The organism is Streptomyces sp. A5-4, from assembly GCF_051131715.1.
GTDB lineage: Bacteria > Actinomycetota > Actinomycetes > Streptomycetales > Streptomycetaceae > Streptomyces.
The window spans coordinates 1544366-1600198 of record NZ_CP178591.1 but is presented as its reverse complement, the minus strand read 5'-3'; the positions used below and the strand labels follow the sequence as shown (position 1 = coordinate 1600198).

At 70.3% G+C, this 55833-nt stretch carries 52 protein-coding genes (1 of these 52 running past the window's edge); 35 read left to right on the top strand and 17 right to left on the bottom strand.

What is annotated here, in order from left to right:
- Positions 1-103: 103 nt before the first annotated feature.
- Positions 104-1054 carry a hypothetical protein gene (locus ACLLJJ_RS07405; RefSeq protein WP_434588469.1) on the bottom strand — a complete coding sequence of 317 codons (951 nt, stop codon included), beginning with the start codon at positions 1052-1054 and terminating at the stop codon, positions 104-106.
- A gap of 225 nt (positions 1055-1279) precedes the next feature.
- On the opposite strand from ACLLJJ_RS07405, the gene ACLLJJ_RS07400 reads away from it, so the two are divergent.
- From ACLLJJ_RS07400 to ACLLJJ_RS07330, 15 genes are all read left to right on the top strand, one after another.
- Positions 1280-1876: a papain-like cysteine protease family protein gene (locus ACLLJJ_RS07400; protein ID WP_434588468.1), complete on the top strand. Its 597-nt coding sequence runs from the start codon at positions 1280-1282 to the stop codon at positions 1874-1876.
- A gap of 5 nt (positions 1877-1881) precedes the next feature.
- On the top strand, positions 1882-2775 hold the full coding sequence (locus ACLLJJ_RS07395; RefSeq protein WP_434600330.1) for a hypothetical protein: 894 nt from the start codon (positions 1882-1884) through the stop codon (positions 2773-2775).
- Between the two features lie 198 nt (positions 2776-2973).
- Positions 2974-5094, top strand: coding sequence for an excinuclease ABC subunit UvrC (gene uvrC / locus ACLLJJ_RS07390; RefSeq protein WP_434588467.1), 2121 nt, complete (start codon positions 2974-2976; stop codon positions 5092-5094).
- 14 nt (positions 5095-5108) lie between these two features.
- Positions 5109-6044: an RNase adapter RapZ gene (gene rapZ, locus ACLLJJ_RS07385; protein ID WP_434588466.1), complete on the top strand. Its 936-nt coding sequence runs from the start codon at positions 5109-5111 to the stop codon at positions 6042-6044.
- A gap of 257 nt (positions 6045-6301) precedes the next feature.
- Entirely contained in the window at positions 6302-7333 is a 1032-nt protein-coding gene (locus ACLLJJ_RS07380; protein ID WP_434600329.1) for a gluconeogenesis factor YvcK family protein, read from the top strand.
- On the top strand, positions 7324-8313 hold the full coding sequence (whiA, locus tag ACLLJJ_RS07375; protein WP_283516637.1) for a DNA-binding protein WhiA: 990 nt from the start codon (positions 7324-7326) through the stop codon (positions 8311-8313). Before ACLLJJ_RS07380 ends, whiA begins: the two co-directional genes overlap by 10 nt.
- Positions 8314-8478: 165 nt before the next feature.
- Entirely contained in the window at positions 8479-11445 is a 2967-nt protein-coding gene (locus tag ACLLJJ_RS07370) for a M14 family zinc carboxypeptidase (RefSeq protein ID WP_434588465.1), read from the top strand.
- 197 nt (positions 11446-11642) lie between these two features.
- Positions 11643-12647 (top strand): type I glyceraldehyde-3-phosphate dehydrogenase, encoded by a 1005-nt coding sequence (gene gap / locus ACLLJJ_RS07365; protein WP_434588463.1) that lies wholly within the window; start codon positions 11643-11645, stop codon positions 12645-12647.
- A 107-nt stretch (positions 12648-12754) separates the two neighbouring features.
- Positions 12755-13966: a phosphoglycerate kinase gene (locus ACLLJJ_RS07360; RefSeq protein ID WP_434588462.1), complete on the top strand. Its 1212-nt coding sequence runs from the start codon at positions 12755-12757 to the stop codon at positions 13964-13966.
- Between the two features lie 6 nt (positions 13967-13972).
- The gene (tpiA, locus tag ACLLJJ_RS07355) at positions 13973-14752 is read left to right on the top strand and encodes a triose-phosphate isomerase (protein WP_434588461.1); all 780 of its coding nucleotides are present in this window, start codon (positions 13973-13975) and stop codon (positions 14750-14752) included.
- A 142-nt stretch (positions 14753-14894) separates the two neighbouring features.
- Entirely contained in the window at positions 14895-15125 is a 231-nt protein-coding gene (gene secG / locus ACLLJJ_RS07350; protein ID WP_283516792.1) for a preprotein translocase subunit SecG, read from the top strand.
- A gap of 178 nt (positions 15126-15303) precedes the next feature.
- Positions 15304-15639 carry an RNA polymerase-binding protein RbpA gene (locus ACLLJJ_RS07345; protein ID WP_073790820.1) on the top strand — a complete coding sequence of 112 codons (336 nt, stop codon included), beginning with the start codon at positions 15304-15306 and terminating at the stop codon, positions 15637-15639.
- 163 nt (positions 15640-15802) lie between these two features.
- Complete coding sequence (pgi, locus tag ACLLJJ_RS07340; protein ID WP_434600328.1) at positions 15803-17455, top strand: glucose-6-phosphate isomerase; 1653 nt, start codon at positions 15803-15805, stop codon at positions 17453-17455.
- Between the two features lie 5 nt (positions 17456-17460).
- On the top strand, positions 17461-17955 hold the full coding sequence (locus ACLLJJ_RS07335) for a PH domain-containing protein (RefSeq protein WP_434600327.1): 495 nt from the start codon (positions 17461-17463) through the stop codon (positions 17953-17955).
- A gap of 32 nt (positions 17956-17987) precedes the next feature.
- Entirely contained in the window at positions 17988-19496 is a 1509-nt protein-coding gene (locus tag ACLLJJ_RS07330; protein WP_434588460.1) for a PH domain-containing protein, read from the top strand.
- Between the two features lie 267 nt (positions 19497-19763).
- On the opposite strand, the gene pgl is transcribed toward ACLLJJ_RS07330, so the two are convergent.
- Genes pgl through tkt form a run of 5 tightly spaced genes read right to left on the bottom strand, consistent with a single transcriptional unit; the run spans position 19764 to position 26364 of the window.
- Entirely contained in the window at positions 19764-20549 is a 786-nt protein-coding gene (pgl, locus tag ACLLJJ_RS07325; protein ID WP_434588459.1) for a 6-phosphogluconolactonase, read from the bottom strand.
- The gene (opcA, locus tag ACLLJJ_RS07320; RefSeq protein ID WP_434588458.1) at positions 20546-21589 is read right to left on the bottom strand and encodes a glucose-6-phosphate dehydrogenase assembly protein OpcA; all 1044 of its coding nucleotides are present in this window, start codon (positions 21587-21589) and stop codon (positions 20546-20548) included. Before opcA ends, pgl begins: the two co-directional genes overlap by 4 nt.
- Complete coding sequence (zwf, locus tag ACLLJJ_RS07315) at positions 21586-23118, bottom strand: glucose-6-phosphate dehydrogenase (protein WP_434588457.1); 1533 nt, start codon at positions 23116-23118, stop codon at positions 21586-21588. The genes opcA and zwf overlap by 4 nt, the downstream gene beginning before the upstream one ends.
- Before the next feature lie 5 nt (positions 23119-23123).
- Entirely contained in the window at positions 23124-24242 is a 1119-nt protein-coding gene (tal, locus tag ACLLJJ_RS07310) for a transaldolase (protein ID WP_434588456.1), read from the bottom strand.
- A gap of 34 nt (positions 24243-24276) precedes the next feature.
- On the bottom strand, positions 24277-26364 hold the full coding sequence (gene tkt, locus ACLLJJ_RS07305; RefSeq protein WP_434588455.1) for a transketolase: 2088 nt from the start codon (positions 26362-26364) through the stop codon (positions 24277-24279).
- Positions 26365-26694: 330 nt separating this feature from the next.
- On the opposite strand from tkt, the gene ACLLJJ_RS07300 reads away from it, so the two are divergent.
- The 3 genes from ACLLJJ_RS07300 to ACLLJJ_RS07290 all read left to right on the top strand — a co-directional run bounded on the left by ACLLJJ_RS07300 (position 26695) and on the right by ACLLJJ_RS07290 (position 29255).
- Positions 26695-27648 (top strand): heme o synthase, encoded by a 954-nt coding sequence (locus ACLLJJ_RS07300; RefSeq protein WP_434588454.1) that lies wholly within the window; start codon positions 26695-26697, stop codon positions 27646-27648.
- A 72-nt stretch (positions 27649-27720) separates the two neighbouring features.
- Positions 27721-28053, top strand: a complete 333-nt coding sequence (locus ACLLJJ_RS07295) for a hypothetical protein (RefSeq protein ID WP_434588453.1) — start codon at positions 27721-27723, stop codon at positions 28051-28053.
- Positions 28054-28118: 65 nt separating this feature from the next.
- Complete coding sequence (locus tag ACLLJJ_RS07290; RefSeq protein ID WP_434588452.1) at positions 28119-29255, top strand: amidohydrolase family protein; 1137 nt, start codon at positions 28119-28121, stop codon at positions 29253-29255.
- Here the strand turns inward: ACLLJJ_RS07290 and ACLLJJ_RS07285 are convergent.
- The 3 genes from ACLLJJ_RS07285 to ACLLJJ_RS07275 all read right to left on the bottom strand — a co-directional run bounded on the left by ACLLJJ_RS07285 (position 29232) and on the right by ACLLJJ_RS07275 (position 32065).
- Entirely contained in the window at positions 29232-30203 is a 972-nt protein-coding gene (locus tag ACLLJJ_RS07285; RefSeq protein ID WP_434588451.1) for a COX15/CtaA family protein, read from the bottom strand. The genes ACLLJJ_RS07290 and ACLLJJ_RS07285 overlap by 24 nt on opposite strands.
- Positions 30204-30374: 171 nt before the next feature.
- Positions 30375-31142 (bottom strand): ABC transporter permease, encoded by a 768-nt coding sequence (locus ACLLJJ_RS07280; RefSeq protein ID WP_434588450.1) that lies wholly within the window; start codon positions 31140-31142, stop codon positions 30375-30377.
- Positions 31139-32065 (bottom strand): ABC transporter ATP-binding protein, encoded by a 927-nt coding sequence (locus ACLLJJ_RS07275; protein WP_434588449.1) that lies wholly within the window; start codon positions 32063-32065, stop codon positions 31139-31141. The genes ACLLJJ_RS07280 and ACLLJJ_RS07275 overlap by 4 nt, the downstream gene beginning before the upstream one ends.
- 145 nt (positions 32066-32210) lie before the next feature.
- On the opposite strand from ACLLJJ_RS07275, the gene ACLLJJ_RS07270 reads away from it, so the two are divergent.
- From ACLLJJ_RS07270 to ACLLJJ_RS07235, 8 genes are all read left to right on the top strand, one after another.
- On the top strand, positions 32211-32969 hold the full coding sequence (locus ACLLJJ_RS07270; RefSeq protein WP_434588448.1) for a helix-turn-helix transcriptional regulator: 759 nt from the start codon (positions 32211-32213) through the stop codon (positions 32967-32969).
- Positions 32966-34387, top strand: coding sequence for a Fe-S cluster assembly protein SufB (gene sufB / locus ACLLJJ_RS07265; protein ID WP_434588447.1), 1422 nt, complete (start codon positions 32966-32968; stop codon positions 34385-34387). The genes ACLLJJ_RS07270 and sufB overlap by 4 nt, the downstream gene beginning before the upstream one ends.
- A gap of 68 nt (positions 34388-34455) precedes the next feature.
- Complete coding sequence (gene sufD / locus ACLLJJ_RS07260; RefSeq protein WP_434588446.1) at positions 34456-35634, top strand: Fe-S cluster assembly protein SufD; 1179 nt, start codon at positions 34456-34458, stop codon at positions 35632-35634.
- The gene (locus tag ACLLJJ_RS07255) at positions 35634-35951 is read left to right on the top strand and encodes a bifunctional 3-phenylpropionate/cinnamic acid dioxygenase ferredoxin subunit (protein ID WP_283516658.1); all 318 of its coding nucleotides are present in this window, start codon (positions 35634-35636) and stop codon (positions 35949-35951) included. Before sufD ends, ACLLJJ_RS07255 begins: the two co-directional genes overlap by 1 nt.
- 7 nt (positions 35952-35958) lie before the next feature.
- Entirely contained in the window at positions 35959-36723 is a 765-nt protein-coding gene (sufC, locus tag ACLLJJ_RS07250) for a Fe-S cluster assembly ATPase SufC (RefSeq protein WP_283516659.1), read from the top strand.
- Positions 36720-37976: a cysteine desulfurase gene (locus ACLLJJ_RS07245; protein ID WP_434588445.1), complete on the top strand. Its 1257-nt coding sequence runs from the start codon at positions 36720-36722 to the stop codon at positions 37974-37976. Before sufC ends, ACLLJJ_RS07245 begins: the two co-directional genes overlap by 4 nt.
- A gap of 11 nt (positions 37977-37987) precedes the next feature.
- Positions 37988-38452 (top strand): Fe-S cluster assembly sulfur transfer protein SufU, encoded by a 465-nt coding sequence (gene sufU / locus ACLLJJ_RS07240; RefSeq protein WP_434588444.1) that lies wholly within the window; start codon positions 37988-37990, stop codon positions 38450-38452.
- On the top strand, positions 38449-38808 hold the full coding sequence (locus ACLLJJ_RS07235; RefSeq protein ID WP_434588443.1) for a metal-sulfur cluster assembly factor: 360 nt from the start codon (positions 38449-38451) through the stop codon (positions 38806-38808). The genes sufU and ACLLJJ_RS07235 overlap by 4 nt, the downstream gene beginning before the upstream one ends.
- A 94-nt stretch (positions 38809-38902) precedes the next feature.
- Here the strand turns inward: ACLLJJ_RS07235 and ACLLJJ_RS07230 are convergent, their stop codons facing one another.
- Positions 38903-40096, bottom strand: a complete 1194-nt coding sequence (locus ACLLJJ_RS07230) for a hypothetical protein (protein ID WP_434588442.1) — start codon at positions 40094-40096, stop codon at positions 38903-38905.
- A gap of 175 nt (positions 40097-40271) precedes the next feature.
- On the opposite strand from ACLLJJ_RS07230, the gene ACLLJJ_RS07225 reads away from it, so the two are divergent.
- From ACLLJJ_RS07225 to dapD, 3 genes are read left to right on the top strand one after another with little or no spacing between them, the layout of a single operon-like run.
- On the top strand, positions 40272-40592 hold the full coding sequence (locus ACLLJJ_RS07225; RefSeq protein ID WP_434588441.1) for a DMT family transporter: 321 nt from the start codon (positions 40272-40274) through the stop codon (positions 40590-40592).
- Positions 40592-41173: a TetR/AcrR family transcriptional regulator gene (locus ACLLJJ_RS07220; protein ID WP_434588440.1), complete on the top strand. Its 582-nt coding sequence runs from the start codon at positions 40592-40594 to the stop codon at positions 41171-41173. Before ACLLJJ_RS07225 ends, ACLLJJ_RS07220 begins: the two co-directional genes overlap by 1 nt.
- Before the next feature lie 9 nt (positions 41174-41182).
- A complete protein-coding gene (dapD, locus tag ACLLJJ_RS07215; protein ID WP_434588439.1) occupies positions 41183-42172 on the top strand; it encodes a 2,3,4,5-tetrahydropyridine-2,6-dicarboxylate N-succinyltransferase in 990 nt (329 codons plus the stop codon).
- 413 nt (positions 42173-42585) lie between these two features.
- On the opposite strand, the gene ACLLJJ_RS07210 is transcribed toward dapD, so the two are convergent.
- Positions 42586-44430, bottom strand: coding sequence for an endonuclease/exonuclease/phosphatase family protein (locus tag ACLLJJ_RS07210; RefSeq protein ID WP_434588438.1), 1845 nt, complete (start codon positions 44428-44430; stop codon positions 42586-42588).
- A 208-nt stretch (positions 44431-44638) separates the two neighbouring features.
- Here ACLLJJ_RS07210 and ACLLJJ_RS07205 point away from each other — a divergent pair, with 208 nt between their 5' ends.
- The gene (locus ACLLJJ_RS07205) at positions 44639-46117 is read left to right on the top strand and encodes a hypothetical protein (protein ID WP_434588437.1); all 1479 of its coding nucleotides are present in this window, start codon (positions 44639-44641) and stop codon (positions 46115-46117) included.
- Positions 46118-46251: 134 nt separating this feature from the next.
- On the opposite strand, the gene ACLLJJ_RS07200 is transcribed toward ACLLJJ_RS07205, so the two are convergent.
- The 3 genes from ACLLJJ_RS07200 to ACLLJJ_RS07190 form a co-directional block, all read right to left on the bottom strand.
- Positions 46252-46479, bottom strand: a complete 228-nt coding sequence (locus ACLLJJ_RS07200; RefSeq protein ID WP_434588436.1) for a hypothetical protein — start codon at positions 46477-46479, stop codon at positions 46252-46254.
- 122 nt (positions 46480-46601) lie between these two features.
- The gene (locus ACLLJJ_RS07195; protein WP_434588435.1) at positions 46602-47396 is read right to left on the bottom strand and encodes an SDR family NAD(P)-dependent oxidoreductase; all 795 of its coding nucleotides are present in this window, start codon (positions 47394-47396) and stop codon (positions 46602-46604) included.
- A gap of 233 nt (positions 47397-47629) precedes the next feature.
- A complete protein-coding gene (locus ACLLJJ_RS07190) occupies positions 47630-48523 on the bottom strand; it encodes a serine/threonine-protein kinase (protein ID WP_434588434.1) in 894 nt (297 codons plus the stop codon).
- A gap of 525 nt (positions 48524-49048) precedes the next feature.
- Between ACLLJJ_RS07190 and ACLLJJ_RS07185 the strand changes: the two genes are divergently transcribed.
- On the top strand, positions 49049-49276 hold the full coding sequence (locus tag ACLLJJ_RS07185; protein ID WP_283516675.1) for a hypothetical protein: 228 nt from the start codon (positions 49049-49051) through the stop codon (positions 49274-49276).
- Between the two features lie 19 nt (positions 49277-49295).
- On the opposite strand, the gene ACLLJJ_RS07180 is transcribed toward ACLLJJ_RS07185, so the two are convergent.
- From ACLLJJ_RS07180 to ACLLJJ_RS07170, 3 genes are all read right to left on the bottom strand, one after another.
- A complete protein-coding gene (locus tag ACLLJJ_RS07180) occupies positions 49296-50513 on the bottom strand; it encodes a TerD family protein (RefSeq protein WP_434588433.1) in 1218 nt (405 codons plus the stop codon).
- Positions 50514-50559: 46 nt separating this feature from the next.
- The gene (locus tag ACLLJJ_RS07175; RefSeq protein ID WP_434588432.1) at positions 50560-50778 is read right to left on the bottom strand and encodes a hypothetical protein; all 219 of its coding nucleotides are present in this window, start codon (positions 50776-50778) and stop codon (positions 50560-50562) included.
- 166 nt (positions 50779-50944) lie between these two features.
- Positions 50945-51754, bottom strand: coding sequence for an NAD-dependent epimerase/dehydratase family protein (locus ACLLJJ_RS07170; protein ID WP_434588431.1), 810 nt, complete (start codon positions 51752-51754; stop codon positions 50945-50947).
- 259 nt (positions 51755-52013) lie between these two features.
- Here ACLLJJ_RS07170 and ACLLJJ_RS07165 point away from each other — a divergent pair, with 259 nt between their 5' ends.
- The 4 genes from ACLLJJ_RS07165 to ACLLJJ_RS07150 form a co-directional block, all read left to right on the top strand.
- Positions 52014-52949 carry a 5-dehydro-4-deoxyglucarate dehydratase gene (locus ACLLJJ_RS07165; RefSeq protein ID WP_434588429.1) on the top strand — a complete coding sequence of 312 codons (936 nt, stop codon included), beginning with the start codon at positions 52014-52016 and terminating at the stop codon, positions 52947-52949.
- The gene (locus tag ACLLJJ_RS07160) at positions 52946-54112 is read left to right on the top strand and encodes a hypothetical protein (RefSeq protein WP_434588428.1); all 1167 of its coding nucleotides are present in this window, start codon (positions 52946-52948) and stop codon (positions 54110-54112) included. The genes ACLLJJ_RS07165 and ACLLJJ_RS07160 overlap by 4 nt, the downstream gene beginning before the upstream one ends.
- Positions 54113-54274: 162 nt before the next feature.
- A complete protein-coding gene (locus ACLLJJ_RS07155) occupies positions 54275-54856 on the top strand; it encodes a TetR/AcrR family transcriptional regulator (RefSeq protein WP_434588427.1) in 582 nt (193 codons plus the stop codon).
- Positions 54857-55043: 187 nt separating this feature from the next.
- Positions 55044-55833 carry the 5' portion of a Cmx/CmrA family chloramphenicol efflux MFS transporter gene (locus tag ACLLJJ_RS07150; RefSeq protein WP_434588426.1) on the top strand. Its footprint extends 425 nt past the window's final position, so 790 of the gene's 1215 nt are visible here — the first part of the coding sequence; it begins with the start codon at positions 55044-55046; the stop codon falls past the right edge of the window.

Here is a 55833-nt window from a genome sequence, read left to right as displayed (position 1 = left end):
TCGCCGGCGGCGGGGCGGCTCCGGTCCGACCGGGTGGTGTCACGGGCGCCGCGTCCGAACCGGAACGAAGGCCCGCTCGACCTCACGGGCAGCTGGGCAGCCGTCACTCCCAGTCCCAGTCGATCCCGAGGATTCCGGCGCGTACCCCCTGTTCCACCAGGTGCACCGTCCCGTGCCGTCCGCTGAGGGTCAGGTCCTTGCGGGCCGCGTGCGCCGCGCCCGCCGATGACTTCGCGAAGCGGTGGCACCGCACCGGCAGCGCCTGCTCGTCGAAGCGCACCTGGAGGACGTACTGGCCACCGGTGAAGCTGAAGCCGCGGACGTACTCGCTGCTGGGGCCCCCGGTGCCGTCCTCGAAGGCGTAACCGAAGAAGTACGTGTCACCGGCCCGCAGCCGCGCGTCGAAGAGCAACTCGGCGACCACCACCCCCGCTTCCCGGTCCCACCGCACGCGCCCCGTCCGGCAGTTCTCCCGCGCCTGCACCACGACCCGACCGGGGTCGCAGCCCGGGTCCCCGTGGTGGATGGCCAGGTAGCGGTCGATGCCGTCGCGGTGCGCCCGTACGACATGCTGCGAGTCGCGGCCCAGCAGCCGGCGATCCGCCCCGATGCGTACACGCTCGTGATGGCCGACGGTGTGCAGCCCGCCGTCGGTGGGGAACTCCAGCTCGGCGAGCAGCTGCTCCAGGGCGTCGAAGGGCTCGACGAGGGCGCGGTACGAGCGCGTGGCGGGGCGCTCGACAGTGCCGTGCACGCCCCCCACGTCGAGCAGCCGGATCAGTGAACCCCGGGGGAGTCGCAGCACTTCCTCCAGAGCACTCACGGCGCGCAGCGACTCGGCGCGCTGAGGGCGGCGCGCGCCCTGCTGCCAGTAACTCAGGCTCGTCACACCGACCTTGATCCCGCGGCTCGCCAGATGGTGGCGGACCCGCTGCAGGGGCAGTCCGCGCGCCGCGAGTGCGGCCCGCAGCGCCAGGTGGAAGGGGCCGGTGTGCAGCATCTGCGACAGGTCGGCCGCCAGGGCGTCCGCCCCCTGCTCCAGGGTCCGCGGCATCGGGTACCTCCAGTGAACGTTCACTACCGGGCCGGCGCGGCGGTGCGCCGGTGGGGGGCCGGAGCCAGGTGGGCGAGGCGGGGGTGTTCACATCACAGGCCACACCGTTCACAGCGCCGTACCCCCGCATTGAAGCGTGTTGACCTGCACCCGACAACAGCTGATGCTCCTCAACAGCGTCCGGACGCGCTCCTCCAACCCACCCCCCGCCTTGGGAGGAACGCGATGCGCAACCGAAAGAGACGGCTCTCCTTCGCAGCCGTCTTCACCGCATTCATGCTCGCCCTGCCGACCGCAGCGGCCACCGCCACGGCCGCCCCCAACGACGACTCCTCGGCGCTCGCCACCAAGCGCCTGAACATCACCATGCAGGCGCAACAGAAGACCAACTGGTGCTGGGCGGCCGGCGGCAACACCATCGCCACCTGGTTCGGCAAGAACTACAGCCAGAACCAGTTCTGCAACGCCGCCTTCGGCCGCTCGCAGAGCAGCGAGTGCCCGAACAACCAGGCCACCCTCGGCAATGTCCAGGACGGGCTCGACTGGGCGGGCATCAACCCCGGCTCGTACGTCACCGGCTATCTGCGCTACCCGACCGTGCAGAGCGAGGTCGACGCGAACCGTCCCGTCGAGACCCGCATCCAGTGGTCGAGCGGCGGAGGCCACATGCATGTCATCTACGGCTACGACACCGCCAACAGCTGGGTGTACTGGGGCGACCCCTGGGCCAGCAGCGACCGCTACAACTGGGCCTCGCACAGCTGGTACGTGAACAACAACTCCTTCTCCTGGACCCACTCGCTCTATCGGATAGGGGCGTGAGGACGATGACCGGACACATCAGAGTGGCCGCGCGCAGCGCCGCCGTCCTCACCGCCGCCGTCACGGCAGCCCTCATCGGCCTGGCACCGCAGGCCGTCGCCGCCGACGGGAAGCCGGGGGCGCCCGCCGCCCCCTCCGCCGAGAACCGGGCCGCCGCGCACCTGGCCGCCGCCGCACCCGCGACCCTCGACACCCTCGCCCGCTTCTTCGCCCGCGAGGGCGCCGTCACCAGGGCAGCCGCCGAGCCCCGCATCGAGGGCGCCGCGGTACCCGTCTACACGCTCGCCCCCGAGTTCGTCGCGGGACGCGAGGGAGCCCCGGTCGCACACCTGGAGTACCTCGCCAGCAAGGCCGTCTCGTCGGACGGGCAGAAGGCGTCCCTGTGGAGCGTGCCGCAGGGGGGCTCGTGGCAGGTGGTGAACATCGCCACCGGCGACGACGAGACGCGTTACGCCTCCGAGGGCGCCCGCAGGCTCCCCGGCGGCACCGTCTTCCGCGAACCGCAGATCGACGCCTGGTACGTACAGCGCCACGCGCGCGTGCTGCCCCTCGACGAGGACGCGGTGAAGGCTGTGGGTGCCCGCGGCGTCACGCTCGCCGCCTACCAGGACCGGGTCGAGAAGGCGTACGCGGACAAGCTGCCCGGCTCGGCGTACGCGAAGAAGGGCAGGGCGGGCGGCTACGCGGCAGGGGCGAATCCGCAGCCTCGGCCGGAGTCACAGTCACAACCGCAGGCGCAGCCGCGACCGCAGTCGCTCGCGGAGGACGCCGTACCCACGGCGTCCTCCGGTGAGTCCTCGCCCGCCGCCCCGTCGGCCGCCCTCGCCACAGGGCTCGCGGCCCTCGCCCTCGGCGCCACGGTGCTCGGGCTGCGGCGCCGGACGCGCTCCGGCGGCTGAACGGCCCCGGCCGTCGGCCGGTGGAGCCGATGCCCGGCCCCGGGCCGGTCGGTGGATCCGGCACGGGCCACAGGTCCGGCGACAGGCCGGGCAGCAGGGCCGGCGCCGGATCGGGCGGTGGGGGCGGGAGGCGTCGACTCCTCCCGCCCCCGGCCGGAGGCGGCCACACTGTCACTGGCCGCAAGTAGGCTGTCCGACATGGCCGACCCCTCCAGCTACCGCCCCAAGCCGGGACAGATCCCCGACTCGCCGGGGGTCTACAAATTCCGTGACGAGCACCGCCGGGTGATCTACGTCGGGAAGGCGAAGAGCCTGCGCCCGCGCCTCTCCTCGTACTTCCAGGACCTGGCGAATCTCCACCCGCGCACGCGCACGATGGTCACCACGGCTGCCTCCGTCGAGTGGACCGTCGTCTCCACCGAGGTCGAGGCGCTCCAGCTGGAGTACTCCTGGATCAAGGAGTACGACCCCCGGTTCAACGTCAAGTACCGCGACGACAAGAGCTATCCGTCGCTCGCCGTGACCCTGGGCGAGGAGTTTCCCAGGGTCCAGGTCATGCGCGGCCCCAAGAAGAAGGGTGTGCGCTACTTCGGTCCGTACGGGCACGCGTGGGCCATCCGCGAGACCGTCGACCTGATGCTGCGCGTCTTTCCCGTACGCACCTGCTCGGCCGGAGTCTTCAAGAACGCCGCGAGGACCGGCCGCCCCTGCCTCCTCGGGTACATCGGCAAGTGCTCCGCACCCTGTGTGGGCCGCGTCACCCCCGAGGAACACCGCGAACTCGCCGACGAGTTCTGCGACTTCATGGCCGGCCGCACCGGCGCCTACCTGCGCCGTCTCGAAGAGCAGATGCACGAGGCCGCCGAGGAGATGGAGTACGAGAAGGCGGGCCGCCTGCGCGACGACATAGAGGCCCTGCGCCGCGCGCTGGAGAAGAACGCGGTGGTGTTCAACGATGCCACCGACGCCGACCTGATCGCCGTCGCCGAGGACGAGCTCGAAGCGGCGGTCCAGATCTTCCACGTGCGCGGCGGCCGGGTCCGTGGCCAGCGCGGCTGGGTCACCGACAAGGTCGAGGCCGTCGACACGGCGGGCCTCGTCGAGCACGCCCTGCAGCAGCTGTACGGCGAGGAGAAGGGCGACGCCGTCCCCAAGGAGGTCCTTGTCCCCGCCCTCCCGGAGGACGCCCCCGCCGTCTCGCAGTGGCTCGCCGAGCGCCGCGGGTCCAATGTGTCGCTGCGTATCCCGCAGCGCGGCGACAAGAAGGACCTGATGGCGACGGTCCGGCGCAACGCGCAGCAGACCCTCGTCCTGCACAAGACCAAGCGGGCCTCCGACCTGACGACCCGCTCCCGCGCCCTGGAGGAGATCGCGGAAGCGCTCGGTCTGGACTCCGCGCCGCTGCGCATCGAGTGCTTCGACATCTCCCACCTCCAGGGCGACGACGTGGTGGCCTCCATGGTCGTCTTCGAGGACGGCCTGCCCCGCAAGAGCGAGTACCGCCGCTTCCAGATCAAGACCTTCGAGGGACAGGACGACGTCCGCTCCATGCACGAGGTGCTCACCCGGCGCTTCAGGCGTTATCTCCAGGAGAAGGAGAGAACGGGGGAGTGGACGCAGGCCGAGGGCGGGACCGGGGTGCCCCTCGACGCGGCGGCCGAGATGTCCCACGAAGTGGCGGCGGACGCGGAGGACGACGGCAGGCCCAAGCGTTTCGCCTATCCGCCCCAGCTCGTCGTCGTCGACGGCGGACAGCCGCAGGTGGCCGCCGCCCGGCGTGCTCTCGACGAGCTCGGCATCGACGACGTCGCGATCTGTGGTCTCGCCAAGCGCCTCGAAGAGGTCTGGCTGCCCGGTGAGGACGATCCGGTGGTGCTGCCCCGCAGCAGCGAGGGCCTCTACCTCCTTCAGCGGGTGCGTGACACGGCCCACGATTTCGCCATCCGCTACCAGCGGACCAAGCGGGCCAAGCGCTTCAAGGCCGGGCCGCTGGACGCGGTCCCCGGCCTGGGCGACACGCGCAAGCAGGCGCTGATCAAGCACTTCGGTTCGGTCAAGAAGCTGCGGTCCGCGACAATCGAGCAGATCTGTGAGGTCCCGGGGGTAGGCCGCAAGACGGCCGAGACCGTCGCCGTGGTTCTCGCGCAGGCGGCACCGGCCGCGCCTGCCGTGAATATGGCGACAGGAGAGATCATTGAAGACGACGAGGGCGTTGCGCAGACCGCACCCGCGGCCTCCCCGCCCGAGCGGGAACAGCAGGAACGCCCACCGGGACAGGGACAGCAGGAATGCCCACCGGAGCGGGAACAGCAGGAATGAACGGGGGCAGCGAAATGACTGAGAACGACGGAGACGGAGCACAGGTGAGCACGGGCACACCGCGGGAGACCGTGGAAGCAGCCGATACACCCATCCCCGAGCTGGTGATCATCTCGGGCATGTCCGGGGCGGGCCGCAGCACCGCGGCGAAGTGCCTGGAGGACCTCGGCTGGTTCGTCGTCGACAATCTGCCGCCCGCCCTGATCCCCACCATGGTGGAGCTCGGAGCCCGCTCGCAGGGCAATGTGGCCCGTATCGCCGTGGTCGTCGACGTCCGTGGTCGGCGCTTCTTCGACAACCTCAGGGAGTCCCTCGCCGACCTGGACTCCAAGCAGGTCACCCGGCGAGTGGTCTTCCTGGAGTCCTCCGACGACGCGCTGGTACGCCGCTTCGAGTCGGTACGCCGACCGCACCCGCTGCAGGGTGACGGCCGGATCACCGACGGCATCGAGGCCGAGCGCGACCTGCTGCGCGAGCTGCGCGGCGACGCCGACCTGGTGATCGACACCTCCAGCCTCAACGTCCATGAGCTGCGCGCGAAGATGGACGCCCAGTTCGCGGGCGACGACGAGCCGCACCTGCGTGCCACGGTCATGTCGTTCGGATACAAGTACGGCCTGCCGGTCGACGCCGACCTCGTCGTCGACTGCCGCTTCCTGCCCAACCCGCACTGGGTCCCCGAGCTGCGCCCCTTCACCGGGCTCAACGAAGAGGTCTCGGCGTACGTCTTCAACCAGCCGGGCGCCAAGGAGTTCCTCGACCAGTACACCGAGCTGCTCCAGCTGATCGCCGCGGGCTACCGCCGCGAGGGCAAGCGCTATGTGACCATCGCGGTCGGCTGTACGGGCGGCAAGCACCGCAGCGTCGCCATGTCGGAGAAGCTGGCCGCGCGCCTCTCCTCCGAAGGGGTCGAGACCGTCCTCGTACACCGGGACATGGGGCGCGAGTGAGGCTGCACCGGGCGGGCAGACGGGATGCCGGGACACCCGGACCGGCTGTGGCCGTGCCTCGGGAGCCCGACCGCACGGTGCCCGCCCAGGCGCAGGCCCGGACCGAGCTCCCGACCCCGGCCCGGCAGGCCGACGCAAGGCCCCGGAGCCGCCCCGGGGCCCGGCACCAGGACAGCACGCCCGCCACCGCCAAGGCGGGCGCCGCGTCCCCCAGCCCGCCCCCGGACACCCCGGCGCCGTCCGTCCGCAACCTCCGGCTGCGCCGGCTGCGGCGGCACACCCCCGAGCACGGCGAATCCGCCGCGCGCAGCAGCCGCAAACGCGGCGCCCACCCCAAGGTCGTCGCCCTCGGCGGCGGCATGGGGCTGTCCGCCTCGCTCACCGCGCTGCGCCGGATCACCGGTGACCTGACCGCCGTGGTCACCGTCGCCGACGACGGCGGCTCCAGCGGGCGGCTGCGCGACGAGCTCGGCGTCCTGCCCCCCGGCGACCTCCGCAAGGCGCTCGCCGCGCTGTGCGGCGACGACGACTGGGGCCAGACCTGGTCGCGCGTCATCCAGCACCGCTTCTCCAGCCGGGGCGACCTGCACGACCACGCCGTCGGTAATCTGCTGATCGTCGCCCTCTGGGAGCAGCTCGGCGACCACGTCCAGGCCCTGGACCTGGTCGGCAAGCTGCTCGGAGCCCACGGCCGGGTGCTGCCCATGTCCGCCGTGCCGCTGGAGCTCCAGGCGCTCGTACGCGGCCACGACCCGCTGCGCCCCGACGCCGTCGACACGGTCCGCGGTCAGGCGACGGTGGCACTGACCCCCGGCGAGGTGCAGTCCGTCCACCTGGTGCCGCACGACCCGCCCGCCGTCCCCGAGGCCGTCGCCGCCGTCCTCGACGCGGACTGGGTGGTGCTCGGCCCCGGCTCCTGGTTCTCCTCCGTGATTCCGCATCTTCTGGTGCCCGAACTGCTCGACGCGCTGGTCGAGACGAAGGCCCGCCGCGTCCTTTCGTTGAACCTCGCGCCGCAACCCGGAGAAACCGATGGCTTCTCCCCGCAGCGTCATTTGGAGGTTTTGGGACGACACGCCCCTAAACTCGCCTTGGACGTGGTGCTGGCCGACGAGGCTGCCGTGCCCGACCGCGATTCCCTGGCCGATGCCGCAAAACGGTTCGGCGCCGCGGTCGAGCTGGCTCCGGTCGCCGCGCCCGACGGCTCCCCGAAGCACGACCCGGAGCTGTTGGCCGCCGCGTACGACCGTATTTTTCGGATGCATGGAAGGATCGGCCCATGGCGATGACGGCAGCGGTGAAGGACGAAATTTCCCGGCTTCCCGTCACCCGGACCTGCTGCAGGAAGGCAGAGGTCTCGGCGATTCTTCGGTTCGCGGGCGGCCTGCACCTGGTGAGCGGCCGCATCGTGATCGAGGCGGAGCTGGACGTGAGTTTCGCGGCCCGCAGAATCAAAAAGGACATTCTTGAGATTTTCGGACACCAATCCGAGTTGGTGGTGATGGCCCCGAGCGGCCTGCGCCGCGGTTCGCGTTACCTCGTTCGGGTGGTTGCCGGCGGCGACCAGCTGGCCCGTCAGACCGGCCTGGTGGACGGCCGCGGTCGTCCCATCCGCGGACTGCCCCCGCAGGTCGTCTCCGGCGCCACGTGCGACGCCGAGGCGGCCTGGCGGGGTGCGTTCCTGGCGCACGGTTCGCTCACCGAGCCGGGCCGCTCGTCCTCGCTGGAGGTGACCTGCCCGGGACCGGAGGCCGCCCTCGCCCTGGTGGGCGCCGCACGCAGGCTCTCCATCGGAGCCAAGGCGCGCGAGGTGCGCGGTGTGGACCGCGTCGTCGTGCGTGACGGGGACGCGATCGGCGCCCTGCTCACCCGGCTCGGCGCGCACGACTCGGTGCTGGCCTGGGAGGAGCGGCGGATGCGCCGCGAGGTCCGGGCCACGGCCAACCGGCTCGCCAACTTCGACGACGCCAACCTGCGCCGTTCCGCACGGGCCGCGGTCGCCGCGGGTGCCCGGGTGGGGCGCGCGCTGGAGATCCTCGGCGAGGAGGTGCCCGAGCACCTCGCCGCCGCGGGCCGGCTTCGCATGGACCACAAGCAGGCCTCCCTGGAGGAGCTGGGCGCGCTGGCCGATCCCGTCCTGACGAAGGACGCGGTCGCGGGCCGGATCCGCCGGCTGCTGGCGATGGCCGACAAGCGGGCCCAGGACCTGGGCATTCCCGGTACGGAGTCCACGCTCACCGAGGAGATGGCGGACGGCCTCGTCGGCTGAGGCCGGGCCGCCGCCCGCGCAATGCACAACCCGTCGCTGCCGGTGCCCCCTTGGGGGCGCCGGCAGCGTCATGTACTGCTGTCCTGCGCCCTATTGACATGACCGTGAACTGTCATGAGCCTGGCGTCTGTCCACTTACGTGGCAGACAACAGCAAGGGGGGCACATGAGACGCAGAGCGAGATCGATCCTCGCAGCGGGCGCATTGCTGATAGGCGGCATGGCGGCGGCACCCGTCGCGCAGGCCGACGGGGCGGGCGCCGCGAAGGCGAGCGCCGCGGACGCGGGCGCCGACGCGGTGAAGGTGTTCAACGCCGATGTCACCAAGGAGCAGATACCCCTGGTCCTCGCGGCCGGCCAGGACGCCCATGAACTGGGTGAACGGGTGCCGGACAAGGGCACCACGAAGGTCGAGCTCTTTCTGACCGACGCCCAGGCGCGCGACCTGGGGAAAAAGGGCGTCAAGGTCACGGAGCGCAAGATCTCGGCCAGGAATGAGGCGCGGCTGCAGGCGGCGGGCGACGGGGTCTACCGCCCGTACAGCGGCGCGGGCAATCTGCAGGAAGAGATCGTGAAGACCGGGCAGGCGAACCCGGGCATCACCAAGGTCGTCTCCATCGGCAAGACCCTCAAGGGCCAGGACATCCTCGCGCTCAAGCTGTCCAAGGGCGCGAAGAAGACCAAGGACGGCGCGAAGCCCTCCGTGCTCTACATGTCCAACCAGCACGCCCGTGAGTGGATCACCCCGGAGATGACCCGCCGGCTGATGCACCACTACGTGGACAGCTATGGCAAGGACCGGCGGATCACGAAGATCGTGGATTCCACCGAGGTGTGGTTCGTGCTCTCGGCCAACCCGGACGGCTACGACTTCACCCACCAGGCCGGCGGCGAGCGCCTGTGGCGCAAGAACCTCCGTGACATCAACGGCGATGGCGCCATCACCACCGGCGACGGCGTCGACCTGAACCGGAACTTCTCCTACAAGTGGGGCTACGACAACGAGGGTTCCTCGCCGCGCACCGCGAGCGAGACCTACCGCGGCACGGGTCCTGCCTCCGAGCCCGAGACCCAGGCCATCGACCGCTTCCAGAAGCGCATCGGCTTCGAGTACGGCATCAACTACCACTCCGCCGCCGAACTGCTCCTCTACGGCGTGGGCTGGCAGGTCGCCACCCCGACCCCCGACGACGTCCTTTACCGGGCACTCGCCGGCACCCCGGAGAACTCCGCGGTCCCCGGCTACTACCCGCAGGTCTCCTCCGAGCTCTACACCACCAACGGTGAGGCCGACGGACACGCGGCCAACATCAACGGGACGATGATGTTCACCCCGGAGATGACGACCTGCCAGGCGGCGTCGGAGATCGACCCGAACGACCAGTGGCGTCCCGAGGACTGCCAGTCCGGCTTCAACTTCCCGGACGACGAGACACTGATTCAGGCGGAGTTCGCCAAGAACATCCCCTTCGCGCTCTCCGTCGCGGAGACGGCCTCCCACCCCGACCAGCCCTCCTCCTCGGTCGGCATGACAGCGCCCGACTTCACCGTCGACGCCTTCAGCACCTCCTTTGCCCGCTGGGACGACCAGGAAGTGGCCGTCACCGCCCGCAAGTCCGTACGCGACAAGGAACTCAAGTACCGCGTCAACGGCGGCCGTACGCACGACCAGGCGCTCAAGCCCTGGAAGGGCGGCGAGACGTACGGCGGCGACGACAACCTCTACTTCGACGAGTACCGGGCGAAGGTCCAGGACGGCGACATCGGCGACAAGGTCGAGGTCTGGTTCACCGGACGGACCAAGGCGGGCAAGCCCACCTCCAGCGAGCGCTTCACCTACACACTGGCCGCGCGGCCCAAGGCCGGGACGCTGGTGATCGCCGAAGAGGGCGCAGCCGCCAAGGAGACCCAGAAGTACGTCGACGCGCTCAAGGCCAACGGCCGCAGCGCCGCCGTCTGGGACGTCGGCACACGGGGCGCACCGCACGCGCTGGGCGTCCTCAGCCACTTCTCCACCGCGGTCCACTACACCGGCGCCCAGGCCCCGGGCGGACCCACCCAGCTGGCGGTCCGCGCCTTCCTCAACGAGGGCGGCAAGCTGATCGAGGCCGGTGAGCTGGCGGGCGGCAACGCCCAGGTCGGGCGAGCCGCGACCGACGACTTCAGCCAGTACTACCTCGGTGCGTACGGACGCACTTCCACGCCCGGCGCCACCGGCTTCGCCGGAGCGGGCGGCCTGGCCGGATTCACCGGACCGCTGGCGGGCACCGCGACCAATCCGCTGAACGCGGCCGGTGCGTACACCGTCACCTCCGACTCCCTGCCCGCCGCGGAGTTCCCGCAGTTCGAGAGCGCGCAGGCAGGCAAGTACACCGGGGTCACCAACCCGTACGCCCCCTACGAGGGCCAGTGGATGGCCGCCGCCACGCACGAGGACGGCGACTGGCGCAGGCTGGCCCGCACCGTCGACCTCACCGGCGTCGCCGCGGCCGACAAGCCCGAGCTGAAGTTCGCCCTGAACTGGAACACCGAGGAGGGCTACGACCACGCCGTCCTGGAGGCCCACACTGCCGGCGCCGAGGACTGGACCACGCTCCCGGAGGTCGGCGGCGCCTCCTCGTCCGCCGTTCCGGCGGAGTGCGAGGCCGGCTTCTTCATCAACGGCCACCCCTTCCTGCGCCACTACCTGACCCTGGAAGCGGGCGGCTGCACGGCCACCGGCACCAGTGGCGCCTGGAACAGCTTCACCGGCGCGTCCAGCGGCTGGAAGCAGGTCTCCTTCGACCTCAGCGCCTACGCGGGCAAGAAGGTCGAGCTGTCGCTGGGCTACATCACCGACCCCGGCAGCGGTGGCCGTGGCGTCTACGCGGACAACGCCAAGCTGGTCGTGGCCGGCGCGGAGAAGGAGTCCGAGGGCTTCGAGACCTCACTCGGCGCCTGGACGGTCCCCGGTGGCCCCGAGGGAAGTCCGGTTGTCGAGGGCGACTGGGCCCGCTCGCAGGCGCTCTTCCAGTCCTACGGCGCGGTCACAACGCGTGACACCGTGCTGCTGGGCTTCGGCCTGGAGCACGTGCCGGCCGCCGCGGACCGCGCGGCACTGCTCGGAAAGGCGCTGCGTTCGCTGCGGGACTGACTCTGAGTGACGGGGACGAAAGTCCATCCGCGGGCGGCGGTCCGTACTCCTACTGGGGAGTACGGACCGCCGCCCGGCGCCTGGGCCCACTCGATGTCACCCCGGCCCCCACGGAGAGGTAGGGTCGGAACCGGTCGGGGACATCCCATACATCTCGCCGGCGTCGAAACCCGGCGTACCAACGAGGAGATCGGTTCGTGACGATCCGCGTAGGCATCAACGGCTTCGGCCGCATCGGGCGCAACTACTTCCGGGCGCTGCTGGAGCAGGGTGCGGACATTGAGATCGTGGCTGTCAACGACCTGGGTGACACTGCGACAACTGCACACCTTCTGAAGTACGACACCATCATGGGCCGCCTCAAGGCCGAGGTGTCGCACACGGCGACCACCATCACCGTCGACGGACGCACCATCAAGGTGCTGTCCGAGCGCAATCCGGCGGACATTCCGTGGGGCGAGCTCGGCGTCGACGTCGTGATCGAGTCGACGGGCATCTTCACCAAGAAGGCGGATGCTGAGAAGCACATCGCCGGTGGCGCCAAGAAGGTCCTCATCTCGGCTCCGGCCAAGGACGAGGACATCACCATCGTGATGGGCGTCAACCAGGACAAGTACGACGCGGCCAACCACCACGTCATCTCCAACGCCTCCTGCACCACCAACTGTGTGGCGCCGATGGCCAAGGTTCTCGACGAGAACTTCGGCATCGTCAAGGGCCTGATGACGACGGTGCACGCGTACACCAACGACCAGCGCATCCTGGACTTCCCGCACTCCGACCTTCGTCGGGCGCGCGCTGCCGCGGAGAACATCATTCCGACCACCACGGGTGCCGCCAAGGCCACCGCGCTGGTCCTCCCGCAGCTCAAGGGCAAGCTGGACGGCATCGCCATGCGCGTCCCGGTCCCGACCGGTTCGGTCACCGACCTGGTCATCACGCTGGAGCGCGAGGTCACCCGCGACGAGGTCAACGCCGCGTTCCAGAAGGCCTCCGAGGGCAGCCTCAAGGGCCAGCTGGTCTACACCGAGGACCCGATCGTGTCCTCGGACATCGTCGGCGACCCGGCCTCCTGCACCTTCGACTCTCTGCTGACCATGGCCGAGGGCAACCAGGTGAAGATCATTGGCTGGTACGACAACGAGTGGGGCTACTCCAACCGTCTCGTCGACCTCACGGTCTTCGTCGGCAACCAGCTCTGATCCGTACGGCAGGCACCTCGATGTGAGTACAGGGCCCGGGCAGCGCAACGCGGCGCTGCCCGGGCCCTGTCACGTGTTTTGTCTCCCAGGGAGTCCAGGAACAACAGATGAAGACCATCGACGAACTTCTCGCCGAAGGGGTCGCGGGCAAGCGGGTATTCGTCCGCGCCGACCTCAATGTGCCGCTCGACGGCACGACCATCACCGACGACGGCCGCATCCGGGCGGTCCAGCCGACCATCGAGAAGCTGGCCGCCGCGGGCGCCAAGGTTGTCGTCGCCTCGCACTTGGGCCGTCCCAAGGGCGCCCCGGACCCGGCCTTCTCGCTGGCGCCCGTCGCCGCACGCCTCGGTGAACTTCTCGCCACCGACGTCGCGTTCGCGACCGACACGGTCGGCGAGTCCGCCACCGCGGTGGTCGCGGGCCTGGCCGACGGCCAGGTCGCCGTCATCGAGAACCTCCGCTTCAACGCGGGCGAGACCTCGAAGGACGACGCCGAGCGCGGCACGTTCGCCGACCGGCTCGCCGAGCTCGCCGACGTGTACGTGGGCGACGGATTCGGCGCCGTGCACCGCAAGCACGCCTCCGTCTTCGACCTCCCGGCCCGCCTCCCGCACGTCGCGGGCGGCCTCATCGCCACCGAGGTCGGTGTGCTGAAGAGGCTCACCGATGACGTCGAGCGCCCGTACGTCGTGGTCCTCGGCGGTGCCAAGGTCTCCGACAAGCTCGGCGTGATCGACCACCTGCTCGACCGCGCCGACCGGATCCTCATCGGCGGCGGCATGGCGTACACCTTCCTCAAGGCCCAGGGCCACGAGGTCGGCAGCTCGCTTCTGCAGGAGGACCAGGTCCCGAAGGTCCAGGAGTACCTGGAGCGCGCGAAGGCCAAGGGCGTGGAGTTCGTGCTCCCCGTCGACGTACTGGTCGCGCCCGCGTTCCCGGACCTCAAGACCAAGGCTCCGGCCCACCCGGCGACGGTCGCGGCGGATGCCATGCCGGCCGGTCAGATGGGCCTGGACATCGGTCCTGGGTCCTGCAAGCTGTACGCATCGAAGCTCGCCGACGCGGCCACCGTCTTCTGGAACGGCCCGATGGGCGTCTTCGAGCACCCCGACTACGCCGAGGGCACCAAAGCGGTCGCCCAGGCCCTCATCGACAGCCCCGCGTTCACGGTGGTCGGCGGTGGCGACTCCGCCGCGGCGGTCCGCATTCTGGGCTTCGACGAGAACGCATTCGGCCACATCTCGACCGGTGGCGGCGCAAGCCTCGAATACCTCGAGGGCAAGACGCTTCCCGGCCTCGCCGCACTGGAGGACTGACCCCATATGAGCAGCACCCGCACCCCGCTGATGGCGGGCAACTGGAAGATGAACCTCAACCACCTCGAGGCCATCGCCCACGTCCAGAAGCTGTCGTTCGCGCTGGCCGACAAGGACTTCGACGCCGTGGAGGTCGCGGTCCTGCCGCCCTTCACCGACCTGCGGTCCGTGCAGACCCTGGTCGACGGCGACAAGCTCAAGATCAAGTACGGCGCCCAGGACATCTCGGCGCACGACTCCGGTGCCTACACCGGTGAGATCTCGGGCCTCATGCTCGCCAAGTTCAAGTGTGCGTACGTCACGGTCGGGCACTCCGAGCGCCGTCAGTACCACGCCGAGTCCGACGAGATCTGCAACGCCAAGGTGAAGGCCGCGTACAAGCACGACCTGACGCCCATCCTGTGCATCGGTGAGGGCCTGGACGTCCGCAAGGCCGGCAATCAGGTCGGGTACACCCTTGCCCAGCTCGACGGCGGACTGAAGGACATCCCGGCCGAGCAGGCCGAGTCCATCGTGATCGCGTACGAGCCGGTGTGGGCGATCGGCACCGGCGAGGTCGCCACCCCCGAGGACGCTCAGGAGGTCTGCGGGGCGATCCGCGGCCGTCTCGCCGAGCTGTACTCGCAGGAGCTGGCCGACAAGGTCCGCATCCAGTACGGCGGCTCCGTCAAGTCCGGGAACGTCGCGGCGATCATGGCGCAGCCGGATGTGGACGGTGCCCTGGTGGGCGGCGCGGCACTGGATGTCGACGAGTTCGTCAAGATCGTTCGGTTCCGTGACCAGTAGGGCGACCAGTGAGTAGGCCTTAGGGCCGATCCGTCGTAGTCTTGCGGGGGCCGGGGGCTGTACAGACAGCCGTCCGGCCCCCGTCGTCGTATGTGAGTCCCGTCCGTTTGCGAAGTCCGAGGAAGTTGGTCCAGCCGTGGTTATGGGGTTCTCGATCGCCCTGATCGTCTTCAGCCTGCTGATGATGATGCTGGTTCTGATGCACAAGGGGAAAGGCGGCGGCCTCTCCGACATGTTCGGTGGTGGCATGCAGTCGTCCGTCGGAGGGTCCTCGGTCGCCGAGCGCAACCTCGACCGGATCACGGTGGTCATCGGTCTGTTGTGGTTCGCGTGCATTGTCGTTCTTGCATTGCTGATGAAGCTGGACAGCTGACCCGTCCTCCGATATGGAGGCGAGGTGCGGCCTATCATGGGTCCAGCGTCTCCACGTGTCCTGGAGTGCGGATGTAACTCCAGTAGCGGGATGCGCGTTGGGCCTTCGGTAGACCGGGGCGCAACAGCCGAGCTGTTTGACGACGCTTCGCAGCACCATCACGCAGGGAGTTACGACCGTGGCAAGTGGCAACGCGATCCGGGGAAGCCGGGTCGGAGCGGGGCCGATGGGTGAGGCAGAGCGCGGCGAGTCCGCGCCCCGTCTCCGCATCTCCTTCTGGTGCTCGAACGGGCACGAGACGCAGCCGAGCTTCGCCAGTGACGCGCAGGTTCCGGACAACTGGGACTGCCCGCGCTGCGGATTCCCGGCGGGCCAGGACCGCGACAATCCGCCGGCCCCACCACGCACCGAGCCGTACAAAACGCATCTCGCGTACGTACGGGAGCGGCGCAGCGACGCGGACGGCGAGGCGATCCTCGCCGAGGCGCTCGCGAAACTACGCGGCGAAATCTAGGAATTGTGGTCCGGCCGGGCGCCCCAGGGTGCCCGGCCGGACCGCTTTGTCGGCCACCGCGTGCCGCCGGGTGCTTCCGCGCGCCGTCCGCCGCTCTGATCAATTAGGTTGGAGAGGCAGGGGGCATGGACGCAGGTACGAGAAGAATGGGCTGATGTCCGAGATGAACGCAGAGAGCCGCACCAGGCTGAACCACACGACCGAGTGGACCGCTCTGGGCAAGCATCGTGAGCAGCTGGGCCGGACACATCTGCGGGAGCTGTTCGCGGACGATCCGCAGCGGGGCGCCGGGTACACCCTCACGGTCGGCGATCTCCATCTCGACTACTCCAAGCACCTGGTGACCGACGAGACCCTGGGACTGCTGCGCGAGCTGGCCGCCGCCACCGGCGTCGCCGAGCTGCGTGACGCGATGTTCCGCGGTGAGCGGATCAACACCACCGAGGACCGCGCGGTGCTGCACACCGCGCTGCGCGCCCCGCGCGACGCGGAGATCGAGGCCGACGGGGAGAACGTCGTACCGGCGGTGCACGCCGTGCTCGACAAGATGGCCGCCTTCTCCGACCGGGTCAGGTCGGGGGAGTGGACCGGCCACACCGGCAAGCGCATCAAGAACGTCGTGAACATCGGCATCGGCGGCTCCGACCTCGGACCCGCCATGGCGTACGAGGCGCTGCGCTCCTTCACCGACCGCGGTCTCACGGTCCGCTTCGTGTCCAACGTCGACGGGGCCGATCTGCACGAGGCCGTGCGGGACTTGGACCCGGCCGAGACGCTGTTCATCATCGCGTCCAAGACGTTCACCACGATCGAGACCATCACCAACGCGACCTCCGCGCGCGACTGGCTGCTGACGAACCTCCGCGCCGGTGACGACGCCGTCGCCAAGCACTTCGTGGCGCTGTCCACGAACGCCGAGAAGGTCGCCGACTTCGGCATCGACACGGCCAACATGTTCGAATTCTGGGACTGGGTCGGCGGGCGCTACTCGTTCGACTCCGCCATCGGCCTTTCGCTGATGATCGCCATCGGCCCCGACCGCTTCCGCGAGATGCTCGCCGGCTTCCACCTCGTCGACGAGCACTTCCGCACCGCGCCCGCCGAGGAGAACGCACCGCTGCTGCTGGGCCTCCTCGGCGTCTGGTACGGCGGGTTCTTCGACGCGCAGGCGCACGCCGTCCTCCCGTACAGCCACTACCTGTCGAAGTTCACGGCCTATCTCCAGCAGCTGGACATGGAGTCCAACGGCAAGTCCGTGGACCGCGAGGGCAACGCCGTCGACTGGCAGACGGGCCCGGTCGTCTGGGGCACCCCCGGCACCAACGGGCAGCACGCGTACTACCAGTTGCTGCACCAGGGGACCAAGGTCATCCCGGCGGACTTCATCGGCTTCGCCAAGCCGGTCGCCGACCTGACCCCCGGGCTGGAGGAGCAGCACGACCTGCTCATGGCCAACTTCTTCGCCCAGACCCAGGCGCTGGCCTTCGGCAAGACGCCGGACGAGGTACGGGCGGAGGGGGTGGCCGAGGAACTGGTGGCGCACAAGACCTTCCAGGGCAACCACCCGACGACGACGATCCTCGCCGAGGAGCTGACCCCGTCCGTGCTGGGGCAGTTGATCGCGCTGTACGAGCACAAGGTGTTCGTACAGGGGGCCGTCTGGAACATTGACTCGTTCGACCAGTGGGGCGTGGAGCTCGGCAAGGTCCTCGCCAAGAAGATCGAGCCCGTCCTGACCGAAGGCGCGCGGGGCGAGCGGCTGGACAGCTCGACCGCCGCGCTCGTCGGCAAGTACCGCACGCTGCGCGGCCGTTGAACGCCATAGGGGCCACCGTTCGGCTGCGACCGCCGAACAACACGCTGGACGGGCGGGTCGTCGGCTGGTGGCGCACGCAGTGGCTGCTGCTGGTCCTGCCCGTCGTGGCCCTGCTGGTCGTGCTGGGCGTGCTCATCGCGCCCGCACGGCTGTGGCTGCTGCTGTCCGCCGCCGCGGTCGGGGTGCCGGGTCTTGCCTGCGCGGTGTTCCTGCCGCTGTGGTGGTTCCGGGTGCACCGCTGGGAGGTCACGGACGACGCGGTGTACGTCCGTACCGGCTTCTTCTGGCAGGAGTGGCGGATCGCGCCCATGTCGCGGATCCAGACCGTGGACACCGTGCGCGGCCCGCTGGAGCAGGCGTATCGGCTCGCCACCGTCATCGTCACCACCGCCTCGTCCAAGGGCGCGGTGAAGATCGAGGGGCTCGATCACGAGCTGGCCGCGTCGCTGGCCGAACAGCTGACGCGGATCACCCGGGCGACGCCCGGCGACGCGACGTGACCGGTACGGGGTCGGAAGCGGGGGACAGCGCGGTGGAGGAGACGCCGGACGGCTGGCAGCGGCTCAGCGTGCGCACGGTGCTCGTCACCGCGCTGGTCATGGGCGGTGTCGTGGTGGGCGCCGGAGTGCCCGCCACGCTCGGCCTGGCGAACGGCCGGCCCCTGTGGGTCGCCATCGGGTGGGTGCTGACCGGCGCCGTCCTGGTGATCGTCGGCGGCACCGCGGCCGACTACGTGCGGTGGCGCAGGACCCGCTACCGCATCGGCCCCGAGCGCGCCGAACTCCACACCGGGCTGCTCCTCGTCAAACGCCGCTCACTGGCCCGCGAGCGCATCCGCAGCGTCGACCTGACGGCCAATGTCTTGCTGCGGCTGCTCGGCCTGGTGAAGGTCCGTATCGGTACGGGCGAGAGCACCGGCGGCGGCGAGTCCACGCTCGAACTCGACCCGGTCACCCGCGAGGAGGGCGAACGGCTGCGCCGGGAACTGCTGGCGCGGGCGGCCGTCGGCGAACCCGGAACACACCGCGAGGGCGAACTGGCCGCGCTCGACCCCCGCTGGATCCGGTACGCGCCGGTCTCCTTCGTCGCCCCGGCACTGGGTGGTGCGGCGGTCGGCGGCCTGATGCAGGTCAGCGAATGGTTCGGCGCCCAGGGCAAGTTGATCAACTGGGTGGGCGACCGCTTCCAGGACACCTCGGTCGTCTGGATCGTCGTGTCGCTCGTCCTCGGGGCCTGCGTGACGGGCGCGGTCGGCGCGCTCGGCCTGTGGGGCGAGATGTGGTGGAACTACCGCCTGGAGCGGGAGCCCGGTGGCACACTGCGGGTACGCCGCGGGCTGTTCACCACCCGCTCGATCTCCATCGAGGAGCGCAGGCTGCGCGGGGTGGAGCTGGTGGAGCCGCTCGGCGTACGGACGCTGGGCGCGGCCCGGGTGGACGCGGTCGCCACCGGCCTCGCCGAGGACGAGAGCAGCCGCAACGCCGACCACAAGACGCTGCTGCCCGCCGCGCCGAGGTCCGTCGCCGAGGCGGTGGCGGCGCACGTCCTGCGCGAGCCCGCGTCCCCGACGAGCACCGCCCGGCTCACCCCGCACCCCCGCGCCGCCCGCACCCGGCGGCTCCGCTGGGCGTTCGCGGCGGCGCTGCTGCCGGTGCTGGTCCTCGCCCTGCTCGGCGTGCTGCTGACCGATGTCCTGCTGTACGTGGCCGGGGCCTGCGCGGTGGTGCTGTTGCCGGTCGCGTACCTCCTGGCCGTCGACGCGTACCGGAGCCTGGGGCACGCGGTCAGCGGCGACTACCTGGTGGCCAGGTCGGGGACGGTGCGGCGCACGACGGTGGCGCTGCAGCGGGGCGGGGTCATCGGCTGGACGGTCAAGCAGTCCTTCTTCCAGCGCCGGGTCGGCCTGATCACGCTCACGGCGACGACGGCCGCGGGGGCCGGGGCGTACTCGGTCTACGACGCGGGTCAGCCCGACGGGCTGAAGTTCGCGGCGGACGCGGTGCCGGGGGTGCTGGCGCCGTTCCTGGAGCGGGGGGAGTAGGAGGCGCGAGGTCGCCGGGTGCGGGTGGGCGCCCGCGGCGGGCTTGTCCCCGACCTGCCCCTTCCTGAACCTGGGGCTCCGCCCCGGACCCCGGTCCCCAATCGCCGGACGGGCTGAAGCGGGCCAGGGTTTGCGGCCCGTCCGGGGCCCGGGGCCTGCCCCGGTTTCGGGAAGGGGCGGGTAGGGGACCAGCGCCACAGGCAACCCCCACGCCGAAGGCCCGGCCCACCACGTGGTGGGCCGGGCCTTCGGCGCGACTCGGGCCCGTCAGGAAGTGGCCGGTGGGTACAGCGAGCGCGGCAGCTGCGAAGCCGCCGCGTCGTCCAGCAGCCACAGGGTCCGGCTGCGCCCGTACGCGCCTGCCGCCGGCGCCTGGATCTCCCCGGCGCCCGACAGAGCGATCGCCGCGGCCTTCGCCTTGTCCTCGCCCGCGGCGAGCAGCCACACCTCACGCGCCGCGCGGATCGCGGGCAGTGTGAGCGAGATCCGGGTCGGCGGCGGCTTGGGGGCGCCGTGAACGCCCACCACCGTGCGCTCCGTTTCCCGGACCGCGGGAAGCTCCGGGAACAGCGAAGCCACATGCGTGTCCGGGCCGACGCCCAGTATCAGGACGTCGAAGGACGGCACGGGGCCGTGGTCCTCGGGCCCCGCCGCGGCGGCCAGTTCGGCGGCGTACGCGACAGCGGCCGCGTCCGCGTCGTCGGCGTACGGACCGTCCGAAGCCGGCATCGCGTGCACCCGGGCAGGGTCAAGCGGCACCGAGTCCAGCAGCGCCTCGCGGGCCTGCGTGACGTTGCGCTCCGGGTCCCCGTCCGGCAGGAACCGCTCGTCGCCCCACCACAGGTCCAGGCGGCGCCAGTCGATCGCGTCCCGGGCGGGTGAGGAGGCAAGCGCGGCCAGCAGGCCGTTGCCGTTGCGCCCGCCCGTCAGCACCACCGACGCGGAACCGCGCGCGGCCTGGGCATCCACGATCTTCGTGATCAGCCGGGCCGCCGCGGCCTGCGCCATCAGCTCCTTGTCGTGGTGCACGACAAGCTGAGGTGCACCACTCACTTCGACGCCGCCTTCTTGGCCGGAGCCTTCTTCGCGGCGGCAGCGGCGGGTTTCGCCTTCGCGTCGTCCGCTGTGACACTCGCGTCCGACTCCGACGCCCGCGTCTGCTCCTGCGGCTCACCGAGCCGGTCGACGCCGAACTTCAGCGCGGTCGCGTACGTGTCGTCCGGGTCGAGCCTGCGCAGCTCCTCGGCGATCAGCTCGGCGGTCTCCCGCCGCTTGAGCGCCACCGCGCGGTCCGGCTGTCCGTCGATGGACAGCGTCGCGAGCGAGCCGTCCGACCGGCCGAGTGAGATCGGTCCGGAGTCCGTCTCCATCCGCACGCCCGTCAGACCGGGCCCCGCGGACAGGGCGCGCTTGACCGGTACGGCCAGTCGCCCCGCCAGCCACATGGCGAGCAGCTCGACGCTCGGGTTGAACTCCTCGCCCTCCACCTCCACCGCGGTGACCTCGCACTGCACCTGGTCCAGTGCGGCCGCGAGCATGGAGCGCCACGGCGTGATGCGGGTCCAGGACAGGTCGGTGTCACCCGGCGTGTAGGTGTCGGCGCGCGCCGACAGCTCCTGAATGGGCTGCTCGGCGGCGTACGTGTCGGTGACGCGGCGCTGGGCCAGCGCGCCGAGCGGGTCCTTCGCCGGGTCGAGCGGCGCGTTCACCGCCCACCACACGACGACCGGCGCGTCGGGCAGCAGCAGCGGCAGGACCACCGACTGGGCGTGGTTGATGACCTCGCCGTACAGCCGCAGGATGACCGTCTCACCGGTGCCCGCGGCCGTGCCCACCCGCACTTCGGCGTCGAGGCGCGCCTTGGCTCGGTCGCGCGGCGAGCGCGAGACCCGCTTGATGACGACGAGGGTGCGCGACGGGTGCTCGCGGGAGGCTTCGTTGGCCGCCTTGAGCGCGTCGTACGCGTTCTCCTCGTCGGTGACGATGACCAGCGTCAGGACCATGCCCACGGCCGGCGTGCCGATGGCGCGGCGGCCCTGGACCAGGGCCTTGTTGATCTTGCTGGACGTGGTGTCCGTCAGGTCGATTTTCATGGCCGACGCCAGCTCCGTCCGTCTCGTGCGAGCATTTCGTCCGCCTCGTCCGGGCCCCACGTGCCGGCCACGTACTGCGCGGGCTTGCCGTGCTTGTCCCAGTACTCCTCGATCGGGTCGAGGATGCGCCAGGACTGCTCGACCTCTTCCAGCCGCGGGAAGAGGTTGGAGTCGCCGAGCAGGACGTCCAGGATCAGGCGCTCGTACGCCTCGGGGCTGGACTCGGTGAAGGACTCGCCGTACGCGAAGTCCATCGACACGTCCCGCACCTCCATCGCCGTGCCCGGCACCTTGGAGCCGAACCGGACCGTGACGCCCTCGTCCGGCTGCACGCGGATGACCAGGGCGTTCTGCCCGAGTTCCTCCGTTGCCGTGCGGTCGAAGGGGGAGTGCGGGGCGCGCTGGAAGACCACCGCGATCTCGGTGACCCGGCGGCCGAGGCGCTTGCCCGTGCGCAGGTAGAACGGCACACCCGCCCAGCGGCGGTTGTCGATCTCCAACTTCACCGCGGCGTAGGTGTCGGTCGTCGACTTGGGGTCGATGCCCTCTTCCTGGAGATAGCCGACGGCCTTCTCGCCGCCCTGCCAGCCCGCCGCGTACTGGCCGCGAACGGTCTCCTTGCCCAGGTCCCTGGGGAGCCTGACGGCGCCCAGGACCTTGGTCTTCTCGGCGACCAGCGCGTCCGCGTCGAAGGAGGCGGGCTCCTCCATGGCGGTCAGCGCGAGCAGTTGCAGGAGGTGGTTCTGGATGACGTCGCGGGCGGCGCCGATGCCATCGTAATAGCCGGCCCGGCCGCCGATGCCGATGTCCTCGGCCATCGTGATCTGCACATGGTCGACGTACGACCGGTTCCAGAGGGGCTCGAACATCTGGTTGGCGAAACGCAGCGCCAGGATGTTCTGGACCGTCTCCTTGCCCAGGTAGTGGTCGATCCGGAAGACCTCGTTCGCCGGGAAGACCTCGTGCACGATCCGGTTGAGCTCCTGCGCGGAGGCCAGGTCGTGCCCGAACGGCTTCTCGATGACGGCGCGCCGCCACGAGCCTTCCCGCTGGTCGGCGAGCCCGTGCTTCTTGAGCTGCTGGACGACCTTGGGGAAGAACTTGGGCGGGACGGAGAGGTAGAAGGCGAAGTTGCCGCCGGTGCCCTGCGCCTGGTCGAGCTCGGCGATCGTCGACTTGAGTGTCGCGAACGCCTTGTCGTCGTCGAAGTCGCCCTGGACGAACCGCATGCCCTGGATCAGCTGCTGCCAGACTTCCTCACGGAAGGGCGTACGAGCGTGTTCCTTGACGGCGTCGTGGACGACCTGGGCGAAGTCCTCGGTCTCCCAGTCGCGGCGTGCGAAGCCGATGAGCGAGAAGCCCGGCGGCAGCAGGCCGCGATTGGCCAGGTCGTAGACGGCGGGCATCAGCTTTTTGCGTGACAAATCGCCCGTGACGCCAAAAATGACCAGGCCGGACGGCCCCGCGATGCGCGGGAGCCGCCGGTCCTGAGCGTCACGGAGCGGGTTAGCTCCGCGTACAGCAGACAAGAGGGTCAGGCCTCCGAAGGGGAGAGGCGCTTGAGCTCCGCCTCGGTGGACTTGAGCAGGTCGTTCCAGGACGCCGCGAACTTCTCGACGCCCTCGTCCTCAAGGAGCTGCACGACATCGTTGTAGGCGATGCCGAGCTTCTCGATGGCGTCCAGATCGGCGCGCGACTGCTCGTAGGTGCCGGCGATCGTGTTGCCGATGATCCGGCCGTGGTCGGCGGTCGCGTCGAGCGTCGCCTCGGGCATGGTGTTCACCGTGCCGGGGGCGACCAGGTCGTCGACGTACAGGGTGTCCTTGTACGTCGGGTCCTTGACGCCGGTCGAGGCCCACAGCGGACGCTGCTTGTTGGCGTGGGCCTTGTCGAGCGCGGACCAGCGGTCGGAGGAGAAGACCTCCTCGTACGCCTCGTACGCGAGACGGGCGTTGGCCAGTGCGGCCTTGCCCTTGAGGTCCTTGGCCTCGGCGGTGCCCAGGGCGTCCAGACGCTTGTCGATCTCGGTGTCCACCCGGGACACGAAGAACGACGCGACCGAGTGGATCTTCGCCAGGTCCAGGCCCGCGGCCTTCGCCTTCTCCAGACCCGCCAGGTAGGCGTCCATGACCTCGCGGTAGCGCTCCAGCGAGAAGATCAGCGTCACGTTGACGCTGATGCCGAGACCGATGGTCTCGGTGATCGCCGGGAGACCCGCCTTGGAGGCCGGGATCTTGATCAGGGTGTTCGGCCGGTCCACCAGCCAGGCCAGCTGCCTGGCCTCGGCGGTCGTCGCCCTGGTGTTGTGCGCCAGGCGCGGGTCGACCTCGATGGAGACCCGGCCGTCCTGGCCGCCGGTCGCGTCGAAGACCGGTCGCAGGATGTCGGCGGCGTCGCGGACGTCGACCGTCGTGATCATGCGAATGGCTTCTTCGACGGTGACCTTGCGGGCGGCGAGGTCGGCGAGCTGCTGCTCGTAACCGTCGCCGGACGAGATCGCCTTCTGGAAGATCGACGGATTGGTCGTGACGCCCACGACGTGCTGCTGGTCGATCAGCTCGGCGAGATTGCCGGACGTGATCCGCTTGCGCGAAAGGTCGTCAAGCCAGATCGCGACGCCTTCGTCGGAGAGGCGCTTGAGTGCGTCTGTCATGAGGTTTCCATCTCCTACTTGTCGTATACCGGCGTCAGCGCGCTGCGGCTTCGAGAGATTCCCGGGCGGCGGCGGCGACTGCGTCCGCGGTGAAGCCGAACTCACGGAACAGGACCTTGCCGTCGGCCGAAGCACCGAAGTGCTCCAGCGAGACGATGCGGCCCGCGTCACCGACGAAGCGGTGCCAGGTCAGACCGATCCCGGCCTCGACGGCCACCCGTGCCTTGACGGAGGGCGGCAGCACCGAGTCCCGGTACGCCTGGTCCTGCTCCTCGAACCACTCGACGCAAGGCATCGAGACAACCCTGGTCGCGACACCCGCGGCCTGGAGCTGCTCGCGCGCCTCGACGGCGAGCTGCACCTCGGAGCCGGTGCCGATCAGGACGACCTGGGGCTTTCCGCCCTCGGCCTCGAACAGGACGTAACCGCCGCGCGCGGCGTCCTCGTTGGCGTCGTACGTCGGCACACCCTGACGGGTCAGCGCGAGCCCGTGCGGGGCGCCCTTGCCGAACTCCTTGGTGTAGCGCTTGAGGATCTCGCGCCAGGCGATCGCCGTCTCGTTGGCGTCGGCCGGGCGCACCACGTTCAGGCCCGGGATGGCGCGCAGCGTGGCCAGGTGCTCGACCGGCTGGTGCGTCGGACCGTCCTCGCCGAGGCCGACCGAGTCGTGCGTCCACACATGCGTGACCGGCAGGTGCATCAGCGCCGAGAGCCGGACGGCGTTGCGCATGTAGTCGGAGAACACCAGGAAGGTGCCGCCGTAGATGCGCGTGTTGCCGTGCAGCGCGATGCCGTTCATGGTCGCGGCCATGGCGTGCTCGCGGATCCCGAAGTGGATGGTGCGCCCGTACGGGTCCGCACCAGGCAGCGGGTTGCCCACCGGGAGGAAGGAGGAGTTCTTGTCGATCGTGGTGTTGTTCGAGCCTGCGAGGTCGGCGGAGCCGCCCCACAGCTCGGGCACGACCTCGCCCAGCGCCTGGAGCACCTTGCCGGAGGCCGCACGGGTGGCGACACCCTTGCCGGTCTCGAAGACGGGGAGCTTCTCCTCCCAGCCCTTCGGCAGGTCGCCCGCGGCGATGCGGTCGAAGTCGGCGGCGCGCTGCGGGTTGGCGGTCCGCCAGGCGGCGAACGACTTCTCCCACCCGGCCTTGGCGTCACGGCCGCGGTCGAGGACCGCGCGGGTGTGCTCGATGACCTCGTCGGAGACCTCGAAGGACTGCTCGGGGTCGAAGCCCAGCACCCTCTTGGTCGCGGCGACCTCGTCGTCGCCGAGCGCCGAGCCGTGCGCGGCCTCGGTGTTCTGCGCGTGCGGGGCCGGCCAGGCGATGATCGAGCGGGCCGCGATGAACGACGGGCGGGTGGTCTCGGCCTGGGCCGCGAGCAGCGCCTTGTGCAGGCCGACCGGGTCGAGGTCGCCGTCGGGCAGCTGCGCGACGCGCTGGACGTGCCAGCCGTACGCCTCGTACCGCGCCAGGGTGTCCTCGGAGACCGCGGTCTCCGTGTCGCCCTCGATCGAGATGTGGTTGTCGTCCCACAGCAGGACGAGGTTGCCCAGCTTCTGGTGTCCGGCCAGCGAGGACGCCTCCGCGGAGATGCCCTCCTGGAGGCAGCCGTCACCGGCGATCGCCCAGATGGTGTGGTCGAACGGTGAGGTGCCCGCCGCGGCGTCCGGGTCGAACAGGCCGCGCTCGTAGCGGGCGGCCATGGCCATGCCCACAGCGTTGGCGACACCCTGGCCCAGCGGGCCGGTGGTGGTCTCCACACCGGTCGTGTGCCCGTACTCGGGGTGCCCCGGGGTCTTCGAGCCCCAGGTGCGGAACGCCTTGAGGTCGTCCAGCTCCAGGCCGTATCCAGCCAGGTAGAGCTGGATGTACAGCGTCAGGCTGGAGTGCCCCGCGGACAGGACGAACCGGTCGCGGCCGGTCCATTCGGCGTCGGAAGGGTCGTGCCGCATCAGCTTCTGGAACAGCACATATGCGGCGGGGGCCAGGCTCATGGCCGTACCAGGGTGGCCGTTGCCGACCTTCTGTACGGAATCCATGGCCAGGACGCGGACGGTATCGACAGCCCGCTGGTCCAATTCGGTCCACTCGAGGTCTGTAGCGGTCGGCTTGGTGCTCACCCTGCGTCAGGGCTCCTCTCCACATGTCGAATCCCGGTGACTGGCAGCCGCACCGGGCGTTGTCGAGCCTACCCCCGTGGGAACACGCATCTTTTCGACTGCATGACTTCGAAAAAAACAGACACAGTCAGACTGCGGGGCCCTGCGCGAGTCCGCCTCCCGGCGAACGTAATTGCGTGTCGTACCTCTGTACGTGGCTGCGCGACTCCCCGCTCAACACGACCCCACCCCCGCGAAGAACGCCGTATGGGCAACGTCTACAGTGGCGTGGTACGCGCAAGCCTTTACCGGGCCTTCACGTCCGGAGCTTGCTGGATTTCTCTGTCAGGGGTGTGCGTGACGGCCGTCGAGTCCCGACCCGCAGGGGTCGTCTTGACTCCGAGCCCGGTAGGCCATCGGCCATTCGGAGCACGGGTCAAGGCGTTCGTGGCACTGACAAAGCCTCGGATCATCGAACTGCTGCTGATCACCACGGTCCCGGTGATGTTCCTGGCGGAGCAGGGCGTGCCCGACCTGTGGCTGGTCCTGGTGACCTGCCTCGGTGGTTATCTTTCCGCAGGCGGCGCCAATGCGCTGAACATGTACATCGACCGCGACATCGACGCGCTGATGGACCGCACGTCGCAGCGGCCCCTGGTCACCGGAATCGTGAGCCCGCGCGAATGCCTGGTCTTCGGCATCTCCCTCGCGGTGATCTCCACCCTCTGGTTCGGGCTGCTCGTCAACTGGCTGTCCGCGGCGCTCTCGCTGTCCGCGCTGATGTTCTACGTCGTCGTCTACACGATGATCCTGAAGCGGCGCACCTCGCAGAACATCGTCTGGGGCGGCATCGCGGGCTGCCTGCCGGTCCTCATCGGCTGGTCCGCGGTCACCAACTCGATGTCCTGGGCCGCGATCATCCTCTTCCTGGTCATCTTCTTCTGGACGCCGCCGCACTACTGGCCACTGTCGATGAAGGTCAAGGAGGACTACGCGCGCGTCGGCGTGCCGATGCTTCCCGTCGTCGCCTCCAATCAGGTGGTGGCCCGCCAGATCGTCGCCTACAGCTGGGTGATGGTGTTCGTCTCCCTGCTGTTGACGCCACTGGGCTACACGGGCTGGTTCTACACGGTGGTCGCCGTCGTGGCCGGCGCGTGGTGGCTCAAGGAGGCGCACGGGCTGCGTTCCCGCGCCAAGGCCGGGGTGACGGGCGTGAAGCTCAAGGAGATGCGGCTGTTCCACTGGTCCATCACCTACGTCTCGCTGCTCTTCGTCGCCGTGGCGGTCGACCCCTTCCTGCGCTAGCCGCCGCCCGTTCGCGCGGCAGCCGCACCCCACCCCTCGCCCATCCGGCTACTCGTCGGTAGCATCCTGCTCATGGCAGACACGAAGCAGGCGACGAAGCAGGCAGAGCGCAAGGCGTCGAAGCTCGCCAAGGAGATCGGCGCCTTCGCCAAGCAGCACGGTGGGGCCGAGGGCCAGCTCGCGTACATGGGACAGGCCGGCACCCGCATCGTGCTGGTCGGCGAGGACGGTGACTGGGGCGACCTGGTGGCGCCCGACCACGCCGTCGCGCGGAGCGCCGCCGAGAAGGCGGGGCTCACCCTCCACGAGTCCTTCGACGGCGAATTCGCTGCCAAGGTGCGCACCGGCCCGTACGAGTGGAGCCGCATGGCGGGCAGCCAGATCGGCGGCCCGTCCAACGGGTAGCAACACTCGAAGGCGATTCACCCGTTAGAGCCTGCGGAAGGTACGTCCACCACAGGGAGCCCCGGATGATCGATACGCCTTCCCTGGTCGACCAGTACTGCCACGGAGTGCTCCGTACGGAGCTCGGCCTGGGCACCTTCGAGGCGCACCTCGGCAGGACCCACGCGCCGCCCGCCCCCGGCACGACCTTCTTCGACACCCAGACCGGCTTCGCGGTGCGCCGCTGGTGCCCGCCGCTCCTTGGGCTCGAACCGCACTGCACGCCCGCGCGCTATCTCGCACGCCGCCGGGAGCTGGGCGTACTGGAGTCGGGCCGGAGGTTGCTGCGGGGGACCGGGATCTCCACCTACCTGGTGGACACCGGGCTGCCGGGGGACCTCACCGGGCCGACGGAGATCGCCGCGGCGGGCGCGGCGGAGGCCAGGGAGATCGTGCGCCTGGAATTACTGGCCGAGCAGGTCGCCGACACCTCGGGCACCGTCGAGAGCCTGCTGGCCAACCTCGCCGAGGCCGTGCACGGCGCGGCCGGGTCCGCCGTCGCCTTCACCTCGGTCGCGGGCGTACGGCACGGGCTCGCCCTGGCGCCGGAACCGCCGGGCCCCGGCGAGGTGCGCGGGGCCGCCGGGCGTTGGCTGGCGGGGCGCCGCGTCGGCGGTCGGCTCACCGACCCCGTGCTCCTGCGGCACCTGCTGTGGATCGCCGTCGCCTCGGGACTGCCGCTGCAACTGCACGCCGGCGCCGCCGACCCGCAGCTGCGCATCGACCGGACCGACCCGATGCTGCTCACCGACTTCGTGGCCGCCACGGCCGGGCTCGGCACCGATCTGGTGCTGCTGCACGGGTATCCGTACCACCGGCACGCCGCGCACCTGGCGAGTGCCTTCCCGCACGTGTACGCCGACCTGGGCCCGGCCCTCGCGCACACGGGGGCGCGGGCCGCCGCCGTACTCGAGGAGATCCTGGAGCTCGCCCCTTTCGGGAAGCTGCTCTTCTCCAGTGGTGCGAGTGCCCTGCCCGAACTGCACGTGGTGGGCGCCCGGGTCTTCCGGGAGGCGCTGGGGCGGGTGCTGGGCGGCTGGGTCGGCGACGGGGCCTGGTCGCGGGCGGACGCGGAACGCGTCGCCGGGATGATCGCGGCGGGCAACGCGCACCGCGTCTACGGGCTGGCCGAACCGCCGTCAGACGGAGGCGGACACCGATGAGTCGGACTGCGCGGGCAGCGACGGGGTGGCCGCCGGCCGCTCGCGCAGGCTGAGGGCGACCCGCAGGACCGCGATCCACACCAGGCAGGAGCCGAGCATGTGGATGCCGACGAGGACCTCGGGCAGCTCGGTGAAGAACTGCACATAGCCGACGGCGCCCTGGGCGAGGAGCACGAGCAGCAGGTCACGCGCGCGTGCCCTGGTGTCCCTGGGCGCGTCGACGACCCGCAGGGCCAGCCACATCGCGAGCGCCAGCGCGCACACGATCCAGGCCGCGATCGCGTGCACATGCGCGGTGGTCGCCCAGTCGAACGGCATCCGCGGTACGTCGCTGCCGTCGCCCGCGTGCGGGCCCGAGCCGGTCACCACGGTGCCCGCCGCGATCAGCACGGCGGAGGTGGTGAGCAGGGCCCAGGACAGCTTGCGCACGGGGCCGGGGACGCGGGGGCGCGGGGCGGTGTCGCCCTCGCGGGTGCGCTGCCAGGTGATCACGGCGACCGTGAGCAGCGAGGTGGCGGCGAGGAAGTGGCCCGCGACGGTCCACGGGTTGAGGCCCGCCATCACGGTGATACCGCCCAGGACGGCGTTGAGCATGACGATCCAGAACTGGGCCCAGGCGAGCCGGGTCAGCCCGCGCCGCCAGGGCTTCGTCGCACGCGCCGAGATGATCACCCAGCCGACCGCCGCCGACAGCACGTACGTCAGCATGCGGTTGCCGAATTCGATCGCGCCGTGGATTCCCTCCTCGGGCGTCGCGAACAGGCTGTCGTCGGTGCACTTGGGCCAGGTGTCGCAGCCGAGGCCGGAGCTGGTCAGGCGTACGGCACCGCCGGTGACGACGATGAGCACGCTCATTACGACGGCGGCGAGCGCGGCGCGGCGCAGCGTACGGGGAGTGGGCGTCCAGCGCTGCGCGATGAAGGCGAGGGGGGTCAACACGGCAACCATCGTAGAGCGGCGCTTGTGCGGGAATTCACGAGGGGTCCGGGAGAGGCGTGTCCCCAGGCGCGACGGGGGTGCGAGTCACCTCGGCGATCGCGGTGCGGGCCTGCGGAGAGCGCGGCGCGGCCCCCGGAATGCGCGCCGCGGTGGAGCGGGCGTCCACTCGTGCGCGTTCGGCTACTCCCAGTGGAAGAAACGCGCCGCCGCGCCCAGGCCGAGCGCCGCCCACACCGCGAGGATTCCCAGGCCGCCCCACGGGACGCCCGCGCCGTGCTGCAGCACGTCGCGCAGACCGTCCGAGAGGGCGGAGATCGGCAGCAGACCGAGAACCGGCTGGGCGGCGTCCGGGAACTTGTCGAGCGGCACGATCACACCGCCGCCCACCAGCAGCAGCAGGAAGACCAGGTTGGCGGCGGCCAGGGTCGCCTCCGCCTTGAGCGTGCCGGCCATCAGCAGCCCGAGGCCGGAGAAGGCCGCCGTGCCGAGGACGAGCAGCAGGAACACCGAGACCGGGCTGCCGTGCGGCGACCAGCCGAGGCCGAACGCGATCACCGTCAGCAGCAACACCTGGAGGACCTCGGTGACCAGCACCGACAGAGTCTTGGCGGTGAGCAGGGCCCAGCGCGGCAGCGGCGACGTACCAAGGCGCTTCAGCACGCCGTAGCGGCGCTCGAAGCCTGTGGCGATGGCCTGCCCCGTGAAGGCGGTGGACATGACGGCGAGCGCCAGGATGCCCGGCGCCAGGAAGTCGATGGCTTCGCCCGCGCCGGTGTCGATGATGTCCACCGACGAGAACAGCACAAGGAGCAGCGCCGGGATGATCACGGTGAGCAGCAGCTGCTCACCGTTGCGCAGCAGCATCTTCGTTTCGAGCACGGTCTGCGCCGCGATCATCGTGGGCAGCGGGGCCGCGCCCGGCCTCGGGGTGTAGGTGCCGCTGCTCATGGACGCAGATCCTTACCGGTCAGCTCAAGAAAGACGTCCTCCAGGGTGCGCCGCTCGACGGCGATGCCCTCCGGCATCACGCCGTGCTGCGCGCACCAGGAGGTGACGGTGGCCAGCAGCTGCGGGTCGATCTTGCCGGTGATCCGGTAGGCGCCCGGGGCCGGCTCGACGGCCAGGGTGTCCACCGGGAGCGCCTTGAGCAGCGACACGACGTCGAGGCCCGGGCGGCCGGTGAAGCGCAGGGTGTTCTCCGCGCCGCCGCGGCACAGCTCGTCGGGCGTGCCCTGGGCGATGGCCCGGCCCGCGTCGATGATCACGACATCGTCGGCGAGCTGCTCGGCCTCGTCCATGGAGTGCGTGGTCAGTACGGTGCTCACCCCGTCGGCGCGCAGCTCGCGCAGCAGGTCCCAGGTCGAGCGGCGGGCCTGCGGGTCGAGGCCCGCGGTCGGCTCGTCCAGGAAGACCAGCTCGGGGCGGCCGACGACGGCCATCGCCAGGGCGAGGCGCTGTTGCTGACCGCCGGAGAGCCGCCGGTACGTCGTGCGGCCGCAGTCGCCGAGCCCCAGGCGCTCGGTCAGGGCGTCCACGTCGAGCGGATGGGCATGCAGCTTGGCCATGTGGCGGAGCATCTCGCCGGCCCTGGCTCCCGAGTAGACGCCGCCGGACTGGAGCATCACGCCGATCCGCGGGCGCAGCTTCGCCGCGTCGGCCACCGGGTCGAGGCCCAGGACGCGCACGGTGCCCGCGTCCGGTCTGCGGTAGCCCTCGCAGGTTTCGACGGTGGTGGTCTTTCCGGCGCCGTTCGGGCCGAGGACGGCGGTGACGGTGCCCGCGCCGACCTCGAGATCGAGGCCGTCCACGGCGGTCCTGGCTCCGTACCGCTTGACCAGGCCGCGGACCTGGACGACGGGCTCGCTTCGCATGCTGGCGAGTCTAGGCAGGAGGGCCGGGCAGCCGGGCCGCGGGGCCCGGAGCAGGGAGATTAGGTGACCCTAAGTGACCGAGGCCACCGCCATCTGGTCCCGGCCGCGCTTGTCGGACGCTGGGGAATTACGCAACAATGGTGTTGTGAAATACGTTGGCGAGGCTCCGCAGGAGGAACTCGCGACAGGTGAGCGGTCGACCCGCAACCGTGTCGCGCGCTCCATCCTGGACCACGGCCCCTCGACCGTGTCCGATCTGGCGAAGCGCGTCGGCCTCACTCAGGCCGCGGTCCGGCGCCACCTCGACACCCTCGTCTCCGACGATGTGGTCGAGCCCCGTGAGCAGCGCGTCTACGGCGCACGGACCCGTGGCCGCCCCGCGAAGGTGTTCGTACTGACCGACTGCGGCCGGGACGCCTTCGACCAGTCCTACGACGCGCTGGCAGCCGATGCCCTGCACTGGATCGCGCAGGCCGCCGGCGGCGGCGAGCAGGGGGAGGCGGCCGTCACGGCGTTCGCCCGTGCCCGCTTCGCCACGCAGGCCGAGTCGTACCGGGAGGCCGTCGAGGCCGCGCCACCCGAGGCCCGCACCGAGGCGCTCGCGAAGGCCCTCAGCGCCGACGGGTACGCTGCCATGGCGCGAATCGCGCCGAACGGGCAGGGCGAGCAGCTGTGCCAGCACCACTGCCCTGTCGCCCACGTCGCGGAGAAGTTCCCACAGCTGTGCGAGGCGGAGACGGAAATCTTCTCCAGCCTGCTCGGGACCCACGTCCAGCGACTGGCCACCATCGCCCACGGCGACGGGGTGTGCACGACGTACATCCCGCACAGCAGCACCAAGCACAGCACCGCACAGACGACCCACTCAGCATCCGCAAGCACTGCAGGGAGGAACCCCGCATGACTCTCCCCACGGAGACTGCCCACCCCGAACTTGAGGGCCTGGGTACGTACGAATTCGGCTGGGCCGACTCCGACACGGCGGGCGCCACGGCCAAGCGCGGCTTGTCCGAGGCTGTCGTCCGCGACATCTCGGAGAAGAAGAACGAGCCGGAGTGGATGCTGAAGCTGCGGCTCAAGGGCCTGAAGCTGTTCGGCAAGAAGCCCATGCCGAGCTGGGGCTCCGACCTGTCGGGCATCGACTTCCAGAACATCAAGTACTTCGTGCGGTCCACCGAGAAGCAGGCACAGTCCTGGGAGGACCTGCCGGAGGACATCAAGAACACGTACGACCGGCTCGGCATCCCGGAGGCGGAGAAGCAGCGCCTCGTCGCGGGTGTCGCCGCCCAGTACGAGTCCGAGGTGGTCTACCACCAGATCAATGAGGAGCTGGAGGCGCAGGGTGTCATCTTCATGGACACCGACACCGCGCTGAAGGAGCACCCGGAGCTCTTCCAGGAGTACTTCGGCACGATCATCCCGGTCGGCGACAACAAGTTCGCGTCGCTGAACTCGGCCGTGTGGTCCGGCGGCTCGTTCATCTACGTGCCCAAGGGCGTCCACGTCGAGATCCCGCTCCAGGCCTACTTCCGTATCAACACGGAGAACATGGGCCAGTTCGAGCGGACGCTGATCATCGTCGACGAGGACGCGTACGTCCACTACGTCGAGGGCTGCACCGCCCCGATCTACTCCTCGGACTCGCTGCACAGCGCCGTGGTCGAGATCATCGTGAAGAAGGGCGGCCGCTGCCGCTACACGACCATCCAGAACTGGTCGAACAACGTCTACAACCTGGTCACCAAGCGCGCCGTGGCGTACGAGGGCGCGACCATGGAGTGGGTCGACGGCAACATCGGCTCCAAGGTCACCATGAAGTACCCGGCCGTCTACCTGATGGGCGAGCACGCCAAGGGCGAGACCCTGTCCATCGCCTTCGCGGGCGAGGGCCAGCACCAGGACGCCGGCGCGAAGATGGTGCACATGGCGCCGAACACCTCCTCGAACATCGTCTCCAAGTCGGTGGCACGAGGCGGCGGCCGTACCTCGTACCGCGGTCTGATCGAGATCGGCGAGGGTGCCCCGGGCTCCAAGTCCAACGTGCTCTGTGACGCGCTGCTCGTCGACACGATCTCCCGCTCCGACACGTACCCGTACGTGGACGTCCGCGAGGACGACGTGTCCATGGGCCACGAGGCGACGGTCTCCAAGGTCTCCGAGGACCAGCTCTTCTACCTGATGAGCCGCGGCATGACCGAGTTCGAAGCCATGGCGATGATCGTCCGTGGCTTCGTGGAGCCGATCGCCAAGGAGCTCCCCATGGAGTACGCCCTGGAGCTCAACCGGCTGATCGAGCTGCAGATGGAGGGCTCGGTCGGCTGAGGCCGGACCGATCGTTCCCGTTCAGCAGCGACTGAATTCGCACCTAGGAAGAGAGCACAACGACAGCCATGGCTGAGGCTCAGAACATTCCGGCTGGCTCCACGACTGCCGGGTCCATCGCGGTGGCCGCGGAGTCCACCGTCGCCACGCGCATGAGCGCCCCGCCGTCCTTCGACGTGGCGGACTTCCCGGTGCCCCACGGCCGCGAGGAGGAGTGGCGCTTCACGCCGCTGGAGCGCCTGCGCGGTCTGCACGACGGGACCGCCGAAGCCGGCGGTGTCCTTAACGTCGAGGTGAACGCGCCCGAGGGCGTCGTCGTCGAGACGGTGGACCGCGACGACAAGAGGCTCGGCAAGGCCGGTACGCCGGTGGACCGGGTCGCCGCCCAGGCATACAGCTCCTTCGAGAAGGCCTCGGTCGTCTCGGTGCCCAAGGAGATGGTGCTCAGCGAGCCGATCAGGATCTCCGTGCACGGAGAGGGCGGCACCGCCTACGGCCACCAGGTCGTGGAGCTCGGCGCCTTCGCCGAGGCCGTCGTCGTCATCGACCACACCGGTGACGCCGTGCTCGCCGCCAACGTCGACTTCGTCGTCGGCGACGGTGCGAAGCTCACCGTCGTGTCCGTTCAGGACTGGGACGACAAGGCCGTGCACGTCGCGCAGCACAACGCGCTGATCGGCCGGGACGCCTCGTTCAAGTCCGTCGTCGTGACCTTCGGCGGCAACCTCGTACGGCTGCACCCCCGCATCGCGTACGCGGGCCCCGGCGGCGAGGCCGCACTCTTCGGTCTGTACTTCACCGACCACGGCCAGCACCAGGAGCACCGCCTCCTGATCAACCACAACGTGCCGCACTGCAAGTCCAACGCCGTGTACAAGGGCGCGCTGCAGGGCGACGGCGCCCACGCCGTGTGGATCGGTGACGTCCTCATCGAGGCCGCCGCCGAGGGCACCGACACCTACGAGATGAACCGCAACCTCGTCCTCACGGACGGCGCCCGGGTCGACTCGGTGCCGAACCTGGAGATCGAGACCGGCGAGATCGTCGGAGCGGGCCACGCCTCGGCGACCGGCCGCTTCGACGACGAGCAGCTCTTCTACCTCATGTCGCGCGGTATCCCCGCCGACGAGGCACGCCGCCTCGTGGTCCGCGGTTTCTTCGCCGAGCTCGTCCAGCAGATCGGTCTGCCGGATGTGGAGGAGCGCCTCCTCGCGAAGATCGACGCGGAGCTGGAGGCGTCTGTCTGATGGCCTTCGTCAAAGCCTGTGCGCTGAGTGAGCTGGAGGAGGACACCCCGAAACGGGTGGAACTCGACGGCACACCGGTGTCCGTCGTCCACACCGAGGGCGAGGTGTTCGCGATCAACGACATCTGCTCGCACGCGAACGTGTCGCTCTCGGAGGGCGAGGTCGAGGACTGCATGATCGAGTGCTGGCTGCACGGCTCCAGCTTCGACCTCCGCACCGGCAAGCCCTCCGGCCTTCCCGCGACGCGCCCCGTCCCCGTTTACCCCGTAAAGATCGAAGGGGACGATGTGCTCGTCTCCGTCACACAGGAGTCCTGAGACAGCCATGGCAACGCTTGAAATCCGCGACCTGCACGTATCCGTCGAGGCCGACCACGCCACGAAGGAGATCCTCAAGGGCGTCGACCTGACGGTCAAGCAGGGTGAGACCCACGCCATCATGGGGCCCAACGGCTCCGGCAAGTCCACCCTCGCTTACTCGATCGCGGGCCACCCCAAGTACACGATCACCAGCGGCACGGTGACCCTCGACGGCGAAGACGTCCTGGAGATGACTGTCGACGAGCGCGCCCGCGCCGGCCTCTTCCTGGCGATGCAGTACCCCGTCGAGATCCCCGGCGTCTCGGTCTCCAACTTCCTGCGCACGTCGGCGACGGCGATGCGCGGCGAGGCCCCCAAGCTGCGCACCTGGGTGAAGGAGGTCAAGACCGCGATGGAGACTCTCCAGATGGACCCGGCCTTCTCCGAGCGCAACGTCAACGAGGGCTTCTCCGGCGGCGAGAAGAAGCGCCACGAGATCCTCCAGCTGGAGCTCCTCAAGCCGAAGATCGCGATCCTCGACGAGACGGACTCCGGTCTGGACGTCGACGCGCTGCGCCAGGTCTCCGACGGCGTCAACCGCGTCCGCGCGTCCGGTGAGGTCGGCACGCTGCTGATCACCCACTACACGCGCATCCTGCGCTACATCAAGCCCGACTTCGTGCACGTGTTCGCGAACGGTCGCATCGCCGAGTCCGGCGGCGCCGAGCTCGCCGACAAGCTCGAGGCCGAAGGCTACGAGGCATACACGAAGGGTGGCGCGACCGCGTGACACAGTTGCCCGGCCTCCTCGACACCGAGGCGATCCGCAAGGACTTCCCCCTTCTGGATCGTGTGGTCCACGACGGGAAGAAGATCGTTTACCTGGACAACGCGGCGACTTCGCAGAAGCCGCGCCAGGTCCTCGACGCGCTGAACGAGTACTACGAGCAGCACAACGCGAACGTCCACCGTGGCGTGCACGTGCTGGCCGAGGAGGCCACGGCGCTGTACGAGGGCGCTCGCGACAAGGTCGCCGCCTTCATCAACGCGCCGAGCCGCGACGAGGTGATCTTCACCAAGAATGCCTCGGAGTCGCTCAACCTCGTGGCCAACATGCTGGCCTGGGCCGACGAGCCGTACCGCGTCGACAACGAGACCGAGATCGTCATCACGGAGATGGAGCACCACTCCAACATCGTGCCGTGGCAGCTGCTCTCGCAGCGCACGGGCGCGCAGCTGAAGTGGTTCGGCATCACCGACGACGGCCGTCTCGACCTGTCGAACATCAACGAGGTCATCACCGAGAAGACGAAGATCGTCTCCTTCACGCTGGTCTCCAACATCATGGGCACCATCAACCCGGTCGAGGCGATCATCCGCCGGGCGCAGCAGGTCGGCGCCCTGGTCTGCATCGACGCCTCGCAGGCCGCGCCGCACATGGTGCTCGACGTGCAGGCGCTGCAGGCCGACTTCGTGGCCTTCACCGGGCACAAGATGGTCGGCCCGACCGGCATCGGTGTGCTGTGGGGACGCCAGGAGCTGCTGGAGGACCTGCCGCCGTTCCTCGGCGGCGGCGAGATGATCGAGACCGTGTCGATGCACTCGTCGACGTACGCGCCGGCGCCGCACAAGTTCGAGGCGGGTACGCCCCCGATCGCCCAGGCCGTCGGCCTCGGTGCGGCCGTGGACTACCTCTCCGCGATCGGCATGGACAAGATCGCCGCGCATGAGCACGCCATCACCGAATACGCGATGGAGCGGCTGCGGAACGTCCCGGACCTGCGGTTCATCGGTCCGACGACGGCAGAGGACCGCGGCGCGACGATCTCCTTCACGCTCGGTGACATTCACCCGCACGACGTGGGCCAGGTCCTCGACGAGCAGGGCATCGCGGTCCGGGTCGGACACCACTGCGCACGGCCGGTCTGCCTGCGGTACGGAATTCCTGCGACCACGCGGGCGTCGTTCTATCTGTACTCCACGCCGGCCGAGGTCGATGCCCTGGTCGACGGCCTGGAGCACGTACGGAACTTCTTCGGTTAGGGCTGGGGATCGTGAAGCTGGATTCGATGTACCAGGAAGTAATCCTGGACCACTACAAGCATCCGCACGGGCGCGGTCTTAGAGACGGCGACGCCGAGGTGCACCATGTGAACCCGACGTGCGGCGACGAGATCACGCTCCGCGTGAAGTACGACGGCGACACCATCAAGGACATCAGTTACGAGGGGCAGGGCTGCTCCATCAGCCAGGCCAGCGCGTCCGTGCTCAATGAGCTGCTGGTCGGCAAGGAGCTGGCCGAGGCGCAGAACATCCAGGCGAACTTCCTGGTGCTGATGCAGTCCAAGGGCAAGCTGGAGCCCGACGACGCGATGGAGGAGGTACTGGAGGACGCGGTCGCGTTCGCCGGTGTCTCGAAGTACCCGGCGCGAGTGAAGTGTGCTCTGCTGAGCTGGATGGCATGGAAGGACGCGACGGCCCAGGCACTGGGCGACGGCGCCGAGAGGAAGACCGCATGAGCGAGAACGCAGTGACACCCGTCGAGACCGAGGGCCTGACGACCAAGCCGGCCTCCGAGGAGGAGGTCCGCGAGGCGCTGTACGACGTGGTCGACCCCGAGCTGGGCATCGACGTCGTCAACCTGGGCCTCATCTACGGCGTCCACGTCGACGACTCCAACGTCGCCACCATCGACATGACGCTCACGTCTGCGGCCTGCCCGCTGACCGACGTCATCGAGGACCAGGCGAAGTCGGCGACCGAGGGCATCGTCAACGAGTTGAAGATCAACTGGGTCTGGATGCCGCCGTGGGGTCCGGACAAGATCACGGACGACGGTCGTGAGCAGCTGCGCGCGCTCGGCTTCAACGTCTGAGTTCGAGCACCGGGGCTCCGGGCCCACAGCCCCGACAGCGATGCCCGCCGGTCTTCACGACCGGCGGGCATCGCTGTTCGCGTGAGAGCCCCGTTCAGTGTCCGGCGGGCGGCGGGAGCGCCGCCGCGCTCTCGGCGAGGACCGGCGCCAAATTCTCCTTGCGGATGCGCTGGTCGACGTAGAGCAGGCCGGTCACCAGCTGGGGGAAGGTGGTGGCGAAGATCTGGCTGACCATCGCGCCCAGCATGATGAACACCACGTAGCTGCCCGCGGCGACGAGGATCTGCTCAGGGCGGGGCTCCGAACCCATGTCGAACATGGAGGGGAGCATCGACAGCGCGCCGATCATGGTGAACGGAATCTGGATGAGGTAACCCGCGATCGTGGCGATGGCCCCCGCCAGCGCCGTGATGCCGAAGATCCGCCACCAGGAGCCGCGCACCAGCTCGACCGAGCGGCGCAGTGCGGCCACGGGGCGCTGGGACTCGAAGACCACCGCCGCCGGGGCCAGGCTGAACAGCACCCAGGCCCAGGTGGCAAGCGGGATCATCGCGAGGAAGCCCACGAAGCCCACCGCGGCCCAGACGCCCGAGGCGACGTCCGAGTCCAGCGGGGCCAGGCTGACGAGCAGCGAGACGTAGCCGAGCAGGAAGAGGCCCACGGCGACCGCCGCGGCGAGCCACGGCACCAGCATCGCGCCGATCACTGCGGGCACCCGGGGCCAGGCCCGTCGCCACACCGCGCCGATGGTCGTACGACGGCCGAGGACCGCGTCCTGGAGCACCGCGGGGCAGGCCGCCTGGATCGTCGCGGTGGCGACCACCATGGCCAGGATGGCGATGAGCCACACGGCGCCGAAGGCGATCCCCAGCGACCAGCCGGTCTCGGAGGTGAAGTCGTCGTTGTTCGCGGAGGAGTCGAAGACCAGGTCCAGGTCGTCCTTCACGGCGGAGATCGCCACCGCGAGTGCCGCGCCCGACACCAGCAGTGCGGCGCCGTACATCAGCACGGCTATGCCGAACAGCTGCTTCCAGTAACGGCCCATGGCGGTGAAGCTGCCGCCCAGGATGTCGCTGAGGGCGAGCGGGCCCAGCGGGATCACACCGGGCCTGGGCGGCGGCGGGGGTGCCCAGCCGGGCCAGCCGGGCGGCGGTGGCCCGGTGTACGGGCCACCTTGATAGGGACCCCCGCCCTGCGGACCGCCACCGGGGTACGGACCGCTGTTCTGCGGCCCGGCGTCGTACGGCCCCCCGTGGGGCGGCCCGTTCGGTCCTGAATCCTGCGCCACTGCTGCTCACTCCGTCGTGTTTCATGCCTGACCAGGCGGTACACCGTAGCGGGTGGGCACCGGACGCGGAACGGCGAGCCGCGGCTGCGCGGACAGGACGCGGGCGGTCCGGTTCACGGCGGCGGACCAAGCGCTTTGTGTACGGTCGTACGCAACGATGTGTACACTCGTACGCATGCCTTATGCACTGCTGGCCGCGGCCATCGCGGCGGAGGTGGCCGGGACCACGGCCATGAAGTACAGCGAGGGCTTCAGCAAGCTGTGGCCCTCGCTCGGAACGGTCGCGGGCTACCTGCTCGCCTTCACCCTCCTCGCCCAGACCCTCAAGACCCTGCCCGTCGGCACCGCCTACGCGATCTGGGCCGGAGTCGGCACGGCCGCCGTCGCCGCCATCGGCATGTTCTTCCTGGGCGAGTCGGCGAACGCGGTCAAGCTGGCGGGCATCGCCCTGGTCATCGGCGGTGTCGTCCTGCTCAACGTCGGGGGCGCGCACTGATGGCCCGCCGATACGATCCCGAGCGCCGCCAGCGCATCATCGACGCCGCGATCCGAGTGGTCGGCGGCAAGGGCATCGCGGGCCTGAGCCACCGGTCCGCCGCCGCCGAGGCGGATGTGCCGCTCGGCTCGACGACGTACCACTTCAAGACCCTCGACGAGCTGATGGTCGCCGCGCTGCGCCAGGCCAACGAGGGCTTCGCCAAGGCGGTCAGCACGCGCGGCGCGTTCGACGACCCCGGGGCCGATGTCGCGGCGGAGCTCGCCGGGCTGCTGGGGGAGTGGCTCTCCGGGGACCGCACCGGTGTGGAGCTGGAGTACGAGCTGTATCTGGCCGCGCTCCGCCGCCCCGCGCTGCGCCCGGTCGCCGCCGAGTGGGGCGAGGGAGTGGCCGACCGGCTGGCCCTGCGCACCGACCCGGTGACCGCCCGTGCGCTGGTCGCGCTGATGGACGGCATCTGCCTCCAGGTGCTGCTGACCGACGCCAGGTACGACGAGGCCTACGCGCGCGAGATGCTCGCCCGCCTCATTCCGCGCCCGCCATCCGGGACCGGTTCGCCTCCGCGTACCCCTCCCGGTTAGCGTTCGGCCATGACCGATTCCACTGCTACTCGCACCACCGGCGCCGTCGCCGCCGGACTCGCCACCCTCACCGAAGACGGCACCGTCCTCGACACCTGGTTCCCGGCACCCGAGCTCGTCGCCGAGCCGGGCCCCACGGGCACCACGAGGCTCTCCGCCGAGCGGGCCGCCGAGCTGCTCGGCCAGGCCGCGCCCAAGGCCCTCGGCCCCGACGCCCGGCGCGGCGTCGAGGTCGTCGCCGTCCGTACGGTCATCGCCTCGCTCGACGACAAGCCGCTGGACGCGCACGACGCGTACCTGCGCCTGCACCTCCTCTCGCACCGCCTGGTGCTGCCGCACGGCCAGAACCTGGACGGCGTCTTCGGGCTCCTCGCCAATGTCGCCTGGACCTCGCTGGGCCCGGTCGCCGTCGACGACGTCGAGAAGGTCCGGCTGAACGCCCGCGCCGAGGGCCTGCACCTCCAGGTCACCTCGATCGACAAGTTCCCCCGGATGACCGACTACGTCGCCCCCAAGGGCGTCCGGATCGCCGACGCGGACCGGGTCCGCCTCGGCGCGCACCTCGCGGCCGGCACCACTGTGATGCACGAGGGCTTCGTCAACTTCAACGCCGGCACGCTCGGCACCTCCATGGTCGAGGGCCGCATCTCCGCCGGTGTCGTCATCGGTGACGGCTCCGACATCGGCGGCGGCGCGTCCACCATGGGCACCCTCTCCGGCGGCGGCAAGGAGCGCATCACCATCGGTGAGCGCTGCCTGATCGGCGCCGAGGCGGGCGTCGGCATCGCCCTCGGTGACGAGTGCGTCGTCGAGGCGGGTCTCTACGTGACCGCGGGCACCCGCATCACACTGCCCGACGGCCAGATCGTCAAGGCGCGCGAGCTGTCCGGCGCGAGCAACATCCTCTTCCGCCGCAACTCGGTGTCCGGCACGGTCGAGGCCCGGCCCAACAACGCGGTCTGGGGCGGGCTCAACGACGTCCTGCACAGCCACAACTAGCCACACCGCACGCAACTCCCGCGGCCCGCACCGGCATTGCTCCGGTGCGGGCCGCAGTCGGTGTCGACCGTCCCTCCAGCCCCGGCCAGGCGAACCGCCGCCGACCCCGACGGTGAGGATCAGTCCGACGCCGCCCGTCGCCCCTCCCTCGCCCGCCACCAGGCCGGGCCCGCCGGAGCTGTCCCCGGGGCCCGAAAAGACCGGCCTCGGTGATCCTCGCCCCCGGCGAGAGCGTCCGATTGCTCCTCTCCTGGACGAGCAACACCAAGGGCGGCGAACTCCGCCAGGGATCCGCCCTGTTGCTCGCCCCGTCCCCGGCGGGAAGTCGCGGAAGTTCCCGCTGGAGGACGAGATGCGGATCCTGGACGAGTTCACCGTGACCGCCTGGTGAGCCGCGCCGTAGCGGTCGGCGGCTACGGGCGGAAGCGCAGCACCTGCGGGTCGTGGTCGCTGTTCTGGTCGGCGAACTCCGCGTTGATGTGCACGCTGTCGTAGGCGAAGTCGTCGATCGACGGGCTGGTCAGGATCTGGTCGAGCACCTGGCTGTTGCCCTGGTACACATAGCTGTAACGCTCCGACTTCGGCAGCGACTTGACGGCTGGGTACAGCGCCCCGCCGTCGCTGAGCGCCTTCGTCGTCGCGGAGAACTCGAAGTCGTTGATGTCGCCGAGGACCAGGACGTCGGCGCCGCGCTGGGCCTTGAGAATGTCCTTGACGAACGCGTTGACCGCCTTCGCCTGTTCAAGACGCTTGACCTCCGAGCCCCGCACCGGCGGCTGGTGGTGCGCCACCAGGCTCTCGTCGCCGCCCTTGGACCCGAAGTGGTTGGCGATCAGGAAGACCGTACGGCCGCGGAAGGTGAACTCACCGGCGAGCGGCTTGCGGCTGTTGTCCCAGGCGGCGTTCGCCGGGTCGACGCGGCCGGGGGAGTGCGTCAGGGCCGCGCGGCCCTTCTCCCGTACGACACCGGTCGGCGTCACCGCGTCGCCGGCCGCGCGGTCGGTGAAGGAGACCCGCTCGGGGTTGAAGAGGAAGGCCTGTCGGATGTTGCCGCCGGGCTCCCCGCCGTCCTTCTTGTCGACCGGGTCGACGCTCCGCCACTCGTACGCCGGACCGCCCGCCGCCGTGATCGCGGTGATGAACTTCCGCAGCGTCTCGTCGGCGGCGACCGTGCCGTCGTTCTTCGCACCGTTGTTGTCCTGGATCTCCTCCAGGGCGAGGATGTCGGGCGAGGCCAGGTTGTCGACGACCGCCGCGGCGAGCGCGTCGAACTTCTCCTGCGGGTCGCCCGGGTCGAGGTTCTCCACGTTGTACGTCGCCACCGCCAGCTCGCCGCCGCGCTGCGCGCGTGTCTTCTCGCGCACCGGGCCGCGGTCGGTGACCTCGCCGATCGTGCGGGCCGTCAGCGTGTAGCCGCCGAACTGGTTGAAGTCCAGGGGCCCTTCGGTCCTGCCGGACAGCACGTCACCCACATCGGCCCTGGGGAACGGCTGCTCGGCGGCGGGGGCGAGCTGCTGGATCTGGATCCGGCCGGTGTTCTGTGCGGCGTAGGAGCCGTAGACCGCGCCGCCGCGCCGGCTCGCGTTCTCGTGCGGCTTCACGGTGACCCACAGCTCGTTGTACGCGTCCGTCGCGCCGACCACCCGCGAGCTGCCGACGCGGACATTGCTGCCCTCCAGCGACTCGTAGAGGTCCAGGGCGTACTTGCGGGGCCGCAACGGCAGCGCGTTGACGCTGCCGCCCGCCGCCGGGTCGCCGTCCGGGGCGTACGCCGAAGGCACGGAATTCGCGGAGAGGGTGACCGGCGCGGGCACCGCGTTGCCGGACGACGTCACGGTCACCGTGGGCTTCGCGATCTGGGTGAGCGACTGGTTGCCGGAGGTGGCCCCGCCGGGAACGTACTCGCCCACCGTGCCCGACACCTTCACCGCGTCACCCACGGCGACCGTCGGCGCGGAGCTGGTGAAGACGAAGACGCCCTCGCTGGTCGCGGCGGAGCGGTCGCCCTTCGGGTCCTGGAACCAGAAGCCCTTCGAGCCGTACGTCCGCACGCCCGTGACGATCCCTGTGACGTCGGTGACCTGCTGCCCCGCGAGCGGGGATATCCGGGTGCTGCCCTGGATGTCGTGGATCCGCGTCCCGTCGGCGGAGCCGGACGCGGAGGCCGAGGACGAGGCCGCGAGCAGGCCGCCGGCCAGTGCGGCGGCGACTACGGCCGCGACGGCGGCGGACCTGGGGAGGGAGGAACGGGCAGTCATCACGAGGCTCCGGGAGGGTGTGAGTGAGTGAGTGCGAGAAGGGTGACGGAACAAGGGTCTACGCGCGTCAATCTCTTGTGTCGGCCCAGGGGTTGTCAAGGGTCGCCGGGTGTACGGCTCCCGGCCGGTACATGAACCAGGTGGCATAGGGGCAAATACGTCTACGCTGGGGGCCGCCCGAGCCGCATGCCCCGAGGAGAATCACCAGATGTCCGGAGACCGCCCGACCCTGCCGCCGGTGCGGCTGCACTCCGACGCCGAGCTGGCACGCGAGGCACTCGCCTCCCCGCTGCTCGCGCGCGCCGCTCTGCTCGCCCGCTGGGCCGGGCCCGCGACCAGGGTTGGAGCCGGCGGCGAACTCGCCGACGAGCAACTGCCCGCCGCTGCCGAGCACCTCGGCCTCGCCGACGACGAGGACGGCGCCGCGGACGCGAGCGAGGCCTGGCGGATCGCCGTCGACACGGGCCTGGTCGACATCACGGACGCCGACGAGGACGCGGAAGCGAGCGCTGCCCAGTCGGACGCGACCGGCACGGTCACGGCCGGTGAGAACCTGGCGACGCTCACCTCCGGAAGCCCGCAGGACATCCTCGCGATCTGGCTCGACGCCTTCGACGCCGTATTCGCCGACGCGACCGCCCCCGTCCTGGAGGACCTCGCGGAGGTCATCGACGAGGACGGCGAGATCGACTTCGGGGCGCTGGAGTGGGACCCGGAGGCGGAGGCCGAGTTCCTGGAGGGCGTACTGGGCAATCTGTATCTGCTGACCGTGTCCTCCGGCGCGGCGGAAGGGCCCGTGCCGCTGCCAGCGCTCGCCGCGTCGATGATCGTGCCCGACGACATGAGCGAGCCCACCGACGACGTACTGGAGCAGGTGTCGGACGCGATGATGCGGCTCGACGACCAGTTCCGGGTGCTTGAGCCGGTCGGGCTCGTCGTCTACCGGCCCGTCGACGAGGCGCTGATGGCGGAGGCGGGCGAGGACGAGCCCGAGGTACCCAGGCCGCCAGTCGACGAGGAGGACGTGTCCCGGTACGGGATGGTCGGGCTCACGCCGCTCGGCCTGTACGGGGTCAGGTCCCGGATGCTCGAAGCGGGCGTGGACGCGCCCGCCGTCGGTGACCTCGTGGACAAGGGCGCGGACACGCTGCTCGACGGCATCGCGTACTACCCGGAGATCTCGGCGCGGGCGGAGACCGTGCTGTGGCTCGCCGGCCGCGAACCGGCCGTCGCCGCAAGGGAGTTGCTCGCCGCCGCGCATGGCGCCGACCGGGGCGCGCCGCTGCGCAGGCTCCGCAGCCAGCAGGCCCTCTCGCTGGTCGGCCCGGAGGCGGAGCCAGCCGTGCGCGAGGTGCTCGACGACCCGGAGCTGGGCGGCCTGGCCCGGGTCTGGCTCGCCGAGAGCGGCGCGTCGGACGTGCCGCCGCCGCCCGACACGATGATCTTCTGGCTGGCCATCGACACGATCGCGGCCCAACTCGACGCGGACGGCGAGCCGGCCGAGCTCCAGGACCTGGTGGCGGGTCTCACCGGTCAGCACAGCGGCTTCTTCGACACGGCCTGGCGGGTGGAGCACCCGTCCACGGCGGACGTGCTGGAGGCGATGGGCCGGCTGCACCCGGACCGGAAGTCGGCCAAGGAGGCCCGCAAGGCCGCCTTCAAGGCCCGCTCGCGCACCGGGAGTTGACCCTGCCCGGACGGTGAGGCGCCGGTGCGGCGGCTGTGGTGAGGCGCGGTGCGTGCGGGCGGGCGGGCGGCGGGTCCGATGGATCCCGCCGCCCGCCGGTTCACGTACTCAGGACGTGTGCGCGCAGTTGCGCGTCACTGGTACTTCGTCGTGTGCTTGAACGAGGACGACGCCCCGTCGAATCCGTACGTACCCTGGTACGACGACGGATTCCGGAACTCGCCCACGATCGTGATCGTGTCGGCGCAGGAACCCTGCCCCGTACGCTTCGCGTCGAGCCTGATCTGCTCGCCGACGATGCCGCCCGTGATGTCCCACGGGGCGCCGCAGATACCGGACGTGATCCGACCGCCCGTCACCACGTGCGGGTAGGTGTTGGGGATTACAGGTGTTCCATGCCTGTTGACCTTCTTTACGAAGATTCTTCGAACCACTCGCCGGGTACGCCGAGAACCGTCCGCGGGAGGTCCGGCGATGCCCGCGCTCAAGTACGCAAATGCGAAGCGCCGTTGAGGTCCAGCACCGCGCCCGAGGACCATTCGGCGGCCGGTGAGGCCAGCCACAGCACCGCCGACGCGACCTCGTCCGCCGACGCCACCCGGCCGAAGGGGCTCTGCGCCCGGATCGCCTCGCCCTCCGCCCCGCTCAGCCGGTGCGCCACCCGCTCGGTCTCAAAGAACCCCGGTGCGACCGAGGCCACCCCGATTCCGTACGGGGCCAGCGAAACCGCCAGCGACTGGCCCAGCGCGTGCACCGCCGCCTTCGTCGCCCCGTACGCCGGGTGGTCCGGCTCCCCGCGGAAGGCGCCGCGCGAACCGATGTTGACGATCCGGCCGCCGCTTCCCTGGTCGATCATCCGGCGCGCGGCGAGATGGCTGAGATTGGCGGTGGCGAGGAGATTGACGGACACATGCCGCTGCCATACGGCGGCCCAGTCCTCGTACGACGTCTCGGCGAGCGGGTGGCGCTCGTTGACGGCGGCGTTGTTCACCAGGACGTCGATGCCGCCGAGTCCGTCCGCGGCCAGGGCCGCGACCTCGGCCGCCCCGGCCGGGTCCGAGAGGTCACCGCCGACCAGCACATGGCCCGTACCGGCGAGCCCGGCGAGGGTGCGCTGTGCGTCCTCGCGCCGTGAGCCGTAGTGGACCGCGACGCGGTCGCCGTTCTCGGCGAAGGCTCGGGCGACGGCGCGGCCGAGGCCGCGTGAGGCGCCACTGACGAGGACTCGGCGTGCGGTGCCTTCGGAGCGTCCGGGGACTTCGGCGGCGGACAGGTTCATCGGTGGTGCCTCTCGGAACTCGGGTGGTGTGCAAACGTCGTTGGCGGCCCGGACGGGAGGCGTGCGGCGCTCTTCCGGCTTCCGGGAGTCGCGCGGAGTCGGAACTCGGCGCATTCCCCCCGCGGTCCGCACCCTCGCGGTCCTCACCCCGTCTTCGACGCGGAGTCCGCACGTTCGCGGGAAAGGCGTTTACGCGAAGATCGCCCGCCGCGCGCATATCCGGGAGCCCGGCATCAGGCCCGCCAGTCCGGGTCCGTCGCGGCGTCGATTTCGGGGTCGGATTCACCGAGGCCGAGAAGTTCGGTCACGTCGTCCTCATGCTCGCGGATCACCCCGGACATCGGTTCCTCCTCCCACCACGGCACGGCGGCTGCCTGACCGGCACACCAGGCCAGGGCCTCGGGGACGGTGGGGCGGTCCGCCGGGCTCTTGGCGAGGCAGTGCGCGATGAAACCCGGCCACTGGGGGCCCGGGACACCGATCAGATCGGGCGCTTCGTGCAGCGTGCGCAGGAGCACTTTCTCGGCGCCGCCCGAGCCGTGCGGATTGCGCCCGGTGCTGGACAGTGCCAGCAGCACGCCGAGCCCGAACACATCGGCGGGTGGGCCCACTTGGGCGCCGGGCGTCAGCTGCTCCGGGGCGACGAAGCCAAGCGGTCCGGTGGCGTCCTCGGGGTATCCGGCGCCGAATCCGATGACCTTCGGACCGCCGCGGGTGACGATCACATGGGCCGGTTTGAGCTCGCGGTGGACCAGTCCCGCGGCGTGCAGGGCGGACAGGGCGACGGTGAGCGCGGTGCCGAGGGTGCCAAGGCTCGGCGGGTCCAGCGGCCCGAGTGTGGTGACCGTCTCGACGAGGGCGGGGCCCACGCAGAACTCGGTCGCCAGCCAGGGCTGCCCGCTCTCGATCCCGCCGTCGACGACCGCCGCCGTGAACGGCCCGCCGACGGTGTGCGCGGCGGTCGCCTCACGGCGGAAGAGCTCACGGAAGCTGCGCTCCGCCGCGAGGTGCGGGTGCACGGTCTTGAGGGCGACCAGCTGTCCGGAGGCCGCCTGAGCCAGCTCCACGCGGCCCGTCGCGCCCTCGCCGAGCAGCGAGACGATGCGGTACTCCGCGCGCTCGGCCATGCCGTGATCCCCTCGCGTGATCCAGTGGTGCGGTTGCTGCCAGTGATCAGTTTCCCGGACGCCATGAGTGACGCGCGCCGCGCCCCCTCGGTTGCGGGCCCGGTCCCGGCGCCCGTGTGTTCGGAATCGGCTCGCTGCCGGAATCGAAAAGTCGTGCCCGTGCTGCTCCGTGCAGAGGGTTTTGAGTCGAACAGCGGGAGCGGCCCACCGGGATTCGCGGGTCGTGAGGATTCGCGGAGAAAAGAATTTCCCGTACGCGCCGCGGCAAACCGCGGGGCACCGACCGAGGACTGCGGTGGCCTCCGGGTGGAACTGTCAACGGGGGCGAAAGCCGAATTCTGTGGGGCGCCGGGGCGGTCGCGCCCCGTCCCAAATGCCTGGTCGCCGCACCCTCGGCGGGCCGACGATTGCGGCGTTGCGGACGGTGGCACCGACCGGGACGGGGCGGGGTGCGAACTGCCCCTGAGGCAAGTGATCAAGGACGGGCATGGCGTGGCGGGCGCGCGGGGCGCATACTCTCAAGCAATGACAAAGTCAGCCGGAGCCCGGCGTTACCTGCCGTCCAGTCCCTTCAACGTCCCGGCCGCGGCCGCCCCACCGATCGAGGTTTTCGATGTGGGCGACCGGGTCTCGCACGACCAGTTCGGACTTGGGAGGGTTGTCGCAGTCGAAGGAGATGCAGCAGTGCTCATCGACTTCGCGGGGCGACAGGGCCGCATCCTGAGTCCCTTCGTCAAGCTGACGAAGCTCTAGACCCTCCGGCGCGCAAGCGCTAGAGGGCCTGGGCAGCCGGCTTGACCATGCCGCGAACGGTGCGACTCTTCGCGAAGTCGCCCATCGCGGTCATTTCCCATTCCCCCGAGAACTGCTTGATCAGCTTCGCCATCATCACGCCCGTCTGCGGCTCGGCGCCCGTCAGATCGAAGCGCACCAGCTCCTCACCGGTCGCCGCGTCCAGCAGACGACAGTAGGCCTTGGCGACCTCGCTGAACTTCTGGCCGGAGAACGAGTTCACCGTGAAGACCAGGCCGGTCGCCTCCGGGGGGATGCGGCCGAGGTCGACGACGATGACCTCGTCGTCGCCCGCGCCCTCACCGGTGAGGTTGTCACCGGAGTGCTTGACGGAGCCGTTGAGGATCGAGAGCTTGCCGAAGTAGCAGCTGTCGAGGTGCTTGCGGTTTCCGTCGTAGGCGATGACGGACGCGTCCAGGTCGATGTCCTTGCCCCGGAAGGCGGGCTCCCAGCCGAGCCCCATCTTGACCTGGGACAGCAGCGGCCGGCCGCCCTTGACCAGGGAGACGGTCTGGTTCTTCTGGAGGCTGACCCGCCCCTTGTCCAGGTTGACCTTCCCGGCCGCGGCGGGGGGCGCGGGCGGCGCCTGAGGGGCCGCGGGGGGCGCGTGGGCGGCAACCCTCGGGTCGGCCACCGGAGGCGCCGAGGGGGCCACCGGGGCGGCCGGAGCGGGCGTCGGAGCCGCCGCGGCGGCCGGCTCGTCCACCGAGACGCCGAAGTCGGTGGCGATGCCCGCCAGCCCGTTCGCGTAACCCTGGCCGATCGCGCGCACCTTCCAGGCGCCGTTGCGCAGGTAGATCTCCACGATCACCAGCGCCGTTTCGGTGCCGAGCTGCGGCGGGGTGAACGTGGCGAGGGCGCTGCCGTCGTCGGCGTTGCGCACGGTGGCGGTGGGCTCGATGCCCTGGAAGGTCTGGCCCGCGGCGTCGGGGCTCGCGGTGATCACGATCTTCTCGATGCCGGCCGGTACCGCGGCGGTGTCCACCACGATCGCGTCGGGCGCCGAGCCGCCGCCGGACCGGTGGACGACACCGGGTCCCGTAGGCTGGTTGAAGAAGATGAAGTCGTCGTCGGAGCGCACTTTGCCGTCGGCGGTGAGCAGCAGGCCCGATACGTCGAGCCGCACCGGAGCGGCGACGTCCACGGCCACGCGGGCGGTCGAAAGCGGGATGTTCGAGCCGGGTGTCATTGCGGTCATGCCAGGGCTAACGACCGACACCTCTTTGCCGTTCCCTTACCTGCCGCTATCTGTTGCGCGGGTGAATGCGGGCCGCCCGCTCGTTTCCGTGCTTGTACGCGCCGGTCCAGCGGGCCATCAGGAGCTGGCTGTCGCCGGCCTCCGCCTCGGCCAGGAACTTCGCCGCGCGCCCACCCCGCAGGGTGCCCGCGGCGCGTCCCTGGTGGGTGATGACGACGCTGCCGTCGCTGTGTGCTTCCCAACTGAATCCATGAGGTTTCGGCATGGAGGCATGGTGCCTGCCGGACGCGCTTGCGGCCACGTGTTTTAGGCGCCCGACGGCTCCGGCGGGTTTCACTCGTCCGGGTCGGTTCTCCGGCGCGCACCGAATGCGGTAGGCCGGCCGTCCCCGCCGCGGTCGGCCCGCTACCGGGGACCTCGTACGCGGTCGCTCAGTACGGCCACTGGGGCGGGTCGGTGCAGAACGGGCCGCCCAGGTTGGCGTGGGCCGAATTGTCCGGGTCGAGCTCCCCGTGCTCGGAGATCAGCTTCTCGGCGTACTGCTCCGAGTCGTCCTGCGGGTCGTAGCCGATGGCCCGCGCGGTCGACAGGTCCCACCACAGGCGGGTGTTCGCGGACGAGCCGTAGATGACGGTGTGGCCGACCTCCTCGGCGGTGAGCGCGGCGTGGAAGAGCCGCCCGCCGTCGCCCGGACTCATCCAGACCGAGAGCATCCGCACCGAGCTGGGCTCCATGAAGCACGATCCGATCCGCACGGAGACGGTCTCGACGCCGTGCAGGTCCCAGTAGAGCTGCGCGAGGTCCTCACCGAAGGCCTTGGAGAGCCCGTAGAAGGTGTCCGGGCGGTGCGGGGTGTCGATCGGGATGAGCGGCGCGCCTTCGGCGGGGCGCGGGGTGAAGCCGACCGCGTGGTTCGACGAGGCGAAGACGGTCCGGGCGACGCCCTCCTCGCGGGCCGCCTCGTAGAGGTTGTAGGTCCCCTCGATGTTGGCGCGCACGATCTTCTCGAAGGAGGCTTCCAGGGAGATGCCCGCCAGGTGGATGATCGCGTCGACGCCCCGCGCGGCCTCCCGCAGCGCCTCCTTGTCGGCCAGGTCCGCGGTGATCGCCCCGGGCTCGCCCTCGATCGGAGTCGCGTCGAAAAGCCGCAGCTCATAGCCGTACGCCGGGAGGATCCCGCGCATCAGGGTGCCGAGGCCGCCCGCGGCGCCGGTGAGCAGGACGGTGCGTGGAGCAGGCATCGGTGGATCTCCTCGGTGCGCGGCAGGGCGGTACGTGAGCGGGGCATGGTTCGCAGACGCGGACGTGTGCATGAACGTAATTCACATGCGTGGACACGCTACGGAGCGCCGCCGAACCACGTCAAGTGTTGCGCGGAGGGGCTCAATCCGTCTGTGTGTTGCGGTTTCTCGCCTTGACCGGCCCCGTGGGCCTGCTTTAGCGTGACGGCGTTCAGGGATATAGACGCAGATCAGAATTGTGCACGCACAAGGAGCGCTCGTGACCTCAGCCCCGCTCGCCGACCGACTCGACGGTCTGCTCTTCTTTCCCGTCACCGCGTACGGACCGGGCGGCGGTCTCGACCTCGACGTCTTCCGCGCCCACGTACGCGCTGGCATCGACTCCGGCGCAGCCGCCGTCTTCGCGTGCTGCGGAACGGGCGAGTTCCACGCCCTGACCCCGGAGGAATTCCGCGACTGCGTAGCCGCGGCCGTGCAGGAGGCCGCGGGCCGGGTGCCCGTCGTCGCCGGCGCCGGCTACGGCACGGCGCTCGCGATCCAGTACGCGAAGGCGGCCGAGGCGGCGGGGGCGGACGGCCTGCTCGCCATGCCTCCGTACCTCGTCGTCGCGGACCAGGAGGGGCTGCTGCGCCACTACACCGCACTGGCGGCCGCCACCTCCCTCGACGTCATCGTCTACCAGCGCGACAACGCGATCTTCACTCCGGAGACCGTCGTCGGGCTGGCCCGGGTGCCCCGCATCATCGGGCTCAAGGACGGCCACGGCGACATCGATCTGATGCAGCGCATCGTCAGCACCGTGCGCCGGGAGCTTCCCGGTCATCCGTTCCTCTACTTCAACGGCCTGCCCACCGCGGAGCTCACCGGCCTCGCCTACCGGGCCATCGGTGTCAGCCTCTACTCCTCGGCCGTCTTCTGCTTCGCCCCCGACATCGCCCTCGCCTTCCACAAGGCGCTGAACAGCGGCGACGACGTCACCGCCAACCGGCTGCTCGACCACTTCTTCGTGCCCCTGGTCGAGCTGCGCAACGCGGGCCGCGGATACGCCGTATCGCTTGTCAAGGCGGGTGTGCGGCTGGGTGGTCTGGACGTCGGCGAGGTGCGTCCGCCGCTCAATGAGCCCGACGCCTCGCACGTCAAGGAGCTGGCCGAACTGATCGCGAGTGCGCGCCGTCTGCTGGGGGACGACGCGTGAAGGCCTCCGCCTTCGTCTACCCCTGGGACGTGGTGGGCGATCCGGGCGCCGCCGCCCGCATCGCGGACCTCGGTGTCCGGCAGGTGACCCTCGCCTCGGCGTATCACTCGACGAGGGCCCTGACCCCGCGCCACCCCGGTCACCGCATCGTCACCGCCGAACACGCTTCGGTGCTCTACCCCGTGGACGAGGACCGCTGGGCCGGGCGCGCCCTGCGGCCGTACGCCCCCGGGGCCTGGGCGCCGGCCGCCGACCCGTACGGCGAGGCGGCGCACGCGCTCACGGAGGCCGGGCTCGACGTGCACTCCTGGGTCGTCCTCGCCCACAACTCCCGCCTCGGCGCCGAGTATCCGGACACCGGCGTGGTCAACGCCTACGGCGACCGCTACCCCTGGGCGCCCTGTATCGCCCAGCGTGCCGTCCGCGACTACCTCACCACGCTCGCGGCGGAGGCAGGCGTACGCCCCGGCGCGCGGGGCACCGAGCTGGAGTCCTGCGGCTGGTACGGGCTGGCGCATCTGCACGCGCACGACAAGATCGCGGGAGTCGGGCTCGGCGACGCGGCGCAGTATCTGATGTCGCTCTGCTTCTGTCCCGCCTGTCGCTCCGGCTACGCGGAACTCGGCCTGGACGCGGACGAATTGAGCGCGGCCGTACGTCGCGCGCTGGAGCCGGTGTGGTCCGCGGGCTCGCTGGACGCCGGTTGGCCCGCGGTGGAGAAGCTCGTCGGGGCGGGCCTCGCGGCCACAACCCTGGAGTGGCGCACGCGGGTCGCCCGCACGCTCCAGGAGTCGGCCGTCGAGGCGGTACGGGCAGCGGCGCCCCCGGGTTTCCAGGTGCTGCTGCACGCCGATCCGACGACGTACCACTGCGGTGCGAACGTCGGTGTCGATCCGCATCACATCATGCGGGTCGCCGACGGTGTGGTCGTTCCCTGCGCGGCCGGTCCGCATCTGATCGCCCCCTTCGCGGAGCACCGCACCGGGGGAGGTGTCGTCGCGGCCAACCTCACCGTGGTCTCCGGCATGGGCGGCAGCCCGGCCAGGCTCGCGGCGGACGTGGCGCGCGCGGCCGGGCTCGGGGCCACCGAACTGCGGCTCTATCACGCGGGCTTGGCGTCCGACGCGGACCTGGCGCTCGTGCGGGAGGCTTTGGGAGCGTGAGGACCGGGGGCGCCGGGAGGCTCCCGGGAACGCCCTTCAGGTGTGTCCGCAAGCGCCGGACCGGCCGACAGCTCGGCCCGTCCGGCGCTTGCGGCAGTCTGCCCCGGTCGTCCCCGCCGAAGTAATGGACTGGTTGGTTCAAAACGTGTTAGCGTCCTCGTCATGGCCCGCCCGAGGGAGTTCGACGAGGAGCAGGCGGTCGACGCCGCGATGGAGGCGTTCTGGACCGCCGGCTTCGAGGCGACGTCCACGCAGGACCTGTGTGAGGCCACCGGTCTGGGCCGCAGCAGCGTCTACAACACCTTCAGGAGCAAGCGCGATCTCTTCGACCGGGCGCTCGCCCGCTACATGGAGTTCAAGAACGCCGAGCTGATCGCCCTGATGGAGAGTGACCTGCCGGTGCGGGAGAAATTCCGTACCCAGCTCCAGCGGGTGATCGACGAGGAGTTCGGCCGCGGTCGCGACGGCCGCGGCTGTCTGGTCGTCAATACGGCCGTCGAGGCGGCCACCCGCGAGCCGGGGCTCAAGGAGGAGCTTGCGCGTGACTACGGGGTGCGGCTGTCGGTGATCCGCGCAGCGATCGAATCCGGGCAGCGGGACGGCGACATCGCCCGCGACAGGGACGCGTCGGCCCTCGCGCACTTCCTGATCGCGACCGTCGCGGGCCTGCGGGTCTCGGCGCGGGTTACCTCGGAGCGGTCCACCTTGGAGGGCATCGCGGACGCGGCTCTCGCCGCACTGTGAAGTCCGCACAACGCGCTTCGCACAACGCGCTTCGCACAACGCGCTTCGCACGATGAACTTCGTGCGATCAAGACCGCGATTGAGCACCGCGCGGTGCAGGCCGCGCGGTGAGAAATGCCCCCGTCGTCCGGGGGTTTCTTTACGGGTTCATTTTGAACTGCACAGTACAAAAAGGAGCGCCCCACTCATGCCGATCGCCGTCTACATACTGGGCCTGGGCATCTTCGCCCAGGGAACCTCCGAGTTCATGCTCTCCGGGCTGCTGCCCACCATGGCCGCCGACCTGGGCGTCTCCATCCCCGACGCGGGACTGCTCATCTCCGCCTTCGCCGTCGGCATGGTCGTCGGCGCACCGGTGATGAGCGTGCTCACCCTGCGCGTGCCCCGGCGCACCGCGCTCGCCGCCTTCCAACTCGTCTTCATCGCCGGGCACGTGGTGGCGGCCCTGGTGCCGGAGTACGGGGTGGTGTTCGCGACCCGCGTGGTGACCGCGGTCGCCTACGCCGGATTCTGGAGCGTGGCCGCCGCGGCGGCCGTCAGCCTGGTGCCCGTCGGCGCCAAGGGCAAGGCGCTCTCCGTCGTCGCCACCGGCCTCACACTCGCCACGATCGTGGGCGTACCCGCCGGGACGCTCCTGAGCCAGTACGTCGACTGGCAGGCCGCGTTCTGGGGCGTGGCCGCGTTCACCCTGGTGAGCCTCGTGGCGATGCTTGCCGTCCTGCCCGGCGGCCATGCGGCGGACCGGCAGATCCCCTCCTTGCGACGGGAGTTGAAGGCGATGGCCCGGCCGGCGCTCTGGGTGTCGTTCGCGGTCACCGTGCTGACCTTCGGCGCTGCCATCGTCACCTTCAGCTATCTCGCGCCGCTGCTCACCGAGGTCAGCGGAGTGCCGGAGAGCTGGGTGCCCGCCGTGCTCTCCCTGTACGGAGTCGGCGGGCTGATCGGCATGACCATCGGCGGGCGCGTCGCCGACGCCC

What these genes read in the sequence shown, in the direction of transcription:
- ACLLJJ_RS07405 (WP_434588469.1), bottom strand. Translation starts at nt 1,054, where the DNA reads ATGCCGCGGACCCTGGAGCAGGGGGCGGACGCCCTGGCGGCCGACCTG.
- ACLLJJ_RS07400 (WP_434588468.1), top strand. Translation starts at nt 1,280, where the DNA reads ATGCGCAACCGAAAGAGACGGCTCTCCTTCGCAGCCGTCTTCACCGCA.
- ACLLJJ_RS07395 (WP_434600330.1), top strand. Translation starts at nt 1,882, where the DNA reads ATGACCGGACACATCAGAGTGGCCGCGCGCAGCGCCGCCGTCCTCACC.
- uvrC (WP_434588467.1), top strand. Translation starts at nt 2,974, where the DNA reads ATGGCCGACCCCTCCAGCTACCGCCCCAAGCCGGGACAGATCCCCGAC.
- rapZ (WP_434588466.1), top strand. Translation starts at nt 5,109, where the DNA reads ATGACTGAGAACGACGGAGACGGAGCACAGGTGAGCACGGGCACACCG.
- whiA (WP_283516637.1), top strand. Translation starts at nt 7,324, where the DNA reads ATGGCGATGACGGCAGCGGTGAAGGACGAAATTTCCCGGCTTCCCGTC.
- ACLLJJ_RS07370 (WP_434588465.1), top strand. Translation starts at nt 8,479, where the DNA reads ATGAGACGCAGAGCGAGATCGATCCTCGCAGCGGGCGCATTGCTGATA.
- ACLLJJ_RS07360 (WP_434588462.1), top strand. Translation starts at nt 12,755, where the DNA reads ATGAAGACCATCGACGAACTTCTCGCCGAAGGGGTCGCGGGCAAGCGG.
- tpiA (WP_434588461.1), top strand. Translation starts at nt 13,973, where the DNA reads ATGAGCAGCACCCGCACCCCGCTGATGGCGGGCAACTGGAAGATGAAC.
- secG (WP_283516792.1), top strand. Translation starts at nt 14,895, where the DNA reads ATGGGGTTCTCGATCGCCCTGATCGTCTTCAGCCTGCTGATGATGATG.
- pgi (WP_434600328.1), top strand. Translation starts at nt 15,803, where the DNA reads ATGAACGCAGAGAGCCGCACCAGGCTGAACCACACGACCGAGTGGACC.
- opcA (WP_434588458.1), bottom strand. Translation starts at nt 21,589, where the DNA reads ATGAAAATCGACCTGACGGACACCACGTCCAGCAAGATCAACAAGGCC.
- tal (WP_434588456.1), bottom strand. Translation starts at nt 24,242, where the DNA reads ATGACAGACGCACTCAAGCGCCTCTCCGACGAAGGCGTCGCGATCTGG.
- ACLLJJ_RS07295 (WP_434588453.1), top strand. Translation starts at nt 27,721, where the DNA reads ATGGCAGACACGAAGCAGGCGACGAAGCAGGCAGAGCGCAAGGCGTCG.
- ACLLJJ_RS07290 (WP_434588452.1), top strand. Translation starts at nt 28,119, where the DNA reads ATGATCGATACGCCTTCCCTGGTCGACCAGTACTGCCACGGAGTGCTC.
- ACLLJJ_RS07285 (WP_434588451.1), bottom strand. Translation starts at nt 30,203, where the DNA reads ATGGTTGCCGTGTTGACCCCCCTCGCCTTCATCGCGCAGCGCTGGACG.
- ACLLJJ_RS07280 (WP_434588450.1), bottom strand. Translation starts at nt 31,142, where the DNA reads ATGAGCAGCGGCACCTACACCCCGAGGCCGGGCGCGGCCCCGCTGCCC.
- ACLLJJ_RS07275 (WP_434588449.1), bottom strand. Translation starts at nt 32,065, where the DNA reads ATGCGAAGCGAGCCCGTCGTCCAGGTCCGCGGCCTGGTCAAGCGGTAC.
- sufB (WP_434588447.1), top strand. Translation starts at nt 32,966, where the DNA reads ATGACTCTCCCCACGGAGACTGCCCACCCCGAACTTGAGGGCCTGGGT.
- sufD (WP_434588446.1), top strand. Translation starts at nt 34,456, where the DNA reads ATGGCTGAGGCTCAGAACATTCCGGCTGGCTCCACGACTGCCGGGTCC.
- ACLLJJ_RS07255 (WP_283516658.1), top strand. Translation starts at nt 35,634, where the DNA reads ATGGCCTTCGTCAAAGCCTGTGCGCTGAGTGAGCTGGAGGAGGACACC.
- sufC (WP_283516659.1), top strand. Translation starts at nt 35,959, where the DNA reads ATGGCAACGCTTGAAATCCGCGACCTGCACGTATCCGTCGAGGCCGAC.
- ACLLJJ_RS07235 (WP_434588443.1), top strand. Translation starts at nt 38,449, where the DNA reads ATGAGCGAGAACGCAGTGACACCCGTCGAGACCGAGGGCCTGACGACC.
- ACLLJJ_RS07225 (WP_434588441.1), top strand. Translation starts at nt 40,272, where the DNA reads ATGCCTTATGCACTGCTGGCCGCGGCCATCGCGGCGGAGGTGGCCGGG.
- ACLLJJ_RS07220 (WP_434588440.1), top strand. Translation starts at nt 40,592, where the DNA reads ATGGCCCGCCGATACGATCCCGAGCGCCGCCAGCGCATCATCGACGCC.
- dapD (WP_434588439.1), top strand. Translation starts at nt 41,183, where the DNA reads ATGACCGATTCCACTGCTACTCGCACCACCGGCGCCGTCGCCGCCGGA.
- ACLLJJ_RS07210 (WP_434588438.1), bottom strand. Translation starts at nt 44,430, where the DNA reads ATGACTGCCCGTTCCTCCCTCCCCAGGTCCGCCGCCGTCGCGGCCGTA.
- ACLLJJ_RS07205 (WP_434588437.1), top strand. Translation starts at nt 44,639, where the DNA reads ATGTCCGGAGACCGCCCGACCCTGCCGCCGGTGCGGCTGCACTCCGAC.
- ACLLJJ_RS07195 (WP_434588435.1), bottom strand. Translation starts at nt 47,396, where the DNA reads ATGAACCTGTCCGCCGCCGAAGTCCCCGGACGCTCCGAAGGCACCGCA.
- ACLLJJ_RS07190 (WP_434588434.1), bottom strand. Translation starts at nt 48,523, where the DNA reads ATGGCCGAGCGCGCGGAGTACCGCATCGTCTCGCTGCTCGGCGAGGGC.
- ACLLJJ_RS07185 (WP_283516675.1), top strand. Translation starts at nt 49,049, where the DNA reads ATGACAAAGTCAGCCGGAGCCCGGCGTTACCTGCCGTCCAGTCCCTTC.
- ACLLJJ_RS07180 (WP_434588433.1), bottom strand. Translation starts at nt 50,513, where the DNA reads ATGACCGCAATGACACCCGGCTCGAACATCCCGCTTTCGACCGCCCGC.
- ACLLJJ_RS07175 (WP_434588432.1), bottom strand. Translation starts at nt 50,778, where the DNA reads ATGCCGAAACCTCATGGATTCAGTTGGGAAGCACACAGCGACGGCAGC.
- ACLLJJ_RS07170 (WP_434588431.1), bottom strand. Translation starts at nt 51,754, where the DNA reads ATGCCTGCTCCACGCACCGTCCTGCTCACCGGCGCCGCGGGCGGCCTC.
- ACLLJJ_RS07155 (WP_434588427.1), top strand. Translation starts at nt 54,275, where the DNA reads ATGGCCCGCCCGAGGGAGTTCGACGAGGAGCAGGCGGTCGACGCCGCG.